Annotated in this window: 49 protein-coding genes (1 of these 49 only partly in view); 20 read left to right on the top strand and 29 right to left on the bottom strand. The window is 69.7% G+C overall.

The window, feature by feature from the left end; translation table 11 throughout:
* Nucleotides 1-207: 207 nt before the first annotated feature.
* The 6 genes from ACFWNN_RS31340 to ACFWNN_RS31315 form a co-directional block, all read right to left on the bottom strand.
* Nucleotides 208-1131: a cation diffusion facilitator family transporter gene (locus ACFWNN_RS31340; protein ID WP_382443531.1), complete on the bottom strand. Its 924-nt coding sequence runs from the start codon at nucleotides 1129-1131 to the stop codon at nucleotides 208-210.
* A gap of 41 nt (nucleotides 1132-1172) precedes the next feature.
* Nucleotides 1173-2387, bottom strand: coding sequence for a mannose-6-phosphate isomerase, class I (gene manA / locus ACFWNN_RS31335; protein ID WP_382443530.1), 1215 nt, complete (start codon nucleotides 2385-2387; stop codon nucleotides 1173-1175).
* Between the two features lie 19 nt (nucleotides 2388-2406).
* Nucleotides 2407-3471, bottom strand: coding sequence for a hypothetical protein (locus ACFWNN_RS31330; protein WP_382443529.1), 1065 nt, complete (start codon nucleotides 3469-3471; stop codon nucleotides 2407-2409).
* 5 nt (nucleotides 3472-3476) lie between these two features.
* A complete protein-coding gene (locus ACFWNN_RS31325) occupies nucleotides 3477-3677 on the bottom strand; it encodes a Trm112 family protein (protein ID WP_285643981.1) in 201 nt (66 codons plus the stop codon).
* 10 nt (nucleotides 3678-3687) lie between these two features.
* Complete coding sequence (locus ACFWNN_RS31320; protein ID WP_382443528.1) at nucleotides 3688-5040, bottom strand: phosphomannomutase/phosphoglucomutase; 1353 nt, start codon at nucleotides 5038-5040, stop codon at nucleotides 3688-3690.
* Nucleotides 5041-5123: 83 nt separating this feature from the next.
* Nucleotides 5124-5492: a DUF3499 domain-containing protein gene (locus ACFWNN_RS31315; protein ID WP_285643984.1), complete on the bottom strand. Its 369-nt coding sequence runs from the start codon at nucleotides 5490-5492 to the stop codon at nucleotides 5124-5126.
* Nucleotides 5493-5585: 93 nt separating this feature from the next.
* Here ACFWNN_RS31315 and ACFWNN_RS31310 point away from each other — a divergent pair, with 93 nt between their 5' ends.
* Entirely contained in the window at nucleotides 5586-6029 is a 444-nt protein-coding gene (locus ACFWNN_RS31310) for a metallopeptidase family protein (RefSeq protein ID WP_382443527.1), read from the top strand.
* Nucleotides 6030-6037: 8 nt separating this feature from the next.
* Here the strand turns inward: ACFWNN_RS31310 and ACFWNN_RS31305 are convergent, their stop codons facing one another.
* Together ACFWNN_RS31305 and ACFWNN_RS31300 are read right to left on the bottom strand one after the other, a co-directional pair.
* Nucleotides 6038-9193: a glycosyltransferase gene (locus ACFWNN_RS31305; protein ID WP_382443526.1), complete on the bottom strand. Its 3156-nt coding sequence runs from the start codon at nucleotides 9191-9193 to the stop codon at nucleotides 6038-6040.
* A 31-nt stretch (nucleotides 9194-9224) separates the two neighbouring features.
* On the bottom strand, nucleotides 9225-9530 hold the full coding sequence (locus tag ACFWNN_RS31300; protein WP_051784712.1) for a WhiB family transcriptional regulator: 306 nt from the start codon (nucleotides 9528-9530) through the stop codon (nucleotides 9225-9227).
* Nucleotides 9531-9775: 245 nt separating this feature from the next.
* On the opposite strand from ACFWNN_RS31300, the gene ACFWNN_RS31295 reads away from it, so the two are divergent.
* The 3 genes from ACFWNN_RS31295 to ACFWNN_RS31285 are packed head-to-tail and all read left to right on the top strand — an operon-like array spanning nucleotide 9776 to nucleotide 12833.
* Nucleotides 9776-10531 carry a site-2 protease family protein gene (locus ACFWNN_RS31295; RefSeq protein ID WP_382443525.1) on the top strand — a complete coding sequence of 252 codons (756 nt, stop codon included), beginning with the start codon at nucleotides 9776-9778 and terminating at the stop codon, nucleotides 10529-10531.
* A 33-nt stretch (nucleotides 10532-10564) separates the two neighbouring features.
* Nucleotides 10565-11518, top strand: a complete 954-nt coding sequence (cofD, locus tag ACFWNN_RS31290; RefSeq protein ID WP_382443524.1) for a 2-phospho-L-lactate transferase — start codon at nucleotides 10565-10567, stop codon at nucleotides 11516-11518.
* Nucleotides 11511-12833: a coenzyme F420-0:L-glutamate ligase gene (locus tag ACFWNN_RS31285; RefSeq protein WP_382443523.1), complete on the top strand. Its 1323-nt coding sequence runs from the start codon at nucleotides 11511-11513 to the stop codon at nucleotides 12831-12833. The genes cofD and ACFWNN_RS31285 overlap by 8 nt, the downstream gene beginning before the upstream one ends.
* Nucleotides 12834-12886: 53 nt before the next feature.
* Here ACFWNN_RS31285 and ACFWNN_RS31280 read toward each other — a convergent pair whose 3' ends face one another.
* Nucleotides 12887-14095, bottom strand: a complete 1209-nt coding sequence (locus ACFWNN_RS31280) for an RNA-guided endonuclease InsQ/TnpB family protein (RefSeq protein ID WP_382443522.1) — start codon at nucleotides 14093-14095, stop codon at nucleotides 12887-12889.
* A 113-nt stretch (nucleotides 14096-14208) separates the two neighbouring features.
* Here ACFWNN_RS31280 and ACFWNN_RS31275 point away from each other — a divergent pair, with 113 nt between their 5' ends.
* Nucleotides 14209-14736, top strand: a complete 528-nt coding sequence (locus tag ACFWNN_RS31275) for an NUDIX hydrolase (RefSeq protein WP_382443521.1) — start codon at nucleotides 14209-14211, stop codon at nucleotides 14734-14736.
* Here the strand turns inward: ACFWNN_RS31275 and ACFWNN_RS31270 are convergent.
* On the bottom strand, nucleotides 14733-15575 hold the full coding sequence (locus tag ACFWNN_RS31270) for a DNA-3-methyladenine glycosylase family protein (protein WP_382443520.1): 843 nt from the start codon (nucleotides 15573-15575) through the stop codon (nucleotides 14733-14735). The genes ACFWNN_RS31275 and ACFWNN_RS31270 overlap by 4 nt on opposite strands.
* Nucleotides 15576-15767: 192 nt before the next feature.
* A complete protein-coding gene (locus ACFWNN_RS31265; protein ID WP_382443519.1) occupies nucleotides 15768-16835 on the bottom strand; it encodes a sugar phosphate nucleotidyltransferase in 1068 nt (355 codons plus the stop codon).
* Nucleotides 16836-16936: 101 nt separating this feature from the next.
* Here ACFWNN_RS31265 and ACFWNN_RS31260 point away from each other — a divergent pair, with 101 nt between their 5' ends.
* Nucleotides 16937-17332: a hypothetical protein gene (locus ACFWNN_RS31260; RefSeq protein ID WP_382443518.1), complete on the top strand. Its 396-nt coding sequence runs from the start codon at nucleotides 16937-16939 to the stop codon at nucleotides 17330-17332.
* A 24-nt stretch (nucleotides 17333-17356) separates the two neighbouring features.
* On the opposite strand, the gene ACFWNN_RS31255 is transcribed toward ACFWNN_RS31260, so the two are convergent.
* From ACFWNN_RS31255 to ACFWNN_RS31245, 3 genes are all read right to left on the bottom strand, one after another.
* A complete protein-coding gene (locus ACFWNN_RS31255; protein WP_382443517.1) occupies nucleotides 17357-18208 on the bottom strand; it encodes a glycosyltransferase family 2 protein in 852 nt (283 codons plus the stop codon).
* Nucleotides 18209-18233: 25 nt separating this feature from the next.
* On the bottom strand, nucleotides 18234-19361 hold the full coding sequence (locus tag ACFWNN_RS31250) for a glycosyltransferase family 4 protein (RefSeq protein WP_382443539.1): 1128 nt from the start codon (nucleotides 19359-19361) through the stop codon (nucleotides 18234-18236).
* Between the two features lie 80 nt (nucleotides 19362-19441).
* Nucleotides 19442-20413 carry a glycosyltransferase family 4 protein gene (locus ACFWNN_RS31245; protein WP_382443516.1) on the bottom strand — a complete coding sequence of 324 codons (972 nt, stop codon included), beginning with the start codon at nucleotides 20411-20413 and terminating at the stop codon, nucleotides 19442-19444.
* Between the two features lie 20 nt (nucleotides 20414-20433).
* On the opposite strand from ACFWNN_RS31245, the gene ACFWNN_RS31240 reads away from it, so the two are divergent.
* Genes ACFWNN_RS31240 through ACFWNN_RS31220 form a run of 5 tightly spaced genes read left to right on the top strand, consistent with a single transcriptional unit; the run spans nucleotide 20434 to nucleotide 26013 of the window.
* Nucleotides 20434-21336: a glycosyltransferase family 2 protein gene (locus ACFWNN_RS31240; RefSeq protein ID WP_382443515.1), complete on the top strand. Its 903-nt coding sequence runs from the start codon at nucleotides 20434-20436 to the stop codon at nucleotides 21334-21336.
* Entirely contained in the window at nucleotides 21337-21882 is a 546-nt protein-coding gene (locus ACFWNN_RS31235; RefSeq protein ID WP_382443514.1) for a hypothetical protein, read from the top strand.
* The gene (locus ACFWNN_RS31230) at nucleotides 21879-22430 is read left to right on the top strand and encodes a hypothetical protein (RefSeq protein WP_382443513.1); all 552 of its coding nucleotides are present in this window, start codon (nucleotides 21879-21881) and stop codon (nucleotides 22428-22430) included. The genes ACFWNN_RS31235 and ACFWNN_RS31230 overlap by 4 nt, the downstream gene beginning before the upstream one ends.
* Nucleotides 22431-22433: 3 nt before the next feature.
* Complete coding sequence (locus ACFWNN_RS31225; protein ID WP_382443512.1) at nucleotides 22434-24926, top strand: glycosyltransferase; 2493 nt, start codon at nucleotides 22434-22436, stop codon at nucleotides 24924-24926.
* Entirely contained in the window at nucleotides 24919-26013 is a 1095-nt protein-coding gene (locus ACFWNN_RS31220) for a glycosyltransferase family 4 protein (RefSeq protein WP_382443511.1), read from the top strand. Before ACFWNN_RS31225 ends, ACFWNN_RS31220 begins: the two co-directional genes overlap by 8 nt.
* A 231-nt stretch (nucleotides 26014-26244) precedes the next feature.
* Here the strand turns inward: ACFWNN_RS31220 and rfbD are convergent, their stop codons facing one another.
* Entirely contained in the window at nucleotides 26245-27093 is an 849-nt protein-coding gene (gene rfbD / locus ACFWNN_RS31215) for a dTDP-4-dehydrorhamnose reductase (protein WP_382443510.1), read from the bottom strand.
* 6 nt (nucleotides 27094-27099) lie between these two features.
* Nucleotides 27100-28086: a dTDP-glucose 4,6-dehydratase gene (rfbB, locus tag ACFWNN_RS31210; protein WP_382443509.1), complete on the bottom strand. Its 987-nt coding sequence runs from the start codon at nucleotides 28084-28086 to the stop codon at nucleotides 27100-27102.
* A gap of 196 nt (nucleotides 28087-28282) precedes the next feature.
* Between rfbB and ACFWNN_RS31205 the strand changes: the two genes are divergently transcribed.
* The 3 genes from ACFWNN_RS31205 to ACFWNN_RS31195 are packed head-to-tail and all read left to right on the top strand — an operon-like array spanning nucleotide 28283 to nucleotide 31696.
* Entirely contained in the window at nucleotides 28283-29752 is a 1470-nt protein-coding gene (locus tag ACFWNN_RS31205; RefSeq protein WP_382443508.1) for an LCP family protein, read from the top strand.
* Between the two features lie 59 nt (nucleotides 29753-29811).
* Nucleotides 29812-31002, top strand: coding sequence for an LCP family protein (locus tag ACFWNN_RS31200; protein ID WP_382443507.1), 1191 nt, complete (start codon nucleotides 29812-29814; stop codon nucleotides 31000-31002).
* A 10-nt stretch (nucleotides 31003-31012) separates the two neighbouring features.
* Nucleotides 31013-31696 carry a TIGR03089 family protein gene (locus ACFWNN_RS31195; RefSeq protein ID WP_382443506.1) on the top strand — a complete coding sequence of 228 codons (684 nt, stop codon included), beginning with the start codon at nucleotides 31013-31015 and terminating at the stop codon, nucleotides 31694-31696.
* On the opposite strand, the gene ACFWNN_RS31190 is transcribed toward ACFWNN_RS31195, so the two are convergent.
* The 5 genes from ACFWNN_RS31190 to ACFWNN_RS31170 form a co-directional block, all read right to left on the bottom strand.
* Nucleotides 31677-32093, bottom strand: a complete 417-nt coding sequence (locus tag ACFWNN_RS31190) for a DoxX family protein (RefSeq protein WP_382443505.1) — start codon at nucleotides 32091-32093, stop codon at nucleotides 31677-31679. The two genes, ACFWNN_RS31195 and ACFWNN_RS31190, sit on opposite strands and share 20 nt — an antisense overlap.
* 124 nt (nucleotides 32094-32217) lie before the next feature.
* Entirely contained in the window at nucleotides 32218-33015 is a 798-nt protein-coding gene (locus ACFWNN_RS31185) for an META domain-containing protein (protein WP_382443504.1), read from the bottom strand.
* Between the two features lie 11 nt (nucleotides 33016-33026).
* Nucleotides 33027-33785 carry an META domain-containing protein gene (locus tag ACFWNN_RS31180; RefSeq protein ID WP_382443503.1) on the bottom strand — a complete coding sequence of 253 codons (759 nt, stop codon included), beginning with the start codon at nucleotides 33783-33785 and terminating at the stop codon, nucleotides 33027-33029.
* A gap of 10 nt (nucleotides 33786-33795) precedes the next feature.
* Nucleotides 33796-34560, bottom strand: a complete 765-nt coding sequence (locus ACFWNN_RS31175) for an META domain-containing protein (protein WP_382443502.1) — start codon at nucleotides 34558-34560, stop codon at nucleotides 33796-33798.
* 83 nt (nucleotides 34561-34643) lie between these two features.
* Nucleotides 34644-35576, bottom strand: a complete 933-nt coding sequence (locus ACFWNN_RS31170; protein WP_382443501.1) for a trypsin-like serine peptidase — start codon at nucleotides 35574-35576, stop codon at nucleotides 34644-34646.
* 315 nt (nucleotides 35577-35891) lie between these two features.
* Here ACFWNN_RS31170 and ACFWNN_RS31165 point away from each other — a divergent pair, with 315 nt between their 5' ends.
* The 4 genes from ACFWNN_RS31165 to ACFWNN_RS31150 are packed head-to-tail and all read left to right on the top strand — an operon-like array spanning nucleotide 35892 to nucleotide 37608.
* Complete coding sequence (locus ACFWNN_RS31165; RefSeq protein ID WP_382443500.1) at nucleotides 35892-36218, top strand: ArsR/SmtB family transcription factor; 327 nt, start codon at nucleotides 35892-35894, stop codon at nucleotides 36216-36218.
* Complete coding sequence (locus ACFWNN_RS31160; RefSeq protein ID WP_382443499.1) at nucleotides 36215-36694, top strand: SRPBCC family protein; 480 nt, start codon at nucleotides 36215-36217, stop codon at nucleotides 36692-36694. Before ACFWNN_RS31165 ends, ACFWNN_RS31160 begins: the two co-directional genes overlap by 4 nt.
* 40 nt (nucleotides 36695-36734) lie before the next feature.
* Nucleotides 36735-37187 (top strand): macro domain-containing protein, encoded by a 453-nt coding sequence (locus ACFWNN_RS31155; protein WP_382443498.1) that lies wholly within the window; start codon nucleotides 36735-36737, stop codon nucleotides 37185-37187.
* A 16-nt stretch (nucleotides 37188-37203) separates the two neighbouring features.
* Nucleotides 37204-37608, top strand: a complete 405-nt coding sequence (locus ACFWNN_RS31150; protein WP_382443497.1) for a DUF2625 family protein — start codon at nucleotides 37204-37206, stop codon at nucleotides 37606-37608.
* Nucleotides 37609-37650: 42 nt separating this feature from the next.
* Here ACFWNN_RS31150 and ACFWNN_RS31145 read toward each other — a convergent pair whose 3' ends face one another.
* The 4 genes from ACFWNN_RS31145 to ACFWNN_RS31130 all read right to left on the bottom strand — a co-directional run bounded on the left by ACFWNN_RS31145 (nucleotide 37651) and on the right by ACFWNN_RS31130 (nucleotide 41362).
* On the bottom strand, nucleotides 37651-38814 hold the full coding sequence (locus ACFWNN_RS31145) for an acyl-CoA dehydrogenase (RefSeq protein WP_382443496.1): 1164 nt from the start codon (nucleotides 38812-38814) through the stop codon (nucleotides 37651-37653).
* A 78-nt stretch (nucleotides 38815-38892) separates the two neighbouring features.
* Nucleotides 38893-39381 (bottom strand): 5-(carboxyamino)imidazole ribonucleotide mutase, encoded by a 489-nt coding sequence (purE, locus tag ACFWNN_RS31140; protein WP_382443495.1) that lies wholly within the window; start codon nucleotides 39379-39381, stop codon nucleotides 38893-38895.
* Nucleotides 39378-40574 carry a 5-(carboxyamino)imidazole ribonucleotide synthase gene (locus ACFWNN_RS31135; protein WP_382443494.1) on the bottom strand — a complete coding sequence of 399 codons (1197 nt, stop codon included), beginning with the start codon at nucleotides 40572-40574 and terminating at the stop codon, nucleotides 39378-39380. Before ACFWNN_RS31135 ends, purE begins: the two co-directional genes overlap by 4 nt.
* Nucleotides 40538-41362 (bottom strand): helix-turn-helix transcriptional regulator, encoded by an 825-nt coding sequence (locus tag ACFWNN_RS31130; protein WP_382443493.1) that lies wholly within the window; start codon nucleotides 41360-41362, stop codon nucleotides 40538-40540. The genes ACFWNN_RS31135 and ACFWNN_RS31130 overlap by 37 nt, the downstream gene beginning before the upstream one ends.
* A gap of 68 nt (nucleotides 41363-41430) precedes the next feature.
* On the opposite strand from ACFWNN_RS31130, the gene ACFWNN_RS31125 reads away from it, so the two are divergent.
* Nucleotides 41431-42189: an NAD-dependent epimerase/dehydratase family protein gene (locus ACFWNN_RS31125; protein WP_382443492.1), complete on the top strand. Its 759-nt coding sequence runs from the start codon at nucleotides 41431-41433 to the stop codon at nucleotides 42187-42189.
* On the opposite strand, the gene ACFWNN_RS31120 is transcribed toward ACFWNN_RS31125, so the two are convergent.
* From ACFWNN_RS31120 to ACFWNN_RS31105, 4 genes are all read right to left on the bottom strand, one after another.
* Entirely contained in the window at nucleotides 42147-43343 is a 1197-nt protein-coding gene (locus ACFWNN_RS31120) for a hypothetical protein (RefSeq protein WP_382443491.1), read from the bottom strand. The genes ACFWNN_RS31125 and ACFWNN_RS31120 overlap by 43 nt on opposite strands.
* Nucleotides 43340-44134 (bottom strand): ATP-binding cassette domain-containing protein, encoded by a 795-nt coding sequence (locus tag ACFWNN_RS31115; protein ID WP_382443490.1) that lies wholly within the window; start codon nucleotides 44132-44134, stop codon nucleotides 43340-43342. Before ACFWNN_RS31115 ends, ACFWNN_RS31120 begins: the two co-directional genes overlap by 4 nt.
* On the bottom strand, nucleotides 44131-44511 hold the full coding sequence (locus ACFWNN_RS31110; RefSeq protein WP_382443489.1) for a GntR family transcriptional regulator: 381 nt from the start codon (nucleotides 44509-44511) through the stop codon (nucleotides 44131-44133). The genes ACFWNN_RS31115 and ACFWNN_RS31110 overlap by 4 nt, the downstream gene beginning before the upstream one ends.
* 112 nt (nucleotides 44512-44623) lie before the next feature.
* Nucleotides 44624-45391, bottom strand: coding sequence for a GGDEF domain-containing protein (locus ACFWNN_RS31105; RefSeq protein ID WP_382443488.1), 768 nt, complete (start codon nucleotides 45389-45391; stop codon nucleotides 44624-44626).
* Between the two features lie 142 nt (nucleotides 45392-45533).
* Between ACFWNN_RS31105 and ACFWNN_RS31100 the strand changes: the two genes are divergently transcribed.
* Nucleotides 45534-45691, top strand: partial view of a sigma-70 family RNA polymerase sigma factor gene (locus ACFWNN_RS31100; RefSeq protein WP_382443487.1) — the beginning only. The gene runs 2092 nt beyond the window's last position; the window shows 158 of its 2250 coding nt (coding positions 1-158); its start codon is at nucleotides 45534-45536; the stop codon falls past the right edge of the window.

Below are 45691 nucleotides of genomic sequence, written 5' to 3'. Positions count from 1 at the left end.
GGGCGCTTTTCAGCCCGGCCTTTTCCGGCCGATCAGCGCCTCGCAAGGGCCCCGAAGTCAAGCCCCAATCTCTATCGTCGCGCAGCGGCGATGACGAAACCCAAGCTCGTCCGCGGTTGTCTTTGCCCCCAACGCAACCACCCACCAAACGCGACCAAACAAAACCGCCCCGGAGCGCAAGCTCCGAGGCGGCCAGAAAAGCCAAAGTCAGGAACTGACGACCGTCGACCGGTCCAGATCCGGCTCCAAGTAGATCAACCGAGCGTGCGGCACCCGATTCCGCACCCGCTGCTCAGCATCGTTGATCGCCTGAGCCACCTCGTCCAAAGCCAACCGAGGCTCCAACGCGATCTTCGCCGCGACCAGCAGCTCCTCCGGCCCGATGTACTGGGTCTTGATGTGGATGACCCGCTGCACCTTCCCAGCGGCCAACTCATCGATGATCACATCAAGATCGGCGTCCGAAGCACCCTCACCGATCAGCAGCGACTTCATCTCGATGATCAGGATCACCGCGATGATCCCGAGCAGCACACCGATCGAGATGGTGCCCAGTGCGTCGAAGACCGGGTCGCCGGTGACAACCGTCAGGCCGACGCCGAGCAGGGCCAGCACCAGGCCGACGAGCGCGCCGAGGTCCTCCAGCAGCACGACGGGCAGTTCCGGCGTGCGGGAGTTGCGGATGAAGCCCCACCAGCTGGCGTCGCCCTTGATCTTCTTCGACTCGTTGATCGCGGTGACGAAGCTGTAGCTCTCCAGTCCGATCGCGACGACGAGGATGCCGACCGCGACGAGCGGGTTGGAGAGGGCCTCGGGGGCCTGGAGCTTGTGGATGCCCTCGTACAGCGCGAAGACCGAGCCGAGGCTGAAGAGCATCAGGGCCACGACGAACGACCAGAAGTACCTGTCGCGGCCGTAGCCGAACGGGTGCAGCTTGGTCGCCCGGCGCTGTGCCGTCTTCTGGCCCAGCAGCAGCAGGCCCTGGTTCGACGTGTCCGCCACCGAGTGCACCGACTCGGCCAGCATCGACGACGAGCCGGTGATCAAGAATCCGACGAACTTGGCCACCGCGATACCGGCGTTCGCCACCAATGCCGCGACGATCGCCTTGGTCCCGCCCCCTGCTGACACGCCTGTCTCCTTGCAACCAGTCCGGTTTGTCCGGCCGAACCTTAGTCTGTTCCGGCCGTCGCGCGGAAAAGTTCAGCGGATTCGACACCATCCGGTTTCACCAGGACGGCGGGGTCCGAGGCGGGCAGCCACACGGACTCGCCGCGGGACAGTCGCAGTTCCTCACCGCGCGCGTTCGTGAGTACCACGGCTCCGGCGGTGCAAATCATGATCTGCGGGCCGTGGTGGTTCAGGCGGGTCTCGCCCACGAGGTCCAACCTGGACAGTTCGAACTCCGGCGCGGGCGTGCGGTAGACGCGGACGCCCGGCTGGACCTCCTCGCCCAGCATGACCTCCATGTCGCCGCACGTGAAGTCGAGCACGCGCAGGAGCTCGGGCACGTCGACGTGCTTCGGGGTGAGGCCGCAGCGCAGGACGTTGTCCGAGTTCGCCAGGATTTCGATGCCCGTTCCCCGCAGGTACGCGTGGAGGTTGCCGGCGGGCAGGTGGATCGCCTCGCCCGGCTGGAGCACGATCCGGTTCAGCAGCAACGCCGCGAGCACGCCCGCGTCGCCGGGGTACGACTCGCCGAGCTCCAGGATCGTGCGGCACTCCATGTCGAACTCGCCGTGCTCCTTCACGTGCAGCACGCACGCGTCGAGCACCTGCGGCAGCAACGACGACAGCGACGTCTGCGGCAGCGTGATCAGCATCGTGAACAACGCGCGCAGGCCCGACGAGTCCGGCTGCGCGACCAGCATCTCGGTGTACGGGGCGAGCGCGGGCGCGTCCAGGGTGCGCAACAACGACACCGTGCGGGCCGGCTCCCGGAAGCCTGCGAGTGCGTGGAACTCGGTCAGCGCGCAGATCAGTTCCGGCTTGGCGGCCGGGTCCTTGTAGTTGCGGACCGGCGAGTCGTGCGGCACGAGCCGTGCTTCCTCGGCGGCGAAGCCCTCCGCCGCCTGGGCTGCCGACGGGTGCGCCTGCAGGCTCAGCGCCTCCTCGGCGGCGAGCACCTTGAGCAGGAACGGGAGCCTGCTGCCCCACCTCTCGGCCACACGCGCGCCGAGCTGGCCGTCGGGGTCCGCCGTCAGCAGTTCGAGCAACGAGCGCTCGGCGCCGTCCGCGCCGACGACGCGGGACGGGTCGCCGGGATGGGCGCCCATCCACAGCTCTGCCTCGGGATGGGGTGCGGGCACCTCCTTCCCGAGCAGCTCGGCGATGGCCGTGCGTGATCCCCACGCGTACGGCCTGACCGCGTTGTGCAGCAGGTCCACTTCTGAGTCAGCTCCCAAATCAGTACGGGTTGCCGCCGAGAGTCCCGGCGGCGAGCCCGAGGTACAGCGCGGCCAGTTCGAACCGGAGGGCGAGCAGCGCGGCACTGACCGCGTCGCCTCCCGCCACCTCGACGGCCGGCTCCAGCACGTCCGCTCCCGGCAGGGTGTCCTCGGCGGCGTGCCGGAGAGCATCGGCCACGGGGCCTTGGCGCACGGCCAGCAACAGCACGCGCACGAGTCCGCTGCCCGGTTCGTCGTCCGGGTCCGCGAAGAGATCTGCACCAGAGGTTCCCTGCACCGCGCGGCGGTGCAACACCGGGCGGGTCAGCGCCTGCGGGTACCCGCAGACGTCACTGGCCACACCCGCGAACGCCGCCAGCGCGCCCGCGCCGTGCACGCCCACGGCCGTGGCGACCTCGTCGAGGCCCCACAGCAACGGCGTGCGGTCGGCGACGCGCAACGCGAGCGACTTCGCCGGGTTCACGAACGACTCGTGCATCGGGTGGTCGCGCTCGGCCTCGCGGTCGAGCTCGTCGGCGATGAGGTCGACGTCGACCTTGAGCAGCCCGAGCGCGTGCAGCACCAGCAGCCACGCGGCGAGCGCGCGCGGGAAGCTGAAGCCCGGCGGGACGTCGATGCGCGGCGGCAGCAGCACACCCCGACCGGCGGCAGCGGCGGCGACCGGACCCGCGTCCGGCGCCGTCAGCAACGTGCGGGCGCCCCGGCGGACGGCCCGGTCGATCGACTCGGCGAGGACCCGGTCACCGGGGTCCTCGGTGTGCGCGAGCACCACGTCGAGGGCACCGACCCACGGCGGCACCTCGTCGGCCAGCACGACCGGCACCGAGCAACCGGGACCGAGCAACGCCAGGACGACCTGGGCGACCGCCACCGCGTGGCCGGGCCGGGTGACCAGCACGACCGCGCGCGGGCGTTCGGCGAAGATCCGCTCCACCCCCGCCTCGGCCGCGGCCTCGGCGGTGGAACGGACCTGCGCACCGGCCCGTGCGGCGGCACGCAGCCAGCCACCCGTGTCGGCGTCGGCGAGGCGGCTCGAGTCGTCGAGCAGCGTGTCGTCGAGCACCTACGTCACCCAGCCGACGGCGGCTCGACCGCCTCGTCCAGCAGCAGCACCGGGATGCCGTCGCGCACCGGGAACGACCTGCCGCACGACGTGCACGTCAGGAAGTCCGCCTCGGGGTCGTTCGGCGTCCCGACCTGCAACGGCGCGTGCTCGGGGCACGGGCAGGCGAGGATCTCCAGCAACTGCTCTTCGAGCTTGACGGCCACGGTTCTCTCCTCAGGCCCGCACGATCGCGAGGACCTCGTCGCTGAGCGCGGCGACGGCCTCGGGGGTGGCGGCTTCGACGTTCAGGCGCAGCAGCGGCTCGGTGTTCGAGGCCCGCAGGTTGAACCACGACCCGTCCGCCAGCTGCACGGTGAGACCGTCGAGCTCGTCGATCGTGACGCCGTCCTTGGAGCCGTACGCGTCCTTGATGGCGGAGATGCGACCGGCCTGGTCGGCCACGGTCGAGTTGATCTCGCCGGAGGCGGCGTAGCGGTTGTAGACCTCGGTGAGCTTCGACAGCGGGCCGTCCTGCTCGCCCAGCGCGGCCAGCACGTGCAGCGCGGCCAGCATGCCGGTGTCGGCGCGCCAGAAGTCGCGGAAGTAGTAGTGCGCGGAGTGCTCACCGCCGAAGATGGCGCCGGTCTTGGCCATCTCCTCCTTGATGAACGAGTGGCCCACGCGCGTGCGCACGGGGTTGCCGCCGTGCTCCTTGACGATCTCCGGCACCGCGTGCGACGTGATCAGGTTGTGGATGATCGTGCCGCCGGGGTCCTTGGCGAGCTCGCGCACGGCCACCAGCGCGGTGATCGCGGACGGGCTGACCGGGTCGCCGTTCTCGTCCACGACGAAGCAGCGGTCCGCGTCGCCGTCGAACGCGACACCGGCGTCGGCACCCTCGGCCTTGGTGCGGGCCTGGAGGTCGACGATGTTCTTGGGGTCGAGCGGGTTGGCCTCGTGGTTCGGGAAGCTGCCGTCCAGCTCGAAGTACATGGGGATCACTTCGATGGGCAGGCCCTCGAAGACCTGCGGCACGGTGTAGCCGCCCATGCCGTTGCCCGCGTCCACCACGATCTTGAGCGGGCGGATGTCCTTGAGGTTGACCAGTTGGTTCAGGTACTCGGCGTACTCCGCGAGCATGTTCCGCTCTTCGAAGGTGCCCTCGGTGACGCCCTCGGCGTCGGCGACCTGGTTCTCGGCGTCGCTGCGGATCTGCCCGAGACCGGTGTCCTGGCCCACCGGCGACGCGCCCGCGCGGCACAGCTTGATGCCGTTGTACTGCGCCGGGTTGTGGCTCGCGGTGAACATGGCGCCGGGCAGGTCGAGCTTGCCGGACGCGAAGTAGAGCATGTCCGTGCTGGCCAGGCCGATGCTGATGACGTTCACGCCCTGCGCCTGCGCGCCCGCGGCGAACGCCCGGGACAGCTCCGGCGAGGAGTCGCGCATGTCGTGGCCGATGACGATGGTCGGTCCGCCGACGAGGCGGGCGAAGGCCGCGCCGAAGTCACGAACCAGGCCGGCGTCCAGCTGCTCGCCGACCACCCCACGGATGTCGTACGCCTTGACGATGCCGGACAGGTCACGCACGCCGCACACTCCCAGGAAACTCGCTCTTGACGGCCTCTGGTCGGCAGCCTACCGGCGAGCAGATCAGTGATGCGTGTGGTCGCTCAGTCCTCGTGCGGATCGGGCAATACCCGCAGGTGACCACGCCGATGACTGCCCGCGCTGCCCGCGGGCACGTCGGGAAGTTTCGGGGACACGTCAGCGCGCCCGGCCTCGCGCACCGCCTCGGCCAGGGCCGTCAGGTCGTCCACGCTCGGCTCGGGCGCCGCGAACTCACCCTGGTGCCTCACGACCTCCCAACCGCGTGGCGCGGTGAGCCGCAGCGCGTGCTCCTCGCACAGGTCGTAACTGTGCGGTTCGGAGTACGTGGCTAGCGGCCCGACGACCGCGGTGGAGTCCGCATAGGCGTAGGTGAGCGTGGCGACAGCCGGGTTAGCACACCCGGTTCGCGAGCACCGTCTCACGCTCCGCACGATCGGGGACGATAGCGCGTCCACGGGATGCTGTGTGTGAGGCACGCTGTGTTTAGTCGTCAGGGCGAACAACTAGGCTGCTGGGTTGTGGTGATGGCACGGGGTTCCCAGCGGCAGAATTCGCCGCGCCGACGCAACCGCGACCGGCACGGCCGAGGCCTGCGCGGCCCGCTCTACCCGGCCACCCTGCCGGCGGCCCGGTCGCGAGCGGAACGCTTCGACGCCCTGGTCATCGAGGCCCTGGAGCCCATCGAGGCCCGCTGGCGCACCGAACTCACCCAGCTCGACGTGGCCGTGGACGACGTGCCCGAGGTCCAGGTCGAGGGCGAGGACGGCGTCGTCGAGGACGGCAACGTCCCGCTGGCCCGGTTGCTGCCTCCTGGCTCGGACAACCGTGCCCGGATCGTTCTCTACCGGCGGCCGCTGGAGGCGCGGGCGAAGGACGGCGCGGACCTGGCCGACCTGGTGCACGACGTGCTGATCGAGCAGGTGGCGAACTACCTGGGCCTGGACCCGGACGTCGTCGACGAGGGCTGAGACGCCCCTCACACCCGCCTCCGGGTGGGCACCGCGGTCAGCAGCGTGAACAACGCGGCCGCCGCCTGGCCGAGCAGCAGGAAGTCCCGCAGGGTCGTGCTCAGGGACGCCCGCACCTCCGCCCCGTCGCCGGGCAGCGGCACCCCGACCAGGTGACCCCAGGCCCGCACGACCGGCACCTCGACCCCGTCCACGTACACCCGCCAGCCGGGTTCGTCCTCGGCGGCGAGCACGAGCACCCGTCCTTCACCACCGGGTGACACCTTCACCGCCACGTCCGGCAACGTCACGTTGACCGGCGCCACCCCGTCGGCGCCCAGGGCGTCCGGCGGCTCCCCACCGGTCCGCGCCCGCCGCGCCAGATCCGGCGCCAGCAACACCCCGGTGTCCGCGGCCAGCCTCAGCCGCAGCACCGGCCGTCCGTCGGAGGTCCGGGGCGCCTCGGACACCAGCTCCCCCACCGCGCCGCGCACCTTGGCCGCGGCGTCGTCCGAGGGCAGCACCACGAACGAGACCCCGGACGACGCGGCCTGCGCCAGGGCCAGCTTCGCGCCGGCCCCACCGTCCAGCAGCGCCGAGTTCCACCGCCGCAACCGGGCGGGCGAGGACACGGTCGGCACCAGGTCGTCGTCCCCGAATGCCGGCATCCGCCCGGCGACCTGACGCACCGGCGACCCGAGGATCAGCACCGATCGACCGGTCCGCTCCAGCTCCGAGGTCAACGCCGGGTTCAGCGCCACCCCGCCGTCCGCCTTCAACGGCCCGGACCGGAGGTCGAGCAACCCGGCCACGCCGAGGCTGACCAACGTCACCACGCCGACGACGTACACGGCGCGACGAACCCGAGCCTGCGCAGCGATGCCGGGTGGCACGCCGCGCTGACATCCGGCGAGCACCACGCACACGAGGCCCCATGCCAGGATGACCAAGGGCGTGCCGGGCCAGGCACCGACGGCGGCCACGGCGGCGAGGGCGCCGATGGACAGCACGATCACCATCAGGCCGGGCAGCATCAGCGCGTTGGGTCGCAGCACAGCGGCAGCGAACGCCGCCGCTACGAACACGGAGCACACGATCAGGTTGGGTGGCGGCGAGGAGTAGGCCGCGCCGAGGCCGTTCAGCACCATGTCGGGGTGTTGCAGCAGCACGGCGGGCCACGGCAGGAGCAACGCCATCGGCAGCAGCACGATGGCGAACAAGGCAGCGATCCGCCGAGCCCCGCCCGTCACGGCCAGGAAGCCGGCCAGGGCGCCCACGATGATCACGACATGCGTCAACGGCGAGAACGCGCCGAGCACGGCGACGCCGATGGCGGTGCCGGACGCCATCGGCAGCCAGGCGTGGGTCGACGACGCGCGCAGGACGGCGAAGACGCCGGCGAACACCACCGGCGTGACGATGTGCACGACGACGACGTCCAGGCGACCTTCGGACACGGCGGTCGTGGCGACGGGGAGCAGGCCGTAGAAGGCGGCCACCACCGCGCGCACGGAACGTCGTACGCGCAAGCCGCGTGACGCGATGTAGGCCGACAACGCGGCGAGGGGGATATCGCCGAGCAACAACAGTGCGACGGCGAACGACGGCCCACCGGGGATCAGCCCGAGGATGGCCAGGGCCGCCGGCGCGGGTGCCGCGGTGCCGCCGGCCACCGGGTGCCACGACGCCAAGTAGGTCGACCAGACCTCTCCCGCCGAACCGACGGGCAGCAGACGGCCACCGGCCAGATCGAGCCCCAGCCGCGACCAATTGGCGATCACGGCGACGAGCGAGAGCCCCAGGAGGAGCAGCACCGGCGGCGCGAGCAGCAGCGAGCGCAGGACGCGGGACTGGTCCACCTCGACGAAGACCATGCCGGGAGCGCCGCGCGGGCCGGGCGACGGGCGAGGGCGCGGCGATGGACGCAGAGCACCCGGCAGGGCGGCGTCGACGGAGACGACGACGGGCGGGCGGCGCAGGCCCGCCACGCGGGGGCGGCCGCGGGACGCGCCGGCCGGCAGCGCGGACGGGCCGACCGGGCGAGAGTCCACTTCGGACGGTTCCAGCCAGGTCGATCCGGAATCGGTTGCGGGCAAACGACCCAGAGCCGCGTCGGCTTCGACCCGGCGGCGGATCAGGAAGGCCGCGCCGGCCCGCACCGCGTTGCGCAGGCGGGTGAGTCTGCTGGTGAAGAGGCCGCGCACCACGGAAGAGCCGCGCCGGGCGCGCCGGCCCTCCAGCAGACGGCCTCGCGTCAGGAGGTAGCGGGCCGCTCCGACTTCGGCGTGTGCGTCGGCGAAACGCCGGAGGAACAGGAAGCCCAGGGCGCGCAGCAGCGACAAGATCAGCAGGCGCGGAAGTCCCACCAGGAACGAGAAAGCTGAACAATTGACCAAGAAAGTGCGCATGCCGTGCGCCCGGTCGACGCCACGAAATGACGGACCCGGCCGTGCCATGGCCGCGTCCAAACGGCGTGCGCCTTTAGTTGCGGCGCGCGCATGTCGCATGCGTGCGACAGGTACGCACAGGACCAAATGACCTGAGCGATTAGCGCGCCAGCCGAAGTCGAGATCGTCGCGCAGCAACGGCATCGCTTCGTCGTAACCGCCGAGGGAGTGCCACACCTCACGTTTGATCAACGATCCGGCGGACGAGACGGCGAGAACCTCGGTGCTCTGCTGAAACGATGCGGAATGTTCCGCCGAGGACAGACCCGTCTGTCGATGTCCTGAAGAATCCGTCGAGAGACCCGCCTCGACGACGAGCCGAGAATCCACCCAATCGAGGCACAGCGGACCGAGCACCGCGGCCGACGGGGACACCTCGGCGGCGGTCAGCAACGACACGAGGCAGTCGGGTTCGGGCGCGCTGTCGTCGTGCAGCAGCCACAGCCACTTGCCGGGATCACCCCACCGCTGAACAGCGTGTTCGACGGCGATGCGCACGGCGGTGCCGAAGCCCGTGCCGCGCGGCGCGGTGAGCACCCCGTCCAGCAGATCTTCCGCCTCGGCCAGCACCTTCGCCGTCCGGTCGGTCGATCCGGTGTCGACCGCGATCACGTGCCGCGGACGGATTCGCTGGCGCCGCAAGGCAGACAGCGCCGTGCTGAGCCACTGGTCGCCGTCGTGGCAGACCAGGACGCACAGCACCGGCGCTGTCCGGAGCCTCGGGTGAGGACTTGTCACGTCCCCAAGTTAAGGCAAGAAGATCACGCTTCTAGACAGCTCTCTTCTTCAGTTTGCGGCGTTCTCGTTCGCTGAGACCGCCCCAGATGCCGAAGCGTTCGTCGTGCTGGAGCGCGTACTCCAGGCACTCCGAACGAACCTCGCAGCCCAGGCAGATGCGCTTGGCCTCCCGAGTCGAACCGCCCTTTTCAGGGAAGAACGCCTCAGGATCCGTCTGTGCGCAGAGCGCGCGCTCCTGCCAGTCCTGCTCGTCGGCAGGGTCGAACAGGTACGACAGCTCGCCCTGCACGACCGGCTGCGTGACGTGATCTTCTTCGAGCTCTTCGAATTCCTGCATTTCGTCCGCCTCCTCGCCTTCCGCTCTCCCCGGTTGGCGGACGCCAGACGCCGTTCCCACAACGACGAATGACACCGATGTGATTACACCTGCGTCACAGCGAGCGGTCAAGCGGAGTCCACACGTCGGGGGATATTCGCGCAGATGGCCGCAAAAACCTTGACTGACTGCACAGACGGTGATTCAGGGGTCGCAACCCGTTCCCGAACGGCCCACAGGGTCATCGGACACGCCACACTGGAGGGGTGAAGCGATCAGCGGTTCGCCCCAGCCCCATCTTCCTCGGCCTGCTCGCGGCGGTCGTCGCCGGAGCGGCCCTCACCCTGCTCGAGAGCAATGTCGCGATCAAGTCGGGCACCATCCTCTTCGTACTCGCCGGGTGGGCGGTGACGCTGTGCCTGCACGAGTTCGGGCATGCCGCCGTCGCGTACAAGGGCGGCGATTTTTCCGTACGTGACAAGGGTTATCTGACCCTCGACATCCGCCGTTACACGGACCCCGTGCTCAGCATCGTGCTGCCGCTGGTGCTGCTGGTCATGGGTGGAATCCCGCTTCCGGGTGGTGCTGTCTGGATCAACCACCACGCGCTGCGGAACAAGCGGATCGAGTCGTTGGTCTCACTCGCGGGACCGGTTTCGAACCTCGTGATCGGCGTGCTGCTGGCGTTGGTCGTGGCGATCTTCTCGCCGCCCGCCGCGCTCGCCGCCGCGATTTCGTACCTGGCTTTGTTGCAGGTGTTCGCGTTCGTCCTCAACATCCTGCCGGTGCCCGGCCTGGACGGCTGGGGCGCGCTGGAGCCGTTCCTGCCCTACAGCGCGCAGCGGTTCGGCGCGAAGGCCCGGCCGTGGGGCGCCCTGGTCCTGTTCGCCGTCCTGATCGCCTTCTCCGAGGTCAGTGCGGTGTTCTTCAGCCTGTCGATGAACGTCTTCCAGCTCATCGGCGGCGACCCGTTCTACGCGTTCACCGGCAACGAGACCTTCATGTTCTGGCGCTACCTGTAAGGGCGAACCGGCGCTGTGGAAGCATGGGCGGGCGTGAAGGTCGTAGCACTGGTCGGCGGGGTCGGCGGCGCGAGGTTCCTGCAGGGCCTCAAAGCACTCGGAGCGGACGTCACGGCGGTGGTCAACACCGGCGACGACGTGTGGATGCACGGGCTGCGCATCACCCCTGACCTCGACACCTGCATGTACACCCTGGGCGAGGGCATCGACACCGAACGCGGCTGGGGCCGCGCGGACGAGTCGTGGACCGTCAAGGAGGAGCTCGCCGCGTACGGGGCCGAACCGTCGTGGTTCGGCCTGGGCGACCGGGACCTCGCGACCCACCTCGTCCGCACCCAGATGCTGCGCGCCGGGTACCCGCTCTCCGCCGTGACGGAGGCGCTGTGCGACCGCTGGAAGCCCGGCGTGCGGCTGCTGCCGATGTCGGACGACCGGGTCGAGACGCACGTCGTCGTCGACCTCGACGGTGAGACGAAGGCCATCCACTTCCAGGAGTGGTGGGTGAAGCACCGGGCCGGCATCCCCGCGCAGTCGTTCGCGTTCGTCGGCGCCGAGACCGCCACCGCCGGTCCCGGCGTGCTGGACGCGATCGCCGAGGCCGACGCCGTGGTCCTGGCGCCGTCCAACCCGGTCGTGAGCGTCGGCACGATCCTGAACGTCCCCGGCGTGCGCGACGCGTTGCGCAAGACCGAGGCCGGCGTCGTCGGCCTGTCGCCGATCATCGGCGGGAAACCGTTGCGGGGCATGGCGGACGCCTGCCTGGACGCGATCGGCGTGGAGACCTCGGCCGAGGCGGTCGGGCGGCTCTACGGCTCCCGCAAGTGCTCGGAGGACGGCATCCTGGACGCGTGGCTGGTGCACACCGGCGACCGCGCGGACGTGCCCGGTGTCGCGGTGCGCGCGGTTCCGCTGCTGATGTCCGATGTGGACACCACGGCGCAGATGGCCCGCGACGCGCTGGAGCTCGCCGGAGTCGACGTTGGCTGACCACGCCGCGGCGGCGTTGGAGCTGCTGCCCGTCACGGGTCTGCCGGAATTTCGCCCCGGCGACGACCTGGCCGGCTCTGTCGCGCAGGCCGCACCCTGGCTTCGTGACGGCGACGTGCTGGTCGTCACCTCCAAGGTGCTGTCCAAAGTAGAGGGACGGCTGGTCCGCGTGCCGGCCGACCCCGAGGAGCGGGACCGGATCCGGCGCGAGCACGTCGACGCGGAGTCGGTGCGGGTGCTCGCCCGCAAGATGCGCACGCTGATCACCGAGAACAAGCTCGGCATCGTCCAGGCCGCCTCCGGGGTCGACGCGTCGAACGTGGCGGGCGACGAGATCGCGCTGCTGCCGGTCGACCCGGACGGGTCGGCGGCGTCGTTGCGCGCGGCGTTGAAGGCGTCGCTGGGCGTCGAGGTCGCCGTGGTGATCACCGACACGATGGGCCGTGCCTGGCGGATGGGTCAGACCGACGCCGCGATCGGCGCGTCCGGCATCCGCGTGCTGCACGACTACGCGGGCGCGGTGGACGAGCACGGCAACGAGCTCGCGGTGACGATGGTCGCCGTCGCGGACGAGATCGCGGCGGCCGCGGACCTGGTGAAGGGCAAGCTCGGCGCGGTGCCGGTCGCGGTGCTGCGCGGGTTCGACGTGGTGGACGACGGGTCCACGGCACGCGACCTGAACCGGCCCGTCGAGGAGGACCTGTTCAGCCTCGGCACGGAGGAGGCGCTCGCGCTCGGCCGCTCGCAGGCCGTGCTGATGCGCAAGTCCGTGCGGTTCTACTCGGACGAGCCAGTTGATCTCGTTGCTGTCCGTCGCGCCGTCGGTGCGGCGCTGACCGCGCCCGCGCCGCACCACACGAAGCCGTTGCGGTTCGTGCTGGTGCGGGAGAAGCGGGACGAGCTGCTGACGGCCATGCGTGCGCAGTGGGAGACCGACCTGCGGGCCGACGGGTTCACCCCCGACCAGATCGCGCGCCGGGTGCGCCGGGGCGACCTGCTGGTGGAGGCGCCGGAGATCGTCGTGCCGTTCCTGGTCCGCGACGGCGCGCACAGCTACCCGGACGACCGGCGCGCGGACGCCGAGAAGACGATGTTCACGGTCGCCGGTGGCGCCGCCGTGCAGGGCCTGCTGGTGGCACTCGCCGCCGAAGGGCTCGGCTCGTGCTGGGTGTCGTCGACGATCTTCTGCGCGGACCTGGTGCGGTCGGTGCTGGGAGTACCGGACGACTGGGAGCCGCTCGGCGCCGTCGCGGTCGGGCACCCGGTCGAACCGCTGACGCCGCGTGAACCGCTGGAAGGGCTGATCGAGCTTTGACTTCGTCCCGTCGCAACTGACGGGACTTCCCACCTGCTTGTGGCAGGTAGCACTTACGCGCTGCACCTCGCGGTACGGGTTTCCTGTTTTATCGCCGATCGCGGAAAGGAGGACCCTTGCCGTCTGACATCAGCTCCGCAGGCATCGCCCGAGTCGCCTCGGGCTACGGCTCGACCAGCCGCAAGAATGTTCTTCGCCGCGTTGAAATCTCGATCATGCCGAGCACGGCACTCCGGGCACGACCAGTGCCGGGTGGAGAGGGGCAGCTCCGCAAGCACATGGCCACAGTCAGAGCAGGTCTTGGTGGACGGGTACCAGCGGTCGATCACCACGAACTCGCGACCGGCACGTGCGCACTTGTACTCGAGCTGCCTGCGAAACTCACCCCAGCCGACGTCGGAGATCGCGCCTGCCAAACGGCGATTGCGGAGCATGCCCGCGACGTTGAGGTCTTCAATCGCGATCAGCTGAGCGGAACGCACCAACTGGGTCGTGACACGGTGCAGAAAGTTCGAACGGGCGTTACGAACCTTGCGGTGGGCACGAGCAACCTTGGCCCTGGCCTTGCGACGGTTGTTGCTGTCTCGTCGGCACCGCGCCATCCGACGTTGGTAGCGGACGAGGTTGCGAGCCTTGCGCGCCAAGTGCCGGGGATTGGCAACCCGTTCACCATCGCTGGTGACCATGAACTCGATCAGTCCGAGGTCCACTCCCACACCGTCGACGCCGCCCACGGACGGCGTTGGCAGGGCAGCGTCCACGGCGAACGTCACGTACCAACGACCATCCGGATCACGGGAGATCACGACCATCGTGGGATCGAGCCCGGAGAGGTCGACATCTCGAAAGGACCAGACGAAGCGCAGCGGTGCAGTGGTCTTGGCCAGCGTCAAGACACCATCGCGAACACGGAACGCCGAACGTGTGTAGTGCGCACTCTGCCGGCCGGTACGGGACTTGAACCTCGGGTAGCGAGCGCGCCTGCCGAAGAAGTTCTGGAACGCCCTGTGCTGATGGCGCAGCGTCTGCTGCAGCGGCACGCACGAAACCTCGGAAAGAAACGCCAGTTCCTCTGTCCGCTTCCACTGAGTCAGCGCAGCGTCGGTCTCCTGGTAGGACGTGCGAACGCCTTCAAGTTGGTGACGAAGGTTGCGCGCTCCCAAGGTTTTGTTCCACACCAGACGCACACAGCCGAACGTGCGGTTCAACGCCGCCGCCTGCTCGGGAGTCGGGTAGGCCCGACACTTGTACGCCGTTCGCATGCGAATGAACGTATCGTGAAGAATCCAGCGCGAAAGTCGCGTTCTTCGCGAATCGGACCAAACGGGCTTGATCATTCCCAGTCTGAGCGCTGGGCCTTCCAGCGGAGGCATTTGTGACACTGCACGCCGACGCCGTCTCGACGCTGAGCCGGTTCTCGGGCCAGGACGCGTTGAAGGAGGCCTACCTGGGCTTCCTGGCGGCCCGTGAGGACGCCTGCATGCGCTCCTGCGAACCCGGCCACATCACCGCGTCCGCGCTGGTGCTGGACGCCACCGCGGAGCACGCGCTGCTGACGCTGCACCCGCGCGTGGGCCGGTGGTTGCAGCTCGGCGGCCACTGCGAGCCAGAGGACTCGACGCTGGCCGGCGCCGCGCTGCGCGAGGCCACCGAGGAGTCCGGCATGCGCGGGCTGCGGATCGAGCCGACGCCGATCCACCTCGACGTGCACCCGATCACGTGCTCGCTGGGCAAGCCGACGCGGCACTTCGACGTGCGGTTCCTGGTGCGGGCGCCCGTCGGCGCGCAGCCGGTGCGGTCGGCGGAGTCCGTCGACCTGCAGTGGTGGCCGCTGGACTCGTTGCCGGACAACGTGGACGACCTGCACCCGTTGATCGAGAGCGCGCTTCAGCGCCTGGGCTAGAACCTGCGGTAGTCGCGCGGCGAGAACCTCGGGGCTCGCCGCGGCCGCCGCATGCCCGCCGACTCCAGGTACATGACGGCGCGGTGGCGTTGCGGCTGGTACGGCGCCAGCAGCTCCATCATCGCGGCGTCGTCGCCGGGCGTGCCGGTCAGCGCCCAGGTGACGTTCTTGGCGACGTGGTAGTCGCCGACGCTCACCGCGTCCGGGTCGCCCCACGACCGTTGCGCGACCTCGGCGGACGTCCACACGCCGACGCCGGGGATCTTTTCGAGCAGCTCACGGCTGCGCGTCTCGGCTGCCTTTTCCAGGCGGTGCGCGACCTGCGCGACGTTGATCAGCGTTCTTCTGCGCGCGCCGTCGAGGCCGCACTGGTGCCACTCCCAGTCCTGGAGGGCCAGCACCCGTTGCGGTGTCGGCGGGACCTTCAGCGGCCTCGGGCCGGGAGCGCTCTCACCGAACCTGCGGCCGAGTTCGCGCCACGTCCGGAAGGCCTCCATGCCGGTGACCTTCTGTTCCAGGATCGAGGCGAACAGCAGGTCCCAGACGCGGCCGGCGGAACCGAGCCGCAGGCCCGGTCGTTGCCGGCGGGCCTCCGCGATGATCGGGTGGTGGGCGACGAACTCGTCCACCGGGTCGTTCGCGCCGAGCAGGGCGGGCAGGCCGTCGAGCAGCCACGGCCCGCCCTCACCCCACGCTTCCGCCTGCACCTCACCGTTCGTCCTGGTGATGTGCAGGGTTCCCGGGCCGCCCGGCGTGTTGGCCGCGAACCAGACGCCGCCTTCAGCACTGAAGGAGGGATCGCCGGGTCCGCGGCGCAACGTGCCGAGCACCGCTCCCAAGTCGAGTGGGAACGGTGGAGTCCAGGTTCTGCTAGTGGCGTGGCTCAAGACGTTGCCGGTGTATTCGTGTTCAGACGGGCGTGTCGTGGTGCCGCCCCCACGCCCTCGTACTGGTTGTACGGGGGCGTGGGGGCGGTGCCACGACACGGCCTGCTGGGCGCGGATACGCCGCCAACGTCTTGTGTCACGCCACTAGGCATCCGTGGAGAAGCGCACGCCGGCCTCGGGCAGCACGACACCCGGCCACACCCGCGCTCCGCCGATCAGCTCGCAGCGCGCGCCGATCACCGCGGAGTCGCCCACTACGGCGTCCCGCAGGACCGCACCGGCCTGCACGAGCGCACCGGCGCCCACGATCGAACGTTCCACGACGGCGTTCTCGCCCACGACAGCGCCGTCGAACAGGATCGCGCCGTCGAGCACCGCGCCGTCCGCGACCGTGCAGTTCGCACCGACCGCGGAGCCGCCCTTGACCGTTGCTCCTTCGTGGACGGACGAACCGTCCAGCACCAGGTAGTCGCCGGGCTGTGCAACCGCGGCCGACGGTGCGACGCCGCGCACGAGGTCCGCGGACCCCTGCACGAACGCCTCCGGCTTGCCGAGGTCCAGCCAGTAGGTGGCGTCCACGTGGCCCTGCAACCGCCGGCCCGCCTCAAGCAGCCCGGGGAACGTCTCGCGCTCCACCGACACCGGACGGCCGGCGGGAATCGCGTCGATCACCTCGCGGCGGAACACGTAGCAGCCGGCGTTGATCTGGTCCGTCGGCGGGTTCTCCGTCTTCTCCAGAAACGCCTGGACGCGGCCCTCGTCGTCCGTCGGCACGCAGCCGAACGCACGCGGGTCCGCCACCTTCACCAGGTGCAGCGTCACGTCCGCCTCGTGCTTGCGGTGCGTGTCCACGATGCCCGTGAGGTCGACGCCCGACAGGATGTCGCCGTTGAACACCATCACGTCGGGCTCACGCAGCTTGTCCGCCACGTTGCGAATCGCGCCCGCCGTGTCCAGCGGTACCTCTTCCACCACGTACTCGAGCTCGAGCCCGAGCCTCGATCCGTCCCCGAAGTACTCCTCGAACACCTCGGCCTTGTAACTGGTACCCAGCACCACGTGGGTGATGCCGGCCTCCTTGATCCGCGAGAGCAGGTGCGTCAGAAATGGCACCCCCGCGGTCGGGAGCATGGGCTTGGGAGCGGACAGGGTCAGCGGGCGAAGACGGGTGCCCTTGCCCCCGACCAGCACCACAGCTTCGACGCCGTGCACCTTTTTCCTCCTCCGCGTTACAGCGAGCCGTTCGACGGAATACTCTGACACGAAGCAGATCGTCAGATGGGATCTGGTCCCGGCAAGGAGCTAAATCCGACATGGACCCACGCGACCGGGCCGACGCCATGCTCGCCCGCGCCCGTGCACGTGGGCGGAACATCGTGACGCCGGACAACATGACGTCTCCGATGGACTCCTCTGACACGCAGCAGATCCCCAGAGCGCTGGTCAACGCGGTGGACCCGCGCCGCGACCCCGACTCGACCATGATCCTCGCGCCGGCCCAGATGGGCATGCAGCAGCGTCCTGGCTCGCCGCCGATGCCGACCCAGCCGATGCCCGCGCAGGCCGCGCCGCCGATGCAGCAGGGGCCGCACGGGCCGTCCGATGACGCGGAGATCACTCAGGTCGTGCAACCAGGACTGATTCCGACCGTGTCGAACCACCAGCAGAAGCGGAACACGCTCTCGCAGAGGCTGAGCGGCGACATGTGAGCAGGCCCGGCGGGCCCGCTCACATCACTTCTTGCGCGTGAGAATCTTCACCCGCAACGTCAACCCCGCCTTGAGCACGAGGCGGAACGGCGCCCACAGCACCCCGGCGTGCCGGTCGGCCAGGTACCGGTAGGCGCTGCGGTGGTGCTCCCGCAGCATCCGGTCGGACGAGCTCGCCGTCGAGTGCCCGCCGATGTGCATGACCTCGGCGTCCGGCACGTAGACGTTCAACCACCCGGCCGCGCTGACGCGTTCGCCGAGGTCGACGTCCTCGAAGTACATGAAGTACTTCTCGTCGAACCCGCGCACCGAGTCGAAAGCCTCGCGCCGCATCAGGAAGCAGGACCCGGACAACCAGCCGGCGGTCCGCTCGACGGGTTCCTTCTCCTGCCGGTACGCCCGCGTCCAGGGGTTCGACTTCCACACGGAACCGAACAGGGCGTGCCCCACCCCGCGTCCGAGGGACGGCAACAGCCGCGCGGACGGGTAGACCTCGCCGGAAGGTTCGCGGATCAGCGGACCGAACATCCCGCCGCGGGGCCACCGCGCGGCCGCGGCGATCAACGCGTCGACGGAACCGGGGGCGAACTCGATGTCGGGGTTGGAGATCAGCACCCAGCCGACGTCCTGGCCGAGGGCCTCGACGCCGCGGTTGGCGCCGCCGCCGTAGCCCAGGTTGCCGCCGGTCGGCAGGAAGGTCACGTTCGACCGCTCCGCGGCCAGGGCCTCCGGCACGCCGTCGGTGGAGCCGTTGTCGGCGAGGATCACCTGCACCGGACGGGAGGTGGCCTTCTCCAGGGTGTCCACGAAGGGGGCCAGCGTCTCGCCCGGCGAGTACGTGACCGTCACGACACCAAGTCCATCGCCGTAGTTCACGCGCGCCACCCTAGCGCCGCCGCGGTCAGCGCCGGCGACGCACCATCACGGCCCGCTCGTAGGCCTCGCGGTGCCGATCCGCGCTGACGGCCCAGGAGAAGTCCTTGGCGCGTTGCTGGCCGGAGTTCGCGAGCGACGCGCGGCGGGCCGGGTCGTCCAGGAGGTCGGCGATCGCGGCCGCGATGTCGCCGGCGCCCACACCGCAGTACGCCACGGCCTCGCCGCCCACCTCGGGCAGCGACAGGCGGCGCGTCGTCAGCACGCAGGCACCGCAGGCCATCGCCTCCAGCACCGGCAGGCCGAAGCCCTCACCGAGGGACGGGTAGGCGACGAGCTCGGCGCCGCCGAGGAAGCCCGCGAGCTGTTCGAACGGCAGGTAGCCGGCGCGGATCACGCGGATGCGGTGCGGCACGGAGTCGAGGGCGCGCTCGACCTGGCTGTCCCAGCCCGGCTGGCCCGCCAGCACCAGCGCCGGTGGTTCGGCGCGGCCCACCATCGCCTGCGCGAAGCCGCGGATCAGGGCCGGGACGTTCTTGCGGGGTTCGAGGGCGCCCAGGAACGCGACGTAAGGGGTGTCGCCCAAGGACAACACGCGGCGGACCGCCAGGACCTCGTCCGGTGACGGCGGGTGGAAGCGTTCGGTGTCCACGCCGTGCTGGGCGATGTGCAGGGCGCCGCGGTCGGCGCCGGCCACGCGGGCCAGTTCGTCGGCGGTCGCCTGCGACGGGACGACGCAGAGGTCGGCGCGGCGCAACGAGGCTCGCGTCCAGGCGCGGAAGAAGCGGGCCTTCACCGACGAGTGCAGCACCGGGTCGGTGAAGAAGGTGGCGTCGTGCAACGTGACGACGGACGCGGCCTTGGCGGCCAGCGGCAGGGTGTAGTGCGGGGAGTGCACGACGTCGACGCCGAGCGTGCGGACCAGGCGCGGCAACGTGGTCTGCTCCCAGGCCAGGCGGGCCGTCCTGGTGGCCACGGCGTCGGCGGCGCGGATCACGCGGGCGTTCGGCGCGATCTTGGTGAACAGGTCTTCGTCGCGCGGCTGACACACGACGGAGAGCTTGGCCCCGTCGGCGTCCAAAGCCGCGACGAGCGAATCCACGTAACGGCCTACGCCACCACGGTCTGCGGGGATCGCGGTGGCGTCGATCAGCACGCTGAGTTCGACGGTGGGCACGGTCAGCTAGCGTAATGTCATTTGCGAATGCGTCTGACGGGAATGCGCTAATCCGGTAGTCAAGCGTGTGCTCTCCAAACACTCAGCGCGGTCTTTTCCCAGGTGAACTCACTCGCGCGGGTGATCCCGGCCTCGATCGTGTGACGAGGATCAGCCAACACCGCCCGCAGCCCTTCCGTCAACGACGCGAGGTCTCCCCGTCGCACGACCGTGCCCGCGCCGCCCGCCACCTCGACCAGTGCCGGATCGTCCGAGTGCACAACGGGAACGCCGGCGGCCATCGCCTCCAGCACCGGCAGGCCGAAACCCTCCGCGAGACTGGGTGCGGCGAGGCAGGTGGCCCCGGCCAGCACCGACGCGAGTCTGGCGTCCGAGACCCTGCCCAGCAACGTCACGTGCGGCGCGCGGAGGTCCACGCCACCCCACCCCTGCGGACCGACCACGACCAGCGGCACGCGCAGCCTTTCGCACGCGCGCACCAACATTTCGAAACCTTTGCGCGGCTCCACGGTTCCGACGGCGAGCACATATCCGGCGGGAAGGTCGTCCGCGGGCGAACCGACCAACCGCGTCACACCATTGGGCACGACCACGACCGGCACCTCGACGCGCACGCACGAATCCAGTTGAGACGCAACGGCTTCCGTCGGCACGACGAGCGCACGGGCCTCCCGCGCCGCCCGCCCGATCACCTTGCGGTGCCAGGCGACTCCGCGCGGCGTCAACGTCTCCGGGTGCGTCCACGGCACCACGTCGTGCACGGTGACGACGGCTCCGGGCAACGGCGCGAGCGGCGTCGGGGCGTGCACGTGCGGGCCGAGCCGTGGCGGGAGACCGCGCTCCCACAACGCCACCAGCGCCCGGCGCGGCACCCGCAGCACGCGGTCGGCGTTCGCGGTGGCGGCGGTCGTCACGGACCAGCCCGCCGGGGTGTTCTCCCGCAACGCGCCCAGCAGCTCGGCGGTGTAGCGGCCGGTTCCGCCGGGGACCGGCGCGTTGAGTTGCTCGGTCAGCACTACTAGCTCGGGCACGTCGCGTACCGTCTCACGCCGTGTCGGCAGTCAGCACCGTGGTGGTCGTGACGTGGCGCGGTCGTGACCACGTCACGGCGTGCCTGGACGCCCTGAAAGCCCAGAAGAGTCCACACAGGACGATCATCGTGGACAACGCGTCCGACGACGGCACGGCCGAGCTGATCAGCGGCCACGAGGTCGTCCGGCTCCCCCGCAACGTCGGCTACGCGGGCGGGCTCGCCGCCGTGCTGGACCTGGTCGAGACGCCGTACGTCGCGTGGCTCAACGACGACGCGGCCCCGGACCCGTCCTGGCTCGCCGAGCTTGAGAGCGCTCTCGAAGGCGAACCGGACGCAGCCGCCGCCACCTCGTCGATCCTGCTCACCGACGGGTCGACGCAGTCCGTCGGCGTCGCGCTGACCGCGGACGGCCACGGCAGGGACGTCGTGCTCGCGGGCCGCGAGGTGTTCGGGTTCTGCGGCGGCGCGGCCCTGCTCCGGACCGACGTGCTGAAGGCCGTCGGGGGCGTCCCGGCGAGCTTCTTCTGCTACTACGAGGACACCGACACGGCCTGGCGGCTGCGGCTTGCCGGGCACCGGGTGATCTCGGTCGGGCCGGCGCGGGTGCGGCACAAGCACGGCGCCAGCACGCGGCCGGGTTCGGCGCTCTTCCACCGCTGGAACGAACGCAACCGCCTGCTGATGCTGCTGCGGTGCGCGCCGTTCGCGGTGGCGGTCACGCAGGTGGCGAGGTTCGTGGCGATCACGGCGATGCTGCCGCTGCGCAAGGACGTGCCGGACGCCGCCAACTTCCGGTTCGGTCTGCGGGCGCGAGTGGTGGGCGAGGTGCTGCTCCGGCTGCCCGTGACGCTGGTGCAGCGACTGCGGGTGAAGGTGGCGGTGCCGAGACAGCGGGTGTGGCAGGACTGGGCGGGCCGCTGAATGTCACGCCCGGAAACCGATGAGCTGCGGTACCCGGTCTGGCCGCTGACCATCGGCGGACTCGTGGCGATCGCGGCCGGAGTCGCGCTGAGCGTCACCCTCACCCAGGGGTTCGTGTTCCTCTGCCTGCTCGGCGGCCTCGCCTACGCGCTCGGCGTGAGCGGCCTGTCCCAGCGCAAGTGGGTCGCGCTGCCCGCGTTCGCGCTCGGGCTCGTCGCCCCGTTCGTGCTGACGTTCGGCGTGCACAGCGTGCTCCTCCAGCACACCGCGCAGGTCGAGAGCTGCACGGTGACGTCGAAGGACGAGCACCCGTTCGTCAAGTACCCGCGCGTCGACTACGTGCTCGCCTGCCCGAGCGGCGAGATCGAGCTGGAACGCGACTGGAGCGACCGGCTGAAGACCGGGGAGGCCGAGGTCCTCGTCGGTCCTCCGCTGCGGCCGGACTGGGCCGACGAGGGCCGGTGGAACCTCCTGCCGGTCACAAGCGTCCCCGGAGCGATGATTCTTCTCGTTCCGGTCGCCCGGCTGCTCAGGAAGCAGCCGTGAGGCGGCCAGCAGCACTCATCGTGATCGGCCTCGCCGCCGTGGCGGCCGCCGTCGTGCTCGGCGCGATCGTGCCGGAGCGGTACGACCTGCTGGTGCTCGTGCCGTGCGGACTGCTGTCGCTCGCGTTCGCGTGGGGCGTCGGCAAGCTCGGGCCGACCTGGCTCGTGCTGCCCGCGTTCATGGTCGTGATCCCCGGCACGGCGGTCCTGCTCGGCGACGGTCACCGGGCGTTGATGGACGCGCTCGGCACGCCCCAGACGTGCGTGATCACCAGCGTCGAGGACGTGCCGGGGCCGGACAACCCCGCCTACGCGCACCACGTCACCTGCCCCGACGGCGCCGAGTCGCGCATCGTCGTGCGGGGCGAGGTGGACAAGAAGGTGGCGCCCGGTCCGGCCACCGTGCTGCGGCACCCGGTGATGCGGCCGCTGCTCGCCGACCGCAACGACTGGTCGGCCGAGTGGGTCTTCGGGGTGCCCGTAGCTGTCGCCTTGCTCCTGATCTGTGCAACCACACTGCGGGCGCGCAGAGTGATGAGGCAGGCTTAGCGCGTGGATCGAGCCTCACTGCCCCTCGTGTCCGTCATCGTCGTCAACTATCGCGGCGCGGAGGACACGATCACCTGCGTGCGCGGGCTGGCGGAGGTCGACCACCCCGCCGACCTGCTCGAAGTCATCGTCGTCGACAACGAGGCGCACGACACCGCACGTCTGAAGGCCGAACTGCCGGGCGTGAAGGTCGTCACCTCGGAGCAGAACCTCGGGTTCGCCGGCGGCTGCAACCTCGGCGTCGACCACGCCACGGGCGGTGTGCTCGCGTTCCTCAACAACGACGCGCGCGCCGACCGGAACTGGATCAAGGCCGCGATCAGGGTCTTCCACGCCGAACCGGCGGTGGGCGCGGTCGCGAGCAAGGTCCTCGACTGGGACGGCGAGAAGATCGACTTCGTCGACGGCGGGCTGACCTGGTTCGGCATGGGCTACAAGCGGCACGCGGGCCAGGACGACGACGGCAGCCACGACGGCCCGAAGGACGTGCTGTTCGGCACCGGGTCCGCGCTGTTCGTCCGCACTGAGCTCTACAAGCAGCTCGGCGGGTTCGACGAGCGGTTCTTCATGTTCTACGAGGACGTCGACCTCGGCTGGCGGCTCAACCTGCGCGGCTGGCGGGTCCGCTACGAACCGGCGTCGCTCACTTACCACCGGCACCACGCGTCGATGAGCTCGATCGACCACAGCCGCGAGCTGTACCTGTTGGAACGCAACGCGCTCATGTCGTTGTACAAGAACTTCTCCGACGAGACGCTGGCGAAGGTGCTGCCGGCCGCGCTGGCGCTGTGCGTGCGCCGCGCGACGGCCCGCGGTGAGATCGATCCCACGCAGCTGGAGATCACCCGCCGGCCGGCCGATCCGGCCGACGACCAGGCGCCGGTCGGGGTGCCGCGCCAGGCGCTGGCCGGGTTCCTCGCGATCGACCAGTTCGTCGAGGCGATGCCGTCCCTGCAGAAGTCGCGCAAGATCGAGCAGGCCGCGCGCCGGATGTCGGACACGGACATCGTTCCGTTGATGCGCAAGGCGTTGGAACCGGCCTATCCCCTGCCGCGCTACCTCGCCGCGCACGACATCCTCGTCGACGTGCTGGGCCTGGACGACGTGTTCGGCAAGCCGCGCAAGATCCTCGTCATCACCGGCGACGCGATCTCCGACCGGATGGCCGGTCCGGCGATCCGCGCCTGGCACATGGCCGACGTGCTGTCCGGCGAGCACCAGGTCCGCCTCGTCACGACGAACCCGCTGTGCGCGCCGCCCGACGCCCCGTTCGCCGTCGAGCGCGCCCGGCCGAAGGAGCTGCCGCCGCACGTCGCGTGGGCGGACGTGGTGGTGTTGCAGGGCCACGCGCTGGAGATGATCGCCGAGCTGAAGAAGGCGTCCTCCACCAAGATCGTGGTCTGCGACATGTACGACCCGATGCACCTGGAGCTGCTGGAGCAGGGCAAGGACGACACGGACGACAAGCGCGCGCTGGACCTGGAGACCGTCACCAAGGTCCTGAACACGCAGCTCGAACGCGGCGACTTCTTCCTGTGCGCGTCGGAACGGCAGCGCCACTTCTGGCTTGGCCACCTGGCCGCGCTGGGCCGGTTGACGCCGGCGTTGTACGACAACGACCCCACGACCCAGTCGTTGCTCGGGATCGTCCCCTTCGGACTGTCCGGCAAGCCGCCGCAGCGCACCGCCCCCGCGATCAAGGGCGTGGTGCCGGGCGTGACGGACGCGGACAAGGTCGTGATCTGGGCGGGTGGCGTCTACAGCTGGTTCGACCCGCTGTCGCTGATCGAGGCGATGGACCACCTGCGCAAGCGGCAGCCGTCCGCGAAGCTGTACTTCCTCGGCATGAAGCACCCGAACCCCGAGGTCCCGGACATGGACATCGCCGGCCAGACGCGGGCGTTGTCCGCACAGTTGGGGCTGACCGGCGAGCACGTGTTCTTCAACGACGGGTGGGTGCCCTACACCGAGCGGCAGAACTGGCTGCTCGACGCGAACTGCGGTGTCACCACGCACTACGAACACGTGGAGACCACGTTCGCGTTCCGCACGCGGGTGCTCGACTACCTGTGGGCGGGGCTGCCGATCGTCACCACATCCGGCGACTCGTTCGCGGACCTGGTGCTGCGGGAAGGTTTGGGCGTCGTCGTGCCGCCGGAGGACCCGGAGGCGCTCGCCGACGCGTTGGAGAAGGTGCTCTACGACGAGGAGTTCGCGGCCGAGTGCCGTGAGCGCATCGCCGTCGTACGCGAACGGTTCACCTGGGAGACGGCACTCGCGCCGCTGGCCGAGTTCTGCCGCAACCCCAGGCCCGCCGCGGACCGTCTGCCCGGCTCGGCCCCCATGGTGCGCACACCAGGGCTGACCAGGTCGGACAAGGTGAAGCGGGACCTGCAACTGGTGCGCGAGTACCTGGACGCGGGCGGCCCGACCGAGTTGGCCAAGCGGGCGACGGGGCGTCTGCGCAAGATCGCGCGTGGTGGCAAGCATGGCTAGATCCCCCAAGAAACCCCTCTCCGTGCTGCTCGACGGCACACCCCTGCTCGGACATCGCACCGGCATCGGCCGCTACACGGCGGCTCTGGCGGAAGAACTGGCCTCCATGCCGGAGGAGGCCGACGTGCGCGCGGTGGCGTTCACGTTGCGCGGCTGGCGCGCGTTGCGGACGGTGTTGCCGCACGACGTGACGGCCCGCGGTCTGCCCGTGGCGGCGCGGGCGTTGCGGCAGATGTGGCTGCGCGCCCCGTTCCCGCCGGTGGAGATGCTGGCCGGGTTCTCCGACGTCATGCACGGCACGAACTTCGTGCTGCCGCCGACCGTGCGGGCCGGTCGCGTCGTCACGATCCACGACCTCGCGTTCCTGGACGCGCCCGGCGACCTGCCGCCGTCCGACCGCCGGTTGCCCGAGCTGGTGCGGCTGTCGGCCCAGCGGGCGAACGTGATCTGCACGCCGACCGCCGCCGTCGCCTCCGTGGTGGCGGACCGGTTCTCGGTGCCGCTGGAGAAGATCGTCGTGACGCCGCTGGGCGTCGACCCCGCCTGGTTCGCCTCCCGGCCGCCCTCGGCCACGGTGCGCGGACGGCTCGGGCTGCCGTCGGAGTACCTGCTGTTCGTCGGCGCGGACGGGCCCCGCAAGGGGCTGGAGTACCTGGTCAAGGCCCACGCCTCGGACCCGTCGCTGCCGCCGCTGGTGATCGTCGGACCCGGTCGGTCCGGTGTGGACGGTCGAGTGCTGCGGACCGGCTACCTGCCGGACGTGCACCTGCGGTCGGTCGTCGCCGGCGCCACGGCGCTGGTGCTGCCGTCGCGGGACGAGGGCTTCGGGCTGCCGGTGCTGGAAGCGTTGGCGTGCAACGTTCCCGTGGTCTGTTCGGACGTACCCGCGTTGCGCGAGGTGGCGGGCGGGCACGCACTGCACGTGCCGGTCGGCGACGTGGAGGCGCTGGCCGACGGGCTGGCCCAGGCCGTCGCGGCGCCGGCCACTCCGGAAGCGCAGAGCGAACGGCGGGCGCACGCGTCCGGGTTCACCTGGCGGCGGTGCGCGGAGCTGACGGTCGAGGCTTACCAGAAGAGCAGGGCCTGACGTTGGTGGGCGTCAGGAAGACCTGACGCCCCAACGACTTCACCGAGAGTGCGGCCTCGGCGAGCGCTTGTCGAGCTGGCTCATCGAAACCTGCCGCGAGCCCGTGACAACGGCGACGCAGGTCAAGAAGCGCCGCCGATCGGTTTCTTCTGTCGCGGGGCGCGGATGTGTGCGCCCGGAATCGAACATGCCGAAAAGGGTCCCGCACTCGGAACTACGGGGCCAGACCGGTCACCCCAATGGCGCAGCACCAGCACGGGGAGCTACCACGCCCGCCGTGAACGCCTCCGAAAGGGCGCTTCGCCAGTGCGGCAAAGGGCGTAGTCCCGCTGCTGCCCACGCCGCACCCGACAGCACCGAGTAGGCGGGTCGCGGAGCCGGTCGCGGGAAGTCGGCGGTGGTGCAGGGCTGGACCCGGGACGGGTCGGCGCCCAGCTCCTCGAAGACGGCCCGCGCGAGGCCGAACCACGTCGTCTCGCCGCCGCCGGTGGCGTGCAGCAGGCGCTGGGACGGCAGCACCGAGACCAGTTCGAGCAGTCCGGCGGCGAGGTCGTGCGACCACGTGGGGGCGCCGCGTTGATCGTCCACAACGGACAGCGTCGGCCGCGTGGACTCCAGTGCCGCCATGGTCTTCACGAAGTTCGAGCCGTTCACGCCGTAGACCCACGACGTGCGCACGACGTATCCGCCCGCCGCCAGCACGCGACGTTCGCCTTCGAGCTTCGTGCGCCCGTACGCGGACTTCGGGCCCACCGGGTCGGACGGCTCGTAGGGCCGCGTGCCGTCGCCGGCGAACACGTAGTCCGTCGAGACCTGGATCAGCGGGATTCCACGTGAGGCGCACGCCTCCGCGAGCAGGCCGGGTCCGACGGCGTTGACCGCGAACGCGCGGTCCTCGTCGGTCTCGGCCGCGTCGACGGCGGTGTAGGCGGCGCAGTTGATCACCGCGGTGGCGCCGGCCAGGTCCGCGGCCGTCACCTTCGTCACGTCCAGGTCGGCGGACGACAGCGCGCGCACGTCGGAGGACAGCTCTGCGAGGTCGTGGCCGAGCTGGCCGCGACCACCGGGAACGAGGAGCACGGAGGATCAGCCCTTCGCCAGGGCGGCGCGCTCCTTGAGCGGCTCCCACCACGCGCGGTTCTCGCGGTACCACTCGACCGTGTCCGACAGGCCGACGGTGAAGTCGACCTGCGGTGCGTAGCCCAGCTCGGAGGCGATCTTGGAGATGTCGACCGAGTAGCGGCGGTCATGGCCCTTGCGGTCCTGCACCGGCTCGACGGCCGACCAGTCGCGACCCGTCGCGACCAGCAGCTTCTCGGTCAGCTCGCGGTTGGTGAGCTCGGTGCCGCCGCCGATGTTGTAGATCTCGCCCGGCCGGCCGCCCTCGGCGACGAGCTGGATGCCCCGGCAGTGGTCCGCGACGTGCAGCCAGTCGCGCACGTTGAGGCCGTCACCGTAGAGAGGCACGTTCCCGCCGTCGATCAAATTGGTGACGAAGAGCGGAATCACCTTTTCGGGGAACTGATACGGCCCGTAATTGTTCGAACACCGTGTGATGCTCACGTGCAGACCGTGCGTGCGGTGGAACGCGCGCGCGAGCAGATCCGAGGAGGCCTTCGAGGCCGAGTACGGCGAGTTCGGTTCGAGGATGTGCGTCTCGGTCCAGGAACCGGTCTCGATCGAGCCGTAGACCTCGTCCGTCGACACGTGCACGAACCGGCCCACGCCCGCGTTCAGCGCGCCCTGGAGCAGCGTCTGCGTGCCGAGGACGTTCGTGAGGACGAACTCCGCGGATCCGGTGATCGACCTGTCCACGTGCGACTCGGCCGCGAAGTGCACGACCACGTCCACGCCGCGCATCTGCTCCGCGACCAGCGCGGCGTCGCAGATGTCGCCCTGGACGAACTCGAACTTGCCCGCGACCGGCGCGAGGTTGGTCTCGCTGCCCGCGTAGGTGAGCTTGTCGAGCACCACCACTTCGGCACCGGCGAACCCCGGGTAGGACCCGCTCACCAACTCCCGCACGTAGTGCGAGCCGATGAACCCGGCCCCGCCTGTCACCAGTACGCGCATGCCAATTCCTCCCGTGGTGTTCCCCGAACAGCAGTCTGTCACTTCCCTAATCGCTGCAACCCACAGCAATGTCACGTCGTGTGACTTATAAACGTCTAAACTCGGTGTGGTGGGGGAGGAAACGGCTGTGGAAGGCAGGAGTCTGCCGGTCAGGGTGGTCGGGACCCGGCCATCTCCGGCTGCTCGCGTTTTCCTGATGGCCGGGAAAACGATCGTGGCGGTCGTCTCGGTCGCTGTGCTTCTCGTCACGTCGTACGGCTGGACGAAGCTGCGCAACGCGAACGACGGCATCGTCAAGACCGACGTCATCTCCGACGAGGTCACGGTCCAGGGCCCCAAGCCGCTCGACGGCGCGGTGGACATCCTGCTGGTCGGCATGGACAGCCGCACCGACGCGCAGGGCAACCCGCTGTCGCAGGAGGTGCTCGCCATGCTCAACGGCGGCATCGCCGACGGCGAGCAGAACACCGACACCATGATCCTCGTGCACATCCCGGTCGACGGGACCCGCGCGGTCGCGATCTCGTTCCCCCGCGACTCCTACGTCGAGATGGCGGACGGGTTCGGCAAGCACAAGCTCAACTCGGCGTTCGCCCGCCAGCGCAACACCGTCGACCAGAAGCTGCGGAACGAGGGCGTCACGGACGAGAAGCGGATCCGTGACGAATCGATGGCCGCCGGCCGCAAGACGTTGATCAAGACCGTCGAGAACATGTCCGGCGGCACCGTGCGCATCGACCGGTACGCCGAGGTCAACCTGGCGAGCTTCTACGAGGTCACGAAGGCCATCGGCGGCGTCGAGGTGTGCCTCAAGGAGCCGACCTCGGACCGCGACTCCGGCGCGAACTTCCAGGCGGGCCCGCAGACGATCGAGGGCGCGGGCGCGTTGTCGTTCGTGCGGCAGCGCAAGAACCTCCCCGGCGGCGACCTCGACCGGATCGTCCGCCAGCAGGTGTTCATCGGCGCGCTCGCGAAGAAGGTGCTGTCGACCGGCACGCTGACCGACCCGACGAAGCTCAACGGCCTGGTCGAGGCGGTGCAGAAGTCGGTGATCCTCAGCTCGGGCTGGGACATCACGACGTTCGCCGAGCAGATGCAGGGCCTGGTGGGCGGCAACTTCGAGTTCAAGACGATCCCGGTGGGCGACCCGACGGACACCTACAGCGACGGCAACGTGCTGCCGGTGAACCCCGCCGAGGTGCGGAAGTTCATCACGTCGCTGGCAGCGGACAAGCCGTCGACGAGCAACTCCGCCCCGGTGACCACGACCACCCTGCCCGCGCCGCCGAACGCCCAGATCTCCGTCGCGGTCTACAACGCGGCCGGGGTCCAGGGGCTCGCGTCGCAGGTGTTGAACACGTTGGCCGCCAAGGGTTTCCAGCGCGGCCCGGTCGCCTCGGCCCCGCAGAACAGCGACACCACCGTCGTGAGGTACGCCACCGGCGAGGAGGGCTCCGCGCGCAAGGTCGCGGCGGAGCTCGGCCAGAACGTGCAGGTCGAGGAGGACGCGTCCGTCCGAAAGGGACAGGTGCAGGTCTTCGTCGGCGGCGACTACCAGGCGCAGGACGACAGCGACGTCGACGTCCAGAACGTTCCCGGCACCTCGACGGCCCCGAGTTCGAGCACCCCGCCGATCACGGCCGGCGGGCTCGTCTGCGTCAACTGAAACCCGGCGTAACGCACTGACGATAGTTACGCTGAGAGTTCAGGAACGGGGGACCGACGTTGAGCACTGCTGCGCGCGCGAAGAAGACCGCACGGGTCACAGGCCGTGTGGTCGTCGCGCTGGTGGCTGTGACAACGTTGGCGTTCTCCGGCTACTTCTGGACGGCGCTGCGGCTGGTGAAGGAGAACACGAACACCACGCAGATCCTCCAGGTGCTGGAGGACATCCCGAACTCGCCGCCGGCGGACGACGGCGCGACCGACATCCTGCTGGTCGGCAGCGACAGCCGGACGGACGCACAGGGGCGGCCACTTCCCGCGGACGTGTTGCGCAAGCTGCGCACCGAGGGCACCGACACGGTGAACACGGACACGATCATCGTGATGCGCGTGCCCCGCAACGGCGGCAAGGCGAGCGCGATCTCGATTCCCCGCGACACGTACGTGCCGATCGAGGGATACCGCGAAGACAAGATCAACTCTGCCTACGGCGCGGTGAAGTACCTGACCGCGGAACGGCTTCAGGCCGAGGGCGTGAGCGACCAGGCCGAACGTGAGCGGAGGTCCGACGAGGCAGGCCGCAAGGCACTCGTCCAGGCGGTGCAGGACCTGACGGGCATGCGCGTCGACCACTACGCGGAGATCAACCTCTACGGCTTCTACCTGCTGACCGAGGTCATCGGCGGCGTGCAGGTGTGCCTGAAGGCGGGCACGTCGGACCCGAACTCCGGCGCGAACTTCCGGGCGGGGCCGCAGACGATCTCAGGCGGTGACGCGCTGTCGTTCGTGCGGCAGCGGAACATGCCCGGTGGTGACCTGGGTCGCATCACGCGGCAGCAGGTGTTCATGTCGCAGGCGATGAAGCAGCTGCTGTCCGCGGGCACGTTCACCGACCCCGGCAAGATGAGCGGCCTGCTCGACGCCGTGTCGAAGTCCGTTGTGGTGGACCAGAAGCTCGATCTCGCGACGCTGGCGGCGCAGGCGCAGGGGCTCGCGTCGGGCAACGTGGAGTTCGCCACGATCCCGGTGACGAGCATCGACGCCCGCAACGAGCGCGGGCAGAGCATCGTGACGGTGGACCGCGAGGCGGTGAAGGCGTGGGTGGCGCAGCAGATCGGCGCGACCCCGACGCCCACGCCGTCGGCGCCCTCGACCCCGAGTACTCCTTCGCGGTTCGGTCCTGAAAAGCTGCTCTCGCTGGACGGCGCGCACGCCGTCGAGGCCCGTCAGGATGTGCCCTGCGTCGACTAGGAGTCACCGCGTGAGCGTCACCGAGATCCTCTTCACGCCGTTGCTCAAGGCCGATCCCGGCCGTCCGCTGATCACGCACTACGACGACGCGGCGGACACCCGGATCGAGCTGTCGCGGGCGACGGTGAAGAACTGGGCCGCGAAGACGGCGAACTGGCTGCGCGACGAGCACGACGTCGAGCCAGGTGACGCGGTGGCGGTGCTGCTGCCCGCGCACTGGGCGACCGTCGGCGTGCTGCTCGGCGCCTGGTGGGCCGGCGCCCGCGTGGTCGGTCCCGGCGAGGCCGCGAAGGTGGCGATCGTGCCGCCCGGCGGCACGGCGGACGCGGACGTGGTGGCCGTGGCGTCGTTGCACCCGCTGGGCCTGGGTTCGGGCGCGCCGGTCGACTACAACGACGACGTGCGCGTGCACGGCGACGACTTCCTGCCGTGGGAACCGGTTCCGGGTACCGGACTGGCGCTCGGCGAGTCCACTGTGGATGAGGTGGTCGCGGCCGCTCGTGCGGCAGGCGAGAAGCTCGGCACCGAGCCGCGCGTGCTGTCCACTCTGGAGTGGGACTCGGCTTCGGCTGTGCTGGAAGGGTTTCTGGCCGTGCTCGCGGCCGGTGGTTCGCTGGTGCAGGTGAGCAGTCCCGACGCGGGCCGGACGGCCGCGCGCCGGGACAGCGAGAAGATCACGCAGCAGCTGGGTTGAGCATCTTGTTGTTCTTGAACAGCACGCGGTCCAGCGAGTAGGCACCACCGTTGAAGCCGAGCGCCAGGGCGGCCGCGCCGAGCACGATCACGAGCTCCGCGCCGCCCTCGCCGGTCAGGCCGTTCGGCAGGTGCACGAGCAGCCACGCGCCGAGCATGTCGGCCGCGAGCAGGATGCCGACGGCGGGCAACGCCACGCCGGCGATCAGCGCGAGGCCACCGGCGAGCTCGACGACCGCGGCGAACCAGGCGGACAGCGTCGGCAGCGGCACACCCATCTTGTCGAAAGACCCGGCGGTGCCGGCCATGCCCCACTCGGTGAACTTCTGCCAGCCGTGCGCGACGAAAACGATGCCGACGGCGATGCGCCCGATGAGTGCGGCGACGTCCTTGACCATGATGCTTGCTCCCCGATCCTGTCGTTCAGCTGTAGGTCGTTCAACCTCGAACCAAAAGTAGTGCAGGTTTGAACAACCTCATGATTTCGACAGGAAGCCAACAGCGAGTCCTTAGGTTCGCAGGTCACTTCCGCAGTCGCAGACCGTCACCGGCGGCGTTCATGATCACGACATCGCTGTCCTCGATGAGGAACTTGAACCCCTCCGGCTTGAGGATGCGGAGGAGGGTGTTGTCGACCTCCATCTCGGCGGCGCTGCAGTTCTCGAGGCTCAGGACCAGACCGCCGAACCTGATCGTCTGATCGTCCACTTCGTACTGCTTGCCGTCGGCGCGCCTGCTGGTGCCGTCGAAGCAGCCGCTGGTGACGGTGATCACGCCCTCCTTGAACGTCACCTCGGCGTCCACACCTTCCGGCACCGGCAACGAGGAGTTCGCGGAGATGACGTACGCGACCTTCCGCGTGCCCTCGAGCCTGGCGATCATCTCCTGCGCCAGCACGATCTCCACGTTCGCCGTGGTGAGCACGAGGTTCTTGCCGTCGAGCCGCCACGACGGCTCCCCCTTCAGCACCTTCCACAGCCACTGCTCCTGCTCGGCCAGACCGGGCATGCCGCCAGCACCGCAGCTCATGTCGGTGGCGCTGGAGTCGAGGAAGGCGAGCTTGCCGCCGTCCATGCTGACCTGGCCGGACAGGTCGTTGCAGCCGGCGCTGGCCCTCAGCTTGCCGTCGTCGGTGAACGTCAGCCCGATCCGCGTCGAGTAAAGCAGCGTGCGCTGCTCACCCTGGTCGACGACCGAAGTCGACAGGTAGATCTTGTTCCGCTCGATGCCCGGTGCCGCACCTGTGGACGGGCTCTCACCGGTGCACCCACCGATCAGCAGTACGGCGGCGACGGCTGCTGCTACTGCGCGGAAACCCATGCCCTGTCCCCCTACTTCGTGAGCTGCACCCCCGCATCCGACGCGTTCGTGAGGGTGAGCGTGGAGCGTTCTATCTCGTAGGTGACCGCACCGGTCTCGAACGTTGCGTTCACCGCGGCCTCGACCTCGTCCACCGCACCGCACGACTTGAGGGTCTGGGGCCCCAGCTGCGCCTTGATCGTCGCACCCTCCAGCACGTACGGCACCTCGTTGCCGTTGCGGTTGCAGCCGCTGTCCACGGCGACGGTGCCGTTCTTGAACGTGATGGTCACCTTCGCGCCGTCGGGCACGGACGCGACGACGTCCGGCCGCAGGAGGCCGTTGACGGTCCAGGTGCCCTCCAGCGTGGCGGGCTGTTCGGGTGTCAGCACGATCTCCGCGTCCGAGCCGGTGACCACGAGGTTCGCGCCGTCGAGCCGCCAGGACGGCTGCGCGGTGAGCAGCTTCGACAGCCACGTGTCCTGCTCGCCCGCGCCGGGGGCCGGGCAGGCCATGTCGGTGATGCTGAGGTCGGCGACGGCGAGCTTCGCCCCGTCCGTGCTCACCTGGCCGCCCATGTGGTTGCAGCCGGCGTCGGCGAGCAGCCTGCCGTCGTCGGTGAACTGCAGCTCGATCTTCGTGCCCTCGACGAGGGTGCGCGGCTTGCCCTGATCGGTGACGGAGGTGGACGTGAACACCTTGCCCCGCAGGCTGCTCTCTCCTCCGGCCTGCTGGGCGCCGCAGCCGGCGACCAGCAGGACCAGGAGCGCGACCGTTGCCCGGATTCCCATGGCCTGCCCCCTACTTCTTCAGCGTCACGCCAGCACCCGACGCGCCGGTCAGGGTGAGCGTGGAACGGTCGATCGAGTAGGTGGTCTCGGTGCTCAGGAGCGCGTCGAGCACGGCCTGCTCGACCTCGCCCTCCGGAGTGCACCCCTTCTCGGTGACGGCCCCGAGCTGCGCCTTGATCTTCTTGCCGTCCAGCTCGTAGGGGTACGGGGTGCCGTTCAGGTTGCAGCCGGTGTCGACGGCGATGGTGCCGTCCTTGAAGGTGATGGTCGCCTTGACGCCGGCCGGGATGGACGAGGTGGAGTCCTTCGCGACGATGCCGTCGACGGTCCAGGTGCCCTCCAGCGTGGCGGGCTTCTCGTTCGCCAGGACGACCTCCGCGGTGCCGCCGGTGACGACCAGGTCGGTGCCGTCGAGCTTCCACTCCGGCTTGGTGGTGAGGAGTTGCAACAGCCACGTGTCCTGTTCGTTCAGCGCGACGTTGGGGCAGCCCATCGCGGTCATGCTGAGCTCTCCGACCGAGATCTTGCCGTCGTCGAGCGTCACGGGGCCCTGCATCTGGTTGCAGCCCGCGCTGGCCAGGAGCCTGTTGTCGTCGGTGAATCTGAGCTCGATGCTCGTGCCCTCGACCAGGGGGCGCGGCTCGCCCCGCTCCTGCACGGACGACGAGACGTAGACCTGGCCGCGCAGGTTCGGGCCCTGGCCGCTGTCCGGGGCGCCACCGCACGCGGCGGTGGCGGTGAGGAGCAGGACGGCGAGGGCGGCTCGGGTGCTCATGTGGGTAGGACGTCGGGTCGCAGGCGTTTGGTTGCCCGAAGGCCGGGAGCGGGGTTTCCGCGCCCGGCCAACGGAATTCGACGTCACGGGGACAGTGACTCCGCGAAGTCGTAGAGGCTCTTGATGTCGTTGTCGAAGTACGGCCCGTCCATCTGGCTCGGGTCGGCGTGGCGGTGGCTGACCACGCTGTTGATGTAGCCCAGCCCGTTCTGGTCGTTGTACTCCTGCAACCACGGACCGCCGGACGAACCGCCGGTCATGTTGCACCAGGCCCGCACCTGCTGGCCGTGGCCGTTCCAGGTCGTGCCCTGGCAGAAGTACTGCAGCTCACCGGTGAACGGCGGACCCGCGGGGTAGCCGAGGATCGTGACGAACACCGAGTAGCCCCAGTTCCAGCGCAACCCGTTGCCACCCACGACGTTGGCGATCGAGTTGCCGCCGAGGGTGTTCATGACGACGATGCCCATGTCCTCGTCGGAGCTGCTGGAGTTGATCCACGCCGTGCGCGTGGTCAACGTGTACGCGCTCCACGTGCCGAACGGCCGCACGCCGTTGCGGTAGCGGGGCACGAACGCCCAGTTGGACATCCAGGTACCGCCGGCACCGCCGTGCACGCAGTGGCCCGCCGTCTGGACGAGCTTCCTCTTGCCACTGCTGACGGTCGCGCCGGAGCAGACGTAGTTCAGGCCGTTCAGCGGGTTGGTGAAGAACACCTTCCCGACCGTCTGCGACTCGTTGAGCATCGTCCCGATGCCTTGCGCCTGCTGGTTCTGGACCTTCACCGACGGTGCGACGCCGTCGATGCTGCCCGCACGACCCGAGGGCTGGTGTGGGGTAGCGGCCTGGACCGTGGCAGGAGCCTGCGCCGGGATCGCCTTGGCCATGCGCTCCTCGGTCCAGTACTGCTCGACCGCGGCGGTCGTCTGGATCTTGTTGTCGGAGGTTCTGGCCAGGCTGCTGGAGCTGCCGTTCGGTGCCGCCTGCGCGGTCGGCACGAGCACGGAAGCTGCCAGCACAAATCCAAACACTAACGAAACAGTTCTTTTCGCTCTCATTCGAAATACCTCACTAAACGAGGTTTGAATTGCGGCTCAGCGAACGTAGCGAGGCCTCTGACCTGGTGTCCAGCGGCAATTTGGACATTGCCCCGTTCAGCCCCGCTTCGATTCCGTGCGTCCTGGAACGCGGTCCTTCTGGTCCATTTTTGCTTTTGATCGGCCAGATCGGAAAGCGCTATCCGCTTCGCTGATCTTGAAGTTGGGGGTTGACAGGCGAGGCGCCCGTGGGTCTACTTAACCCAGAGGTTAGATAACCAAGTGGTTAGGTACGAGATGGACCAGCTGAGCGCCACCTTCGCCGCACTGGCGGACCCGACCCGCCGCGCGATCCTCGCGCGGCTCACGGACGGCCCGGCAACGGTGAAGGAGCTCTCCGAGCCGTTCGACATCAGCGGCCCGGCGATCTCCAAACACCTGCGCGTGCTGGAGAAGGCAGGCCTGATCACCCGAGGCAGGGAGGCCCAGTGGCGTCCCTGCCAACTCGACGCGACACCTCTGCGGGAGGTTTCCGTGTGGGCCGATAACTACCGCCGCTTCTGGGATGCGAGCTACGCACGCCTGGACGAGCTCTTGACCGAGATGAAGGAGAACGAGGAATGACCACCGTCAAGTTCGGCACGACCGTGACCCTCCCGTCCGACACCGAGATCGCGATGTCGCGCACGTTCGACGCGCCGGCTTCGTTGGTGTGGAAGGCTTTCACGACACCTGAGCTGCTGCGCCGCTGGCTGCTCGGCCCCGACGGCTGGGAGATGCCGATCTGCGAGGTCGACCTGCGCGTGGGCGGCAAGTGGCGCTACGGCTGGGCTTTGCCGGACGGGTCTTCCAGCTTCGAGATGCACGGCGAGTACACGGAGGTCACGCCGTACTCGCGGCTCGTGAACACCGAGGTCTTCGAGGACAACCCGCCGGCGCTGACCACCGTCACGTTCGTCGAGGAGGGCGGTCAGACCGTCATGACCACGACGATGACGCTGGTGTCGCAGGAGGCCCGTGACGCGGTGCTGGCCACCGGCATGTCGGACGGCGCGGGTCGTTCGTACGAGCGCCTGGGCGAGGTCCTCGCCACGCTCTGAGGTCCTTTGTGGCCTGACATTTTTGTCGGTGGTGCCCTGCATGATGCGGCTTGTGATCGTGGAGGGTTCCGGCGACCTGTTGGACGCCGACGTGGAAGCTTTGGTCAACGCGGTGAACTGCGTCGGCGTGATGGGCAAGGGGCTGGCGCTGCAGTTCAAGCAACGCCACCCCGCCTATTTCGCTTCGTACGCCGCGGCTTGTGCGGCCGGCGAGGTTCAGCTGGGCCGCGTGCACGTGGTCTCGCTGGACCGGTGTTTCATCAGCTTTCCCACGAAGAAGCACTTCCGGTCGCGGTCTCGGTTGTCCGACGTGGCTGCCGGGTTGGATGACCTGGCACGCGTGATCGGCTCGTCGGGGTTGCGGTCGGTGGCGGTGCCGGCGCTGGGATGCGGACTCGGCGGGCTGGCGTGGAGCGACGTGGAGCCGTTGATCGCGGCGAAGCTCGGGCCGTTGGACGCGACCGTCGTGGTCTACGCCCCTTCGCACCGGTGATGCCACACTGCGCGGCGTGAAAAAGTCCGCGTGGGAAGCGGTGAGCCGGTCCATCGCCGAGTCGCCGTACCCGGTGACCGTGCTGGAGCCCAGTCCCGACGCGGCCTCGCGCGTGGAGTCGTTGGGCATCGCCGCCGACTCGTGGCTGGGTGCGGTGGTGCTGCACACCGGTGGGCTGGTGGTGGACGGGCGACTCCGGGTGTTCGGGAGCGGGTCGGCCGAGGTGGCCGCGGTGCACGTCGAGGACGGACGGATCGTCGTGGCCGAGCACGTTCGCGGGGACCGGTACGCGTTGGCGTCTACCAGCGGGAGGCCGGCGGTGCACCAGCTGAGTCCGGGGCTGCCCGTGTGGGAGAGCCTCGACCTGGGTTACACCAACTGGCTGGGCGCGATGATCGCCGGTTCGCTCGACGAAAGCTGAACGGCCTGGAGGGCGTGCCCTCCAGGCCGTTCAGGCGAGCACTCAGCCGTTGAGGACGGCGCGCGACATCACGACGCGCTGGATCTGGTTGGTGCCCTCGTAGATCTGGGTGATCTTGGCGTCGCGCATCATGCGCTCCACCGGGAAGTCGCGGGTGTAGCCGGCGCCGCCGAACAGCTGGACGGCGTCGGTGGTGACCTCCATGGCGACGTCGGAGGCGAAGCACTTGGCGGCTGCGGTGATGAAGCCGATGTTGGGCTCGCCTCGTTCTGCCTTGGCGGCGGCGACGTAGACCATGTGGCGGGCCGCCTCGATCTTCATCGCCATGTCGGCCAGCATGAACTGGACGCCCTGGAAGTCCGAAATGGACTTGCCGAACTGCTTGCGGTCCTTGACGTACGCGACCGCTGCCTCGAGAGCGCCCTGCGCGATGCCGACAGCCTGGGCGCCGATGGTCGGGCGCGTGTGGTCCAGCGTCTTCAAAGCCGTCTTCAGGCCCGTGCCCGGCTCGCCGATGATGCGGTTGGCCGGGATCGTGCAGTTCTCGAAGTAGATCTCGCGGGTCGGCGAGCCCTTGATGCCGAGCTTGCGCTCCTTGGGGCCCACGGAGAAGCCCGGGTCGTCCTTGTGCACGACGAACGCCGAGATGCCCGCGGACTTCTTGGCCGCCTTGGGGTCCGTCACGGCCATGACGGTGTACCAGGTGGACTCGCCGGCGTTGGTGATCCAGCACTTGGTGCCGTTGAGCACCCAGTCCGAGCCGTCCAGGACGGCTCGGGTGCGCATCGAGGCCGTGTCGGAGCCCGCCTCGCGCTCGGACAGGGCGTAGGAGGCCATGGCCTCGCCCGAGGCGATGGACGGCATGACGAGCTGCTTGAGTTCGTCGGACGCGGACAAGAGGATCGGCATGGTGCCGAGCTTGTTCACGGCCGGGATCAGGGAGGAGGACGCGCAGACGCGGGCCACCTCCTCGATCACGATGCAGGTGGCGACGGAGTCCGCGCCCTGGCCGTCGTAGTCCTCGGGGACGTGGACGGCCGCGAAACCTGCCTTGACCAGGGCGTTGTGTGCCTCTACCGGGAAGCGCTCGTTCTCGTCGACCTCGGCCGCGTGCGGCTTGATCTCCTTCTCGGCGAGCGAGCGGACGGCCTCACGCAGCGCCTCGTGCTCCTCGGCGAGCTGATAGGTGCCGAAGCTCGGGTTCACCTTGTTACCTCCCAGTAGCGAGTCCTCGGCACGATGTTAGCGCCCGTTCACGTCGAGCGCTCCTGTGCCGTTGAGCACTCAGAGGGACTTCTGCAGAGCCGCGTCCTTGTCTAGTACGAGCTGCTCGAGTTCTGCCTGGAAGCGGGCCATCCGCTCCTGCAACGCCACGTCCGACGACGCCAGCATTCGGACGGCCAGCAGGCCTGCGTTGCGCGCCCCACCGACGGACACCGTGGCGACCGGGACGCCTGCGGGCATCTGCACGATCGAGAGCAGCGAGTCCATGCCGTCGAGGTACTTCAACGGGACGGGCACGCCGATCACCGGGAGCACGGTGGCCGAGGCGACCATGCCGGGCAGGTGGGCGGCGCCGCCGGCACCCGCGATGATCACGCGCAGGCCGCGGGAGGCGGCGGTGGCGGCGTAGTCGAGCATGCGCTGTGGGGTGCGGTGGGCGGAGACGACGCTCACCTCGAACGGCACGTCGAACTCGGCGAGCGCCTCGGTGGCCGCCTTCATCACCGGCCAGTCCGAGTCACTGCCCATGATCACGCCAACCTGAGTCACTCCGCGCTCCGCTCTTCGCCGTGAATGTCGTATCCGTCTGACCAGACGCCCGTGGAGAGCCAGTCCGCCGCGAGCCGTGCGCGCGAGCGGACCTCGGTCATGTCGTTGCCGAGGAACGTCACGTGGCCGACCTTGCGGCCCGGCCGTTCCTCCTTGCCGTACAGGTGCACGTGCGCGTCCGGGAACCGCGCGAACAGGTGGTGCACGCGCTCGTCCGGGCCCATCGCGGGCGTCTCGGCCGCGCCGAGGACGTTCGCCATGACGACGGCCGGCGCCATCAGGTCCGTGCGGCCCAGCGGGTAGTCGAGGACGGCGCGCAGGTGCTGTTCGAACTGGGAGGTGCGTGCTCCCTCGATCGACCAGTGGCCGGAGTTGTGCGGGCGCATCGCGAGCTCGTTCACGACGACGCCGTCCGCGGTCTCGAACAGCTCGACGGCCAGCACGCCCACGACGCCCAGCGCGTCGGCGACCTTCAGCGCCAGCTCCTGGGCCGCGGCACCGTCCAGAGCGGGAGCGGGGGCGAGCACCTCGACGCAGATGCCGTCGGACTGCACGGTCTCGACGACCGGCCAGGCGGCGCCCTGCCCGAACGGCGAGCGCGCCACGACGGCAGCCAGCTCGCGGCGCATCGGCACGCACTGCTCGACCATCAACGGCGTCCCGGCCTCGAGCAGCTCGGGCACGACCCGCTCGGCGCTCTGCGGGGTGTTCAGCATCCACACGCCACGGCCGTCGTAGCCGCCGCGGATCGACTTCAGCACGCACGGCCAGCCGTGCGCGGCGCCGAACTTCTGCACGTCGCGGACCTCGTGCACCTCCGCGAACGGCGGCACCGGCAGCCCCAGCTCGGCCAGCCGGACGCGCATCTTCAGCTTGTCCTGCGCGAACTGCAGGGCGTCCGGACCGGGGTGCACCTTCACGCCCTCGGCGACGAGCGCGCGCAGGTGGTCGCCGGGCACGTGCTCGTGGTCGAACGTGACGACCTCGCAGCCCTTCGCGAACGCGCGCAACGCGTCGAGGTCGGTGTGCGTGCCGAGCACCACGTCCCGCGCGACGAGCGCGGCGGGGTCGTTCTCGGAGACTGCGAGCACGCGAAGCGACTGCCCGAGCGGGATCGCGGCCTGGTGCGTCATGCGGGCGAGCTGCCCGCCGCCGATCATTCCGACGACGGGGAGACGGGTACGAGAGTCCACGGTTCAGGCATCCTACCTGCGGCTTCTCCCGCGCTCACCAGCAGAGCCAGCCTCGCCTGGGTGACGCTGCCCTCCGGTGCGACGTGGATCACGAGCCGCTGGTCGTGCTCAGGCGCGCCGAGCACCTCGCAGTCGAACTCCAGCAGCCCGACCTCCGGGTGCCGCAGGCGTTTGCGCGCCATCCGGCGCACCGCCACGTCGTGCCCTGCCCACAACCGCGCGAACGTCGGGCTGGCCATCAGCTCGTCGACCAACGGCCGTGCGGCGGGCCTGCGCGCGAGGGTGGCGCGAAGATCGGCGACGTGCCCACGCGCGATGTCCTCGCGATCCTCCTCCGGCACCCAGCTCCGGTCGCCCAGGAAGAACTCCCTGAGCAGGTTGCGCCCGACGACGTCCCCGAACACGACCTCGGCACGCGGGGTCGCGGCCAGCACGTCGCCGAGGTCGGACATCACCACGGCGAGGTCGTCGCGCAGCCGGTCGAGCAGCAGCCGGACGCCGGGCCGGATCGACGTCGTCGCCGGCTCCTCGGGCACGGCCTCGCCTGCCAGCCGGAACAGGTGCGCGCGCTCGTCGTCGTCAAGCTCCAACGCGCGTGCGAGCCCGTTGAGCACCGGCACGGACGGATGCGGCCCACGGGCCTGTTCCAGTCGTGAGTAGTAGTCGACGGACATGCCCGCGGCCTCCGCCACCTCCTCGCGGCGACGTCCGGGCGTGCGCCGCCGTCCGTCCCGCACCGGCGCCAACCGCTCGCGACGGCTGCGCAGAAAGCCCGCCAGCTCTTGCATGTCCTCCAAGGTAGCCAGGGATCGACTGTGCCTGGCTGGTCGTGCCGCTCGGAAAGACGCTGGAGCACATGAAGATCGCGATGACGGGGTCGACCGGACGGGTCGGCAGCAGGCTCCTCCCCCGGCTCCGGGACCAGGGCCACGACGTGCGCACGCTGACCGCGCGGCTCGCCGACACCGAGGCGGTGGCCGACCTGGTCGACGGCGTGGACGCCGTGGTGCACGTGGCCGCCGCACTGCGCACGAGCACCGACTTCGAGGGCGTGAACGTGCACGGCACGCGCACCCTCGCGGAGCTGAGCGCGAAGGTGCCCCAGTTCGTCAGCATCAGCACGAACCTGGTGTACCCCAACGGCTTGGGGCGACCCGCCGCGGAGACCGACCCGACCGGGCCGGACCCGGCGTTCGGCGACTACCCGCGCACGAAGGCCCTCGGCGAGCAGGCCGTGCTCGACACGAGGGCGGCCGCGGTGCTGCGGCTGGCGTTCGTCTACGGCGAGGGCGATCCGCACCTCGAGGAGTCGTTGCGGTGGGCGTCGACCTGGCCCTCGCACCAGCGGTTGCACATGGTGCACCACGAGGACGTGGCCCAGGGAGTGCTGAAGGTGCTCGGCGCCGGGGCCGAGGGGATCTTCAACATCGCCGACGACAGCCCTGTGACGGCGCTGGAACTGCACCTGCTGAACGGCCTACCCCCAGGGAAGGCCGTTCAGCAGGAGTTCGACCCGTGGAACGGGATCGTCTCGACCGAGCACGCCCAGCGGGAGCTCGGGTTCCGGCCGCGCTACCCGTCCGCCTTGTCCGCGTCGGTGGCCGGGGTGCTCTGATCGGGTTCGGAGGCCTCGGGCTCGGCTTCGGCGACGGCTTCGGGCTCGGGCTCGGGCTCGGGCTCGGGCTCGGGCTCGACATGCTGTTCGGGTAGGGCTTCCGGCTCGGGTTCAGGCATCCAGTCGATGTCGGAGTCCGGGTCGGAGTCCGACTCGGCGACCAGCACCGCCACCGCTCCTGCCTCGGGCTCGGCCTCGGCAGCCGCCACCCCGCCGACCACCACCGCCGCACCTCCGGCGACCACGACCGGCGCCGGTCCCGCCACCGGAGCGTCGCCCAGCTGCCGGTGCGACCGCGACGGCTTCCAGCCACCACCCCGGCGCAACAGCCACAACGTCAGGAAGAGGCACCCGGCCACCAGCACGGCGCACAGGAAGATCTCGACGATCTGGAAGTACGCCAAGCGGTCGACGGGCTGGTAGTCGACGTACGTGCCGATCGCGGCCCTGGAGTTGCGCATGCAGGTGTTCTCGTTGATCAGCGCGCAGTTGTCCGGCACCGACACCGGGTCGAAGTCGGGGCCTGCGAACCCGCCGCCGAGCTCCAGCGCGCCGGGCGGCAGGACCGGGGTGTTCTCCCAGCGCACGATGATGCGTTCGGGCGGCAGGTAGTAGTCGCGCGCGGCGCTGAGGACGAACCGCGCGAGCGAGAAGAACACGAGCGTCCCCGCGATCGCCGTCAGGACGTGCCTGGTCAGCAGGCCGACGAGCACGCCGATCGCCAGGCCGAGCAGCGCGTAGGCGGCCTGCACGAACGGGTTCGCCTCGAAGCCCGCCCACGACCGGCGCACGCCCACGTAGCCGTCACCGGCGCCGACCAGCGCGGCCAGCAGCACGACGAGCGCGCCGAGGACGAGCACCTTGCCGCGCAACCACTCCGCGGGGGTGACGTCCTGGCCCCAGGCCACGAAGTAGGTGCGTTCCTCGAGTTCGCGGGCGAGCAGCGGGGCGCCCAGGAACATGCCGACGATCGCCCCGAACCCGAACTGCACCATCAGCCCGTAGAAGCCGGCGAGCGGCATGGAGCCCACCCCGCTCGGCGCGAACTCGGTGAAGATCAGCGACCAGGCGGCGAGCAGGGCGATGGCCGCGACGCCGAGGATCTGCCAGCGGTGCTGACGCCAGGTCAGCCAGATGGTCGTGTCGAGGCTCATGCCGCACGCTCCAGGTGCGCCACGACGAGCTCCTCCAGCGTCACGTACCGGGCGGTCCACGGTTCGTCGATCCGCCGGCCGCCGGAGCGCACCAGGAACGACGACTGCGACTTGCCGTGCTTCGCGAGCACCACGGGTCCTTCCACGGGTGATTTCGAGGCGTGCGGACCTGTGTAGAGAACGTGCTGCTCCAGCAACTCGTCCGTGTCGCCGTTGACGAGCAACCGCCCGTTGGACAGCAATAGCAAGCGGTCCGCGACGCCGCCGATCTCCGCCACGACGTGCGTGGAGAAGACCAGGGTCAGGCCCTTGTCGTTCACCTCGGTCAGCAGCTCCCGCATGACCCGCTGCCGGGCCAGGGGGTCCAGCTCGGCCAGCGGTTCGTCGAGCAGCAGCACGTCCGGGCGCGACCCGAGGGCGAGCGCCAGCGTCACGTGCGTGCGCTGACCGCCGGAGAGGTCGCCGATCTGGAGCCTGCGCGGGACCTTGAACCGGGTGAGCCACCCGTCTGCCCGCTCCTCGTCCCAGACGTCGTTCATGCGCCGGCCGAAGTTCAGGACGTCCGCGACCTTGAACGACTTGTACATCGGCTTGTGCTGGGGCACGTACGCCACGCGTCCCGCGACGGACGTGTGCCCCGATTCGGCCGGGAGATGCCCGGCCAGCACGTTGAGCAGCGTCGACTTGCCGGAGCCGTTGGCCCCGACCATCGCCGTGACGCTGCCCGGCGGCAGTTCGAAGGAGACGTTCCGCACGGCCCACTTCGAGACTTCGGCCGCAACCACGCTCATTGCGCTCCCCCACTCAGCACTTCGCGCAGCAGCGCGTAGATGTCCTCGTCCTCCAACCCGGCGGAGCGTGCCTCCGCGACCCACTTCGCGAGTCCCTCGCGCAACGGGTCCAGGTCCTCGGGGGCGGCGGACCCCAAGGAGGCCTTGACGAAGGTGCCGGAGCCCTGTCGGGCTTCGACGAGGCCGGCGAGCTCGAGCTCGCGGTAGGCCTTGAGCACGGTGTTCGCGTTCACGCCGCTCGTGGCGACGACTTCGCGCACCGTCGGCAGCCGATCGCCCGGCTGAAGCCAGCCGAGCCTCAGAGCCTCCCTGACCTGCTGACCCAGCTGCAGGTACGCGGGAAAGCCACTGCCGCGGTCAACGTGGAACTCGACCACGCACGCTCCCCAGGTTGTTCTAGTTAACTAGGACAATAGAACACTTCTGAGCGCGTTGGGAAGCGACCCCGGTGGGGACGCGGGGAGGGCCGCCAGGCGCGGGACAGGGGGTTCAGCGCCCTAGCGAGGTGAGGAGGGCACGCGCCTCGGCGTGCGTGTCCGGCAGTCGTTCGATCCAGACCTTCGCTGGCCCGACCGGCCGGACGTTGGGGTCGTCGGCGAGTCTGTCCGCCGCGAGAACCCGCAGGTTGGAGACTCTTCGCGCCAGCAGTTCGTCTCTGCGGACGAGCACCGCGGCGACGCACGGACCGAGGGTCGCCAGGGTCTCGCCGCCGTCGAAGACGGTGCGCAGCGCGTCCGACACGAGCGTCATCGCGACGACCCGGGACCAGCCGGTGGCGCGGTGCACGTCGAGACGCAGCAGCACGAGCGCGTAGTCGAGCGGTGCGACAGGTGTCTCCCGGTACACCTCTCCCAGTCGTGTTCGCAGGTAGGCGGCGGTCGCCAGCCCGGTCAGAGGATCTTCGGCAGCGCATTCGCCTGCCTGCTTCGTCACCACGTCCGCCCATCCCAGCGCTGTCATGCGCAGCATCCGCGAAGGGAGTGCGTCGACGTTCGGCGACACGATGTGCGACCCGTCGGTCAGCACGGCGTGCAGCGCGGCGAGGTCCATCAGCGTCTCGCTCAGGCCCGCGCCCGCTTCCGCCCGTGCTCTGCCGAGCCGGACCAGCGCGTCGCCGGGGTCCGCGTCGTCGAGCATCGCCGCGCACACGTCGTCGACCTCGGCGAGCGGCCAGTCTGCGGGGAACGCCCAGCCGGCGGCCATGGTGGCGGTGCGCCACCTGGACTTCAGCAGGCGTTCCGCTTGTGCGACACCCACCCGGTCTCCCTTCAGCTCTCCCGATTCCAGGTGGGAGACGCACCCGTCGCCGGATCGTGACGCAACCCGCGCGGGGGATTCAGATGACTCCGCCAGCCGCCGTAAGTCACACTGAGCGCCGCGAGGGAGGGAATCGAAGACCGTGGCTATCGTTCCTGCTGACGTCCAGGGACCCAGCGACGCTGAACTCATCGAGTCCGTGCGTGGTGGGACCATTGACGCCTACGGCCAGTTGTACGAGCGCCACGTCTCGGCTGCTTACAACCTCGCCCGCCAGCTCGCCCGCTCGCAGGCGGAGGC

The organism is Lentzea sp. NPDC058450 (genome assembly GCF_042721395.1).
Classification (GTDB): Bacteria; Actinomycetota; Actinomycetes; order Mycobacteriales; family Pseudonocardiaceae; genus Lentzea.
The sequence above is the reverse complement of the archived record's forward strand: the minus strand, read 5'-3'. Positions and strand labels throughout refer to the sequence as shown.

Coding starts and splice junctions, on each gene's coding strand:
- ACFWNN_RS31310 (WP_382443527.1), top strand. CDS start 5,586: ATGGCACGGGGTTCCCAGCGGCAGAATTCGCCGCGCCGACGCAACCGC.
- ACFWNN_RS31300 (WP_051784712.1), bottom strand. CDS start 9,530: ATGCAGGAATTCGAAGAGCTCGAAGAAGATCACGTCACGCAGCCGGTC.
- ACFWNN_RS31280 (WP_382443522.1), bottom strand. CDS start 14,095: ATGCGAACGGCGTACAAGTGTCGGGCCTACCCGACTCCCGAGCAGGCG.
- ACFWNN_RS31260 (WP_382443518.1), top strand. CDS start 16,937: ATGGACCCACGCGACCGGGCCGACGCCATGCTCGCCCGCGCCCGTGCA.
- ACFWNN_RS31235 (WP_382443514.1), top strand. CDS start 21,337: ATGTCACGCCCGGAAACCGATGAGCTGCGGTACCCGGTCTGGCCGCTG.
- ACFWNN_RS31220 (WP_382443511.1), top strand. CDS start 24,919: ATGGCTAGATCCCCCAAGAAACCCCTCTCCGTGCTGCTCGACGGCACA.
- rfbB (WP_382443509.1), bottom strand. CDS start 28,086: ATGCGCGTACTGGTGACAGGCGGGGCCGGGTTCATCGGCTCGCACTAC.
- ACFWNN_RS31205 (WP_382443508.1), top strand. CDS start 28,283: ATGGCCGGGAAAACGATCGTGGCGGTCGTCTCGGTCGCTGTGCTTCTC.
- ACFWNN_RS31190 (WP_382443505.1), bottom strand. CDS start 32,093: ATGGTCAAGGACGTCGCCGCACTCATCGGGCGCATCGCCGTCGGCATC.
- ACFWNN_RS31185 (WP_382443504.1), bottom strand. CDS start 33,015: ATGGGTTTCCGCGCAGTAGCAGCAGCCGTCGCCGCCGTACTGCTGATC.
- ACFWNN_RS31180 (WP_382443503.1), bottom strand. CDS start 33,785: ATGGGAATCCGGGCAACGGTCGCGCTCCTGGTCCTGCTGGTCGCCGGC.
- ACFWNN_RS31175 (WP_382443502.1), bottom strand. CDS start 34,560: ATGAGCACCCGAGCCGCCCTCGCCGTCCTGCTCCTCACCGCCACCGCC.
- ACFWNN_RS31165 (WP_382443500.1), top strand. CDS start 35,892: ATGGACCAGCTGAGCGCCACCTTCGCCGCACTGGCGGACCCGACCCGC.
- ACFWNN_RS31160 (WP_382443499.1), top strand. CDS start 36,215: ATGACCACCGTCAAGTTCGGCACGACCGTGACCCTCCCGTCCGACACC.
- ACFWNN_RS31155 (WP_382443498.1), top strand. CDS start 36,735: ATGATGCGGCTTGTGATCGTGGAGGGTTCCGGCGACCTGTTGGACGCC.
- ACFWNN_RS31130 (WP_382443493.1), bottom strand. CDS start 41,362: ATGCAAGAGCTGGCGGGCTTTCTGCGCAGCCGTCGCGAGCGGTTGGCG.
- ACFWNN_RS31125 (WP_382443492.1), top strand. CDS start 41,431: ATGAAGATCGCGATGACGGGGTCGACCGGACGGGTCGGCAGCAGGCTC.
- ACFWNN_RS31120 (WP_382443491.1), bottom strand. CDS start 43,343: ATGAGCCTCGACACGACCATCTGGCTGACCTGGCGTCAGCACCGCTGG.
- ACFWNN_RS31115 (WP_382443490.1), bottom strand. CDS start 44,134: ATGAGCGTGGTTGCGGCCGAAGTCTCGAAGTGGGCCGTGCGGAACGTC.